The sequence below is a fragment of the Microbacterium arabinogalactanolyticum genome, from assembly GCF_030268005.1.
In the GTDB taxonomy this organism is placed as follows: domain Bacteria; phylum Actinomycetota; class Actinomycetes; order Actinomycetales; family Microbacteriaceae; genus Microbacterium; species Microbacterium arabinogalactanolyticum.
In genome coordinates, this window is the sequence record NZ_BRZC01000002.1 from 1 (window position 1) to 53,721 (window position 53,721).

The 53,721-nt window shown below is 68.8% G+C and carries 61 protein-coding genes, 1 tRNA gene and 1 rRNA gene (1 of these 63 only partly in view); 46 read left to right on the plus strand and 17 right to left on the minus strand.

Going from position 1 to position 53,721, the window contains the following annotated elements; genetic code table 11:
• A 5S ribosomal RNA gene (rrf, locus tag MIAR_RS00525) occupies window positions 1-80 on the plus strand; the annotation flags it as partial.
• 46 nt (window positions 81-126) lie between these two features.
• Here the strand turns inward: rrf and MIAR_RS00530 are convergent.
• Window positions 127-1,215, minus strand: coding sequence for an autotransporter outer membrane beta-barrel domain-containing protein (locus tag MIAR_RS00530; RefSeq protein ID WP_285629919.1), 1,089 nt, complete (start codon window positions 1,213-1,215; stop codon window positions 127-129).
• On the opposite strand from MIAR_RS00530, the gene MIAR_RS00535 reads away from it, so the two are divergent.
• The 25 genes from MIAR_RS00535 (at window position 1,156) to MIAR_RS00655 (ending at window position 25,736) form a co-directional block, all read left to right on the plus strand.
• Window positions 1,156-2,049 (plus strand): hypothetical protein, encoded by an 894-nt coding sequence (locus tag MIAR_RS00535; RefSeq protein WP_285629921.1) that lies wholly within the window; start codon window positions 1,156-1,158, stop codon window positions 2,047-2,049. The genes MIAR_RS00530 and MIAR_RS00535 overlap by 60 nt on opposite strands.
• A complete protein-coding gene (locus MIAR_RS00540) occupies window positions 2,049-3,086 on the plus strand; it encodes an HAD-IIA family hydrolase (protein ID WP_285629923.1) in 1,038 nt (345 codons plus the stop codon). Before MIAR_RS00535 ends, MIAR_RS00540 begins: the two co-directional genes overlap by 1 nt.
• Before the next feature lie 80 nt (window positions 3,087-3,166).
• Complete coding sequence (locus tag MIAR_RS00545) at window positions 3,167-3,334, plus strand: hypothetical protein (RefSeq protein ID WP_285629925.1); 168 nt, start codon at window positions 3,167-3,169, stop codon at window positions 3,332-3,334.
• The gene (locus tag MIAR_RS00550) at window positions 3,331-4,128 is read left to right on the plus strand and encodes a TlyA family RNA methyltransferase (protein WP_285629927.1); all 798 of its coding nucleotides are present in this window, start codon (window positions 3,331-3,333) and stop codon (window positions 4,126-4,128) included. Before MIAR_RS00545 ends, MIAR_RS00550 begins: the two co-directional genes overlap by 4 nt.
• Complete coding sequence (locus tag MIAR_RS00555) at window positions 4,125-5,030, plus strand: NAD kinase (protein ID WP_285629928.1); 906 nt, start codon at window positions 4,125-4,127, stop codon at window positions 5,028-5,030. Before MIAR_RS00550 ends, MIAR_RS00555 begins: the two co-directional genes overlap by 4 nt.
• A complete protein-coding gene (gene recN, locus MIAR_RS00560) occupies window positions 5,027-6,715 on the plus strand; it encodes a DNA repair protein RecN (protein WP_285629930.1) in 1,689 nt (562 codons plus the stop codon). The genes MIAR_RS00555 and recN overlap by 4 nt, the downstream gene beginning before the upstream one ends.
• 17 nt (window positions 6,716-6,732) lie before the next feature.
• Complete coding sequence (gene pyrG, locus MIAR_RS00565; protein ID WP_285629932.1) at window positions 6,733-8,424, plus strand: CTP synthase; 1,692 nt, start codon at window positions 6,733-6,735, stop codon at window positions 8,422-8,424.
• Window positions 8,411-8,998, plus strand: a complete 588-nt coding sequence (locus tag MIAR_RS00570; RefSeq protein ID WP_285629934.1) for an NUDIX domain-containing protein — start codon at window positions 8,411-8,413, stop codon at window positions 8,996-8,998. Before pyrG ends, MIAR_RS00570 begins: the two co-directional genes overlap by 14 nt.
• Before the next feature lie 4 nt (window positions 8,999-9,002).
• Window positions 9,003-9,905: a site-specific tyrosine recombinase XerD gene (gene xerD / locus MIAR_RS00575; protein ID WP_285629936.1), complete on the plus strand. Its 903-nt coding sequence runs from the start codon at window positions 9,003-9,005 to the stop codon at window positions 9,903-9,905.
• Window positions 9,906-10,005: 100 nt separating this feature from the next.
• Window positions 10,006-11,553: an amino acid permease gene (locus MIAR_RS00580; RefSeq protein ID WP_285629938.1), complete on the plus strand. Its 1,548-nt coding sequence runs from the start codon at window positions 10,006-10,008 to the stop codon at window positions 11,551-11,553.
• A 16-nt stretch (window positions 11,554-11,569) separates the two neighbouring features.
• Window positions 11,570-12,283, plus strand: a complete 714-nt coding sequence (locus MIAR_RS00585; protein WP_285629940.1) for a FadR/GntR family transcriptional regulator — start codon at window positions 11,570-11,572, stop codon at window positions 12,281-12,283.
• A 5-nt stretch (window positions 12,284-12,288) separates the two neighbouring features.
• A complete protein-coding gene (locus MIAR_RS00590) occupies window positions 12,289-13,674 on the plus strand; it encodes a glutamine synthetase family protein (protein ID WP_425561582.1) in 1,386 nt (461 codons plus the stop codon).
• Between the two features lie 2 nt (window positions 13,675-13,676).
• Window positions 13,677-15,071 (plus strand): aldehyde dehydrogenase family protein, encoded by a 1,395-nt coding sequence (locus MIAR_RS00595; protein ID WP_285629944.1) that lies wholly within the window; start codon window positions 13,677-13,679, stop codon window positions 15,069-15,071.
• 32 nt (window positions 15,072-15,103) lie between these two features.
• Window positions 15,104-15,883, plus strand: coding sequence for a 3-oxoacyl-ACP reductase (locus MIAR_RS00600; protein ID WP_285629947.1), 780 nt, complete (start codon window positions 15,104-15,106; stop codon window positions 15,881-15,883).
• A gap of 22 nt (window positions 15,884-15,905) precedes the next feature.
• Window positions 15,906-16,622, plus strand: a complete 717-nt coding sequence (locus MIAR_RS00605; RefSeq protein WP_285629949.1) for a gamma-glutamyl-gamma-aminobutyrate hydrolase family protein — start codon at window positions 15,906-15,908, stop codon at window positions 16,620-16,622.
• Window positions 16,623-16,674: 52 nt separating this feature from the next.
• Window positions 16,675-17,565 (plus strand): ParA family protein, encoded by an 891-nt coding sequence (locus MIAR_RS00610; protein ID WP_285629951.1) that lies wholly within the window; start codon window positions 16,675-16,677, stop codon window positions 17,563-17,565.
• Window positions 17,549-18,385 carry a segregation and condensation protein A gene (locus MIAR_RS00615; RefSeq protein WP_285629953.1) on the plus strand — a complete coding sequence of 279 codons (837 nt, stop codon included), beginning with the start codon at window positions 17,549-17,551 and terminating at the stop codon, window positions 18,383-18,385. Before MIAR_RS00610 ends, MIAR_RS00615 begins: the two co-directional genes overlap by 17 nt.
• 28 nt (window positions 18,386-18,413) lie before the next feature.
• Window positions 18,414-19,004 (plus strand): SMC-Scp complex subunit ScpB, encoded by a 591-nt coding sequence (gene scpB / locus MIAR_RS00620; RefSeq protein ID WP_285629955.1) that lies wholly within the window; start codon window positions 18,414-18,416, stop codon window positions 19,002-19,004.
• Window positions 19,001-19,795 (plus strand): pseudouridine synthase, encoded by a 795-nt coding sequence (locus tag MIAR_RS00625; RefSeq protein WP_285629957.1) that lies wholly within the window; start codon window positions 19,001-19,003, stop codon window positions 19,793-19,795. The genes scpB and MIAR_RS00625 overlap by 4 nt, the downstream gene beginning before the upstream one ends.
• The gene (locus MIAR_RS00630) at window positions 19,792-20,904 is read left to right on the plus strand and encodes a prephenate dehydrogenase (RefSeq protein ID WP_285629959.1); all 1,113 of its coding nucleotides are present in this window, start codon (window positions 19,792-19,794) and stop codon (window positions 20,902-20,904) included. Before MIAR_RS00625 ends, MIAR_RS00630 begins: the two co-directional genes overlap by 4 nt.
• Complete coding sequence (cmk, locus tag MIAR_RS00635; RefSeq protein ID WP_285629961.1) at window positions 20,897-21,592, plus strand: (d)CMP kinase; 696 nt, start codon at window positions 20,897-20,899, stop codon at window positions 21,590-21,592. The genes MIAR_RS00630 and cmk overlap by 8 nt, the downstream gene beginning before the upstream one ends.
• Complete coding sequence (gene der / locus MIAR_RS00640; RefSeq protein ID WP_285629963.1) at window positions 21,585-23,105, plus strand: ribosome biogenesis GTPase Der; 1,521 nt, start codon at window positions 21,585-21,587, stop codon at window positions 23,103-23,105. Before cmk ends, der begins: the two co-directional genes overlap by 8 nt.
• Window positions 23,106-23,225: 120 nt before the next feature.
• Window positions 23,226-24,296: a Glu/Leu/Phe/Val dehydrogenase family protein gene (locus MIAR_RS00645; RefSeq protein ID WP_285629967.1), complete on the plus strand. Its 1,071-nt coding sequence runs from the start codon at window positions 23,226-23,228 to the stop codon at window positions 24,294-24,296.
• 29 nt (window positions 24,297-24,325) lie between these two features.
• Entirely contained in the window at window positions 24,326-24,778 is a 453-nt protein-coding gene (locus MIAR_RS00650; RefSeq protein WP_285629969.1) for a GNAT family N-acetyltransferase, read from the plus strand.
• A 52-nt stretch (window positions 24,779-24,830) separates the two neighbouring features.
• A complete protein-coding gene (locus tag MIAR_RS00655) occupies window positions 24,831-25,736 on the plus strand; it encodes an NUDIX domain-containing protein (RefSeq protein ID WP_285629971.1) in 906 nt (301 codons plus the stop codon).
• A 58-nt stretch (window positions 25,737-25,794) separates the two neighbouring features.
• Here MIAR_RS00655 and MIAR_RS00660 read toward each other — a convergent pair whose 3' ends face one another.
• The 4 genes from MIAR_RS00660 to MIAR_RS00675 are packed head-to-tail and all read right to left on the minus strand — an operon-like array spanning window position 25,795 to window position 27,929.
• Complete coding sequence (locus MIAR_RS00660) at window positions 25,795-26,169, minus strand: RNA-binding S4 domain-containing protein (RefSeq protein ID WP_285629973.1); 375 nt, start codon at window positions 26,167-26,169, stop codon at window positions 25,795-25,797.
• The gene (locus MIAR_RS00665) at window positions 26,166-26,831 is read right to left on the minus strand and encodes a lysoplasmalogenase (RefSeq protein ID WP_285629975.1); all 666 of its coding nucleotides are present in this window, start codon (window positions 26,829-26,831) and stop codon (window positions 26,166-26,168) included. The genes MIAR_RS00660 and MIAR_RS00665 overlap by 4 nt, the downstream gene beginning before the upstream one ends.
• 38 nt (window positions 26,832-26,869) lie before the next feature.
• A complete protein-coding gene (locus MIAR_RS00670) occupies window positions 26,870-27,325 on the minus strand; it encodes a hypothetical protein (RefSeq protein WP_285629977.1) in 456 nt (151 codons plus the stop codon).
• A gap of 22 nt (window positions 27,326-27,347) precedes the next feature.
• The gene (locus MIAR_RS00675; RefSeq protein ID WP_285629979.1) at window positions 27,348-27,929 is read right to left on the minus strand and encodes a GNAT family N-acetyltransferase; all 582 of its coding nucleotides are present in this window, start codon (window positions 27,927-27,929) and stop codon (window positions 27,348-27,350) included.
• Between the two features lie 130 nt (window positions 27,930-28,059).
• Here MIAR_RS00675 and MIAR_RS00680 point away from each other — a divergent pair.
• Window positions 28,060-28,133, plus strand: a tRNA-Pro gene (locus MIAR_RS00680).
• Window positions 28,134-28,921: 788 nt separating this feature from the next.
• Window positions 28,922-31,552, plus strand: coding sequence for an N-6 DNA methylase (locus MIAR_RS00685; RefSeq protein WP_285629981.1), 2,631 nt, complete (start codon window positions 28,922-28,924; stop codon window positions 31,550-31,552).
• 442 nt (window positions 31,553-31,994) lie between these two features.
• Here MIAR_RS00685 and MIAR_RS00690 read toward each other — a convergent pair whose 3' ends face one another.
• Together MIAR_RS00690 and MIAR_RS00695 are read right to left on the minus strand one after the other, a co-directional pair.
• The gene (locus MIAR_RS00690; RefSeq protein ID WP_285629983.1) at window positions 31,995-32,531 is read right to left on the minus strand and encodes a DUF1643 domain-containing protein; all 537 of its coding nucleotides are present in this window, start codon (window positions 32,529-32,531) and stop codon (window positions 31,995-31,997) included.
• The gene (locus tag MIAR_RS00695) at window positions 32,528-33,610 is read right to left on the minus strand and encodes a DUF3644 domain-containing protein (protein WP_344287811.1); all 1,083 of its coding nucleotides are present in this window, start codon (window positions 33,608-33,610) and stop codon (window positions 32,528-32,530) included. The genes MIAR_RS00690 and MIAR_RS00695 overlap by 4 nt, the downstream gene beginning before the upstream one ends.
• A gap of 1,184 nt (window positions 33,611-34,794) precedes the next feature.
• Here MIAR_RS00695 and MIAR_RS00700 point away from each other — a divergent pair.
• From MIAR_RS00700 to MIAR_RS00750, 11 genes are all read left to right on the plus strand, one after another.
• On the plus strand, window positions 34,795-35,292 hold the full coding sequence (locus MIAR_RS00700; protein WP_285629985.1) for an Asp23/Gls24 family envelope stress response protein: 498 nt from the start codon (window positions 34,795-34,797) through the stop codon (window positions 35,290-35,292).
• A complete protein-coding gene (locus tag MIAR_RS00705) occupies window positions 35,289-35,480 on the plus strand; it encodes a DUF2273 domain-containing protein (RefSeq protein WP_285629988.1) in 192 nt (63 codons plus the stop codon). The genes MIAR_RS00700 and MIAR_RS00705 overlap by 4 nt, the downstream gene beginning before the upstream one ends.
• Before the next feature lie 8 nt (window positions 35,481-35,488).
• Window positions 35,489-35,866, plus strand: a complete 378-nt coding sequence (locus tag MIAR_RS00710) for an NTP pyrophosphohydrolase (RefSeq protein WP_285629990.1) — start codon at window positions 35,489-35,491, stop codon at window positions 35,864-35,866.
• Window positions 35,867-36,451 carry a DNA/RNA endonuclease G gene (locus MIAR_RS00715; protein ID WP_285629991.1) on the plus strand — a complete coding sequence of 195 codons (585 nt, stop codon included), beginning with the start codon at window positions 35,867-35,869 and terminating at the stop codon, window positions 36,449-36,451.
• A complete protein-coding gene (locus MIAR_RS00720; RefSeq protein WP_285629993.1) occupies window positions 36,448-37,065 on the plus strand; it encodes a hypothetical protein in 618 nt (205 codons plus the stop codon). Before MIAR_RS00715 ends, MIAR_RS00720 begins: the two co-directional genes overlap by 4 nt.
• Window positions 37,066-37,108: 43 nt before the next feature.
• A complete protein-coding gene (locus MIAR_RS00725) occupies window positions 37,109-37,375 on the plus strand; it encodes a GlsB/YeaQ/YmgE family stress response membrane protein (RefSeq protein ID WP_285630671.1) in 267 nt (88 codons plus the stop codon).
• Between the two features lie 106 nt (window positions 37,376-37,481).
• Window positions 37,482-38,048, plus strand: coding sequence for an RNA polymerase sigma factor (locus tag MIAR_RS00730; protein ID WP_285629995.1), 567 nt, complete (start codon window positions 37,482-37,484; stop codon window positions 38,046-38,048).
• Complete coding sequence (locus tag MIAR_RS00735) at window positions 38,045-38,665, plus strand: Asp23/Gls24 family envelope stress response protein (protein WP_285629997.1); 621 nt, start codon at window positions 38,045-38,047, stop codon at window positions 38,663-38,665. Before MIAR_RS00730 ends, MIAR_RS00735 begins: the two co-directional genes overlap by 4 nt.
• Complete coding sequence (locus MIAR_RS00740; RefSeq protein WP_285629999.1) at window positions 38,662-39,012, plus strand: hypothetical protein; 351 nt, start codon at window positions 38,662-38,664, stop codon at window positions 39,010-39,012. The genes MIAR_RS00735 and MIAR_RS00740 overlap by 4 nt, the downstream gene beginning before the upstream one ends.
• A 94-nt stretch (window positions 39,013-39,106) precedes the next feature.
• Entirely contained in the window at window positions 39,107-39,769 is a 663-nt protein-coding gene (locus MIAR_RS00745) for a hypothetical protein (protein WP_285630001.1), read from the plus strand.
• Between the two features lie 49 nt (window positions 39,770-39,818).
• On the plus strand, window positions 39,819-40,952 hold the full coding sequence (locus MIAR_RS00750) for a hypothetical protein (protein WP_285630003.1): 1,134 nt from the start codon (window positions 39,819-39,821) through the stop codon (window positions 40,950-40,952).
• A gap of 17 nt (window positions 40,953-40,969) precedes the next feature.
• On the opposite strand, the gene MIAR_RS00755 is transcribed toward MIAR_RS00750, so the two are convergent.
• From MIAR_RS00755 to MIAR_RS00765, 3 genes are read right to left on the minus strand one after another with little or no spacing between them, the layout of a single operon-like run.
• The gene (locus MIAR_RS00755; protein ID WP_285630005.1) at window positions 40,970-41,389 is read right to left on the minus strand and encodes a hypothetical protein; all 420 of its coding nucleotides are present in this window, start codon (window positions 41,387-41,389) and stop codon (window positions 40,970-40,972) included.
• A gap of 53 nt (window positions 41,390-41,442) precedes the next feature.
• Window positions 41,443-41,727 carry a hypothetical protein gene (locus MIAR_RS00760; RefSeq protein ID WP_285630007.1) on the minus strand — a complete coding sequence of 95 codons (285 nt, stop codon included), beginning with the start codon at window positions 41,725-41,727 and terminating at the stop codon, window positions 41,443-41,445.
• 56 nt (window positions 41,728-41,783) lie between these two features.
• Complete coding sequence (locus tag MIAR_RS00765; RefSeq protein ID WP_285630009.1) at window positions 41,784-42,203, minus strand: hypothetical protein; 420 nt, start codon at window positions 42,201-42,203, stop codon at window positions 41,784-41,786.
• A 115-nt stretch (window positions 42,204-42,318) separates the two neighbouring features.
• Here MIAR_RS00765 and MIAR_RS00770 point away from each other — a divergent pair, with 115 nt between their 5' ends.
• The 3 genes from MIAR_RS00770 (at window position 42,319) to MIAR_RS00780 (ending at window position 45,773) form a co-directional block, all read left to right on the plus strand.
• Complete coding sequence (locus MIAR_RS00770) at window positions 42,319-43,026, plus strand: GntR family transcriptional regulator (protein WP_285630011.1); 708 nt, start codon at window positions 42,319-42,321, stop codon at window positions 43,024-43,026.
• A gap of 165 nt (window positions 43,027-43,191) precedes the next feature.
• A complete protein-coding gene (locus tag MIAR_RS00775; RefSeq protein ID WP_285630012.1) occupies window positions 43,192-44,577 on the plus strand; it encodes an MFS transporter in 1,386 nt (461 codons plus the stop codon).
• Window positions 44,578-44,582: 5 nt separating this feature from the next.
• A complete protein-coding gene (locus MIAR_RS00780) occupies window positions 44,583-45,773 on the plus strand; it encodes an amidohydrolase family protein (RefSeq protein WP_285630014.1) in 1,191 nt (396 codons plus the stop codon).
• A 9-nt stretch (window positions 45,774-45,782) separates the two neighbouring features.
• Here the strand turns inward: MIAR_RS00780 and MIAR_RS00785 are convergent, their stop codons facing one another.
• Window positions 45,783-46,472, minus strand: coding sequence for an NADPH-dependent F420 reductase (locus MIAR_RS00785; RefSeq protein WP_285630016.1), 690 nt, complete (start codon window positions 46,470-46,472; stop codon window positions 45,783-45,785).
• 136 nt (window positions 46,473-46,608) lie between these two features.
• On the opposite strand from MIAR_RS00785, the gene MIAR_RS00790 reads away from it, so the two are divergent.
• On the plus strand, window positions 46,609-47,322 hold the full coding sequence (locus MIAR_RS00790) for a CDP-alcohol phosphatidyltransferase family protein (protein ID WP_285630018.1): 714 nt from the start codon (window positions 46,609-46,611) through the stop codon (window positions 47,320-47,322).
• Here MIAR_RS00790 and MIAR_RS00795 read toward each other — a convergent pair.
• The gene (locus MIAR_RS00795) at window positions 47,214-48,212 is read right to left on the minus strand and encodes a hypothetical protein (RefSeq protein ID WP_285630020.1); all 999 of its coding nucleotides are present in this window, start codon (window positions 48,210-48,212) and stop codon (window positions 47,214-47,216) included. The genes MIAR_RS00790 and MIAR_RS00795 overlap by 109 nt on opposite strands.
• Before the next feature lie 141 nt (window positions 48,213-48,353).
• On the opposite strand from MIAR_RS00795, the gene MIAR_RS00800 reads away from it, so the two are divergent.
• Window positions 48,354-48,992, plus strand: coding sequence for a UdgX family uracil-DNA binding protein (locus MIAR_RS00800; RefSeq protein ID WP_285630022.1), 639 nt, complete (start codon window positions 48,354-48,356; stop codon window positions 48,990-48,992).
• A 48-nt stretch (window positions 48,993-49,040) separates the two neighbouring features.
• On the opposite strand, the gene MIAR_RS00805 is transcribed toward MIAR_RS00800, so the two are convergent.
• Complete coding sequence (locus tag MIAR_RS00805) at window positions 49,041-49,250, minus strand: DUF2795 domain-containing protein (RefSeq protein WP_285630024.1); 210 nt, start codon at window positions 49,248-49,250, stop codon at window positions 49,041-49,043.
• Between the two features lie 56 nt (window positions 49,251-49,306).
• Window positions 49,307-49,729: an Hsp20/alpha crystallin family protein gene (locus MIAR_RS00810; protein WP_285630026.1), complete on the minus strand. Its 423-nt coding sequence runs from the start codon at window positions 49,727-49,729 to the stop codon at window positions 49,307-49,309.
• A gap of 129 nt (window positions 49,730-49,858) precedes the next feature.
• Between MIAR_RS00810 and MIAR_RS00815 the strand changes: the two genes are divergently transcribed.
• On the plus strand, window positions 49,859-50,164 hold the full coding sequence (locus tag MIAR_RS00815) for a MerR family transcriptional regulator (protein WP_285630028.1): 306 nt from the start codon (window positions 49,859-49,861) through the stop codon (window positions 50,162-50,164).
• A gap of 19 nt (window positions 50,165-50,183) precedes the next feature.
• Here MIAR_RS00815 and MIAR_RS00820 read toward each other — a convergent pair whose 3' ends face one another.
• The 3 genes from MIAR_RS00820 to MIAR_RS00830 are packed head-to-tail and all read right to left on the minus strand — an operon-like array spanning window position 50,184 to window position 53,259.
• Entirely contained in the window at window positions 50,184-50,609 is a 426-nt protein-coding gene (locus MIAR_RS00820) for a pyridoxamine 5'-phosphate oxidase family protein (RefSeq protein ID WP_285630030.1), read from the minus strand.
• Window positions 50,606-51,055: a pyrimidine dimer DNA glycosylase/endonuclease V gene (locus tag MIAR_RS00825; protein WP_285630032.1), complete on the minus strand. Its 450-nt coding sequence runs from the start codon at window positions 51,053-51,055 to the stop codon at window positions 50,606-50,608. The genes MIAR_RS00820 and MIAR_RS00825 overlap by 4 nt, the downstream gene beginning before the upstream one ends.
• On the minus strand, window positions 51,052-53,259 hold the full coding sequence (locus MIAR_RS00830) for an MMPL family transporter (RefSeq protein ID WP_285630034.1): 2,208 nt from the start codon (window positions 53,257-53,259) through the stop codon (window positions 51,052-51,054). Before MIAR_RS00830 ends, MIAR_RS00825 begins: the two co-directional genes overlap by 4 nt.
• A gap of 87 nt (window positions 53,260-53,346) precedes the next feature.
• Between MIAR_RS00830 and MIAR_RS00835 the strand changes: the two genes are divergently transcribed.
• On the plus strand, window positions 53,347-53,721 hold the 5' portion of the coding sequence (locus MIAR_RS00835; protein ID WP_425561542.1) for a MarR family winged helix-turn-helix transcriptional regulator. The gene runs 255 nt beyond the window's last position; 375 of the gene's 630 nt are visible here — the first part of the coding sequence; the start codon lies at window positions 53,347-53,349; the stop codon falls past the right edge of the window.

The window sequence follows — 53,721 nt, forward strand, 5'->3', positions numbered from 1 at the left end:
TTCCGAACCCGGAAGCTAAGCCTCACAGCGCCGATGGTACTGCAGGGGGGACCCTGTGGGAGAGTAGGACACCGCCGGACTTCTCTTAAGTAAGATGGCCACCCAGGGTTGGGTGGCCATCTTGCGTTAACAAGCAAAAAGGGAGTCAGAATGTCGGATGAGCAGCGGGACCGCCGAGACGGTGAGGGCGCGCGCGATCGACGTTCGGGCTCCGAGCGCAAGCCGCGCTACTCGGACTCCTCCTCGAGGACGCCGCGGCGCAACGACGCCGGCGGCTCCCGTGACGGTGAGCGTCGTCCGTACGGCGATCGCAACCAGGGTGAGCGCCGCTCTTACGGCGATCGCGACCGCAGTCAGGGTGACCGCCCGTACCGTGGAGACCGCCCTCAGGGCGAGCGTCGTCCATACGGTGACCGCCCACAGGGTGAGCGCCGTCCGTACGGTGACCGCCCACAGGGTGAGCGCCGTCCGTACGGTGACCGTCCTCAGGGCGAGCGCCGCTCCTTCGAGGACCGCGACCGCAACCAGGGAGACCGCCCGCACCGCGGCGACCGCCCTCAGGGCGAGCGCCGCTCCTTCGGGGACCGCGATCGCAGTCAGGGAGACCGCCCGTACCGCGGCGATCGCGCTCAGGGTGAGCGTCGCCCCTATGGTGATCGTCCGCAGGGTGAGCGTCGTCCCTATGGTGACCGCGACCGCAGCCAGGGAGACCGCCCGTACCGTGGTGACCGCCCTCAGGCTGAGCGTCGCCCGTACGGCGACCGTTCCAAGGGTGAGCGTCGCCCGTACGGTGATCGTCCGCAGGGTGAGCGTCGTCCCTATGGTGACCGCGACCGCACCCAGGGAGACCGCCCGTATCGCGGCGACCGTCCCCAGGGTGAGCGTCGCCCGTATGGTGACCGTGACCGCACCCAGGGAGACCGCCCGTACCGTGGTGATCGCACCCAGGGAGACCGCCCGTACCGTGGTGATCGCCCCCAGGGTGAGCGTCGTCCCTATGGTGACCGCCCCCAGGGTGAGCGTCGACCCTACGGTGACCGTCCCCAGGGCGAGCGCCGTTCCTTCGGAGATCGCGACCGTGATCGCGGCGAGCGTCCGTCCTACCGGGACCGTCCGCGCGGGGGCGCCGATCGTCCCGTCAACGAGTTCGCGCCGGTGCGCGAGCGCATCGAGGAGCCGCCGATCCCCGAGGAGATCACCGCGCGCGACCTGCACCCCTCGGCGCGCAATGAACTGAAGACCCTCAGCAAGGAGAACGCCGACCAGACGGCCCGCCACCTGGCGATGGCCGCGCAGCTGATCGATGAGGAGCCGGAGCGCGCCCACGCGCACGCCCTGGCGGCATCCCGTCGCGCCGGCCGCATCCCCGTGGTGCGTTCCACTCTCGCGATCACCGCATACGGCATCGGCGACTTCGCCCTCGCCCTTCGGGAGCTTCGCACCTACCGGCGACTCTCCGGCAAGGACGACATGATCGCTCTGATCGTCGACAGCGAGCGCGGTGTCGGTCGTCCGGACCGCGCCCTCGAGGAGGGTCGTGCCGTGGATCGCTCGGCTCTCGAGCCCGAGGTCCGCGTCGCGCTGGCGATCGCCATGTCCGGCGCCCGCCTCGACCGAGGAGAGACCGAGCTCGCGCTCGGCGAACTCGAGATCCCCGAGCTCGACCCCGATCGCGCCTTCGAGTGGAGCCCCGCGCTCTTCTCGGCGCGCGCTGCGGTGCTCGAGGACCTCGGCCGCACCGACGAGGCGGCGTTCTGGACTGAGCGCGCCGATGTCGCGGCATCCGCTCTCGGCCTCGACGGCCAGTTCGACGAGATGATCGTCGAGGACGGCCTGATCGAGGACTTCGACGAGGACTTCGACGAGGACTACGACGACGACTCCGAGCCCGGTGACGCCGAGGACGTCGAGGGTGTCGAGTCCGTCGAGGGTGTCGAGTCCGTCGAGCTCGCCGACGCCCCGGAGACCGAGACCGCGACGATCTCGGACGACGCATCCGCGGACGTGCCTGAGGACGGCACCGATCGCGAGTCGGAGTCCGAGGCCTGATGGCGCTGTTCCGCCGCGCGAAGTCGGCGCCCACCCCGCTGACCGACCGTGACGCACTGCTCGCCGACCTCGACGGGGTGGTCTACGCCGGACCCGGTGCCCTCCCGTATGCGATCGACAGCCTGAACCGCGCCGCCGAGCAGCTGCGCCTCGGATACATCACGAACAACGCGTCCCGCACGGATGCCGCTGTCGCCGCGCACCTCAGCGAGCTCGGCCTCACCGTGGCTCCTGCCGACGTCGTGACGAGCCCGCAAGCCGCCATGCGGCTGCTCGCGACCATGGTGCCCGCGCCCGCGAAGATCCTCATCGTCGGGGGAGACGGCCTGGTCGACGAGGCCCACAAGGCCGGATACACGGTCACCCGCAGCGCCGAGGACGCGCCGGCCGCGGTCGTGCAGGGCTTCGCCCCCGAGGTCGGCTGGACCGACCTCGCCGAAGCCGCGTTCGCGCTGCAGGTGCCCGAGGAGGAGGGCGGGATCCCGTGGATCTCGACCAACACCGACTGGACCATACCGCGAGATCGCGGCGTGGCACCGGGCAACGGCACGCTCGTGTCCGCCGTGCACACGGCGATCGGCCGGCTCTCGATCGTCGCGGGCAAGCCCGAGAAGCCGATCTTCGAAGTGGCCGTCGAGCGCTTCAGCGCGCAGCGCCCCCTCTTCATCGGCGACCGGCTCGACACCGACATCGCGGGCGCCGCCCGCGCCGGCATCGACTCCGCCCTGGTCCTGACGGGCATCGACCGTCCCAAGCACGTGCTCGCCGCCCCGCAGGGCTCGCGTCCTGACTACATCCTCAGCGACCTGCGCGAGCTGCACGAGCCGTATCCGGAGACGCTCGAGAAGAACGGCGTCTTCATGGTGAACGACGCCGCCGTGCGCGTGGTCGACGCGGACGTGCAGATCGTGGCCGAGGGCTCCTCGCAGATCGACCTGCTGCGCGCAGGTGCGGCGGCGATCTGGGCGACGGGCCTGATGATCTACGCGTTCCGAGTGCCGGAGCGGCTCTACGCGGATCCTTTCCACAAGCCCTGAGTCGCTCAGGCGCTCTGGTCCTTTCCACAGGCCCTGAGCGTCTCCCTCGGCTCGTCGGTGGCGCGCGTTACAGTGGTCGGATGGAGCACACGCGCGACGAGCCGGCCGACGCCCTGTGGAGTCGGCTGCGGTTGATCGAGGGGCAGCCCCTCGACGCCCGCGCCGATGCCTACGGATCCCTGCACGACGAGCTCATGAAGCGACTCGAGAGCGCGCCCCGCAGCGACGCGGCCCCGGGAACGCGATGACCAGACTCGATGCGGCCCTCGCGGCGCGAGGCCTGGCCCGCTCGCGCTCGCACGCCGCGACCCTGATCGCCGACGGGCTCGTCCGGGTGGCCGGGCACCCCGTCGTGAAGGCTTCGACGCCGGTCACCGACGACACCGAGATCCGCGTCGACGGCGCCGACCACTACGTCAGCCGCGGTGCCCACAAGCTCATCGCCGCCCTCGACGGCTTCGCGCTCAACCCCCAGGGCAGGCTCGCCCTCGACATGGGAGCCTCCACCGGTGGATTCACGCAGGTGCTGCGCGAGCGCGGCGCGCGCCGCGTGCTCGCGGTCGACGTCGGTCACGGTCAGCTCGCGCCGTCCATCGCCGCGGATGCCGGTGTCACCTCGGTCGAGGGATTCAACGTGCGGCACATGACCGCGGAGAGCCTCTTGGACGCCACGGGGGAGCCCGCCCGACCCGAGCTCGTGGTCGGCGACCTCTCCTTCATCTCCCTGGAGCACGTGCTGCCGGCGGTCGCCGGAGTGATCGCACCCGGCGGCGACGCCGTGCTGCTGGTGAAGCCCCAGTTCGAGGTGGGCCGCACGGCCATCAAGGGCGGGCTCGTCAACAACCCGGCGCTGCGGGTGGACGCGGTCGAGCGCACCCTGTGGACCGCGCACGACAGCGGGCTGGGCGTGCTCGGCATCCTGGCCTCGCCCATTCTCGGCACGCACGGCAACGCCGAATACCTGGTGCACCTCGCACCCGACCGTGGCACGGATCCGTCAGAATGGTCGGAGCAGATCGCACACGTGGCAGGAGGACGATGAACGAGCGCCGGATCCTGGTCGTCGCCCACGCGAAGCGGCCCGACACGGTCGATGCGGCCCTGCGCGTGATCGACGCGCTGCACCAGGCGGGGGCGGTTCCCGTGCTCGCGGCCCCCGATCGTGAGGACCTCTCCGACGTCGATGCCCGGTTCGCCGAGATCGCGCAGCTGGGCGAGGACGTGGCGGCCGAGGACCTCGAGCTGGCCATCGTCCTCGGCGGCGACGGCACGATCCTGCGCGCGGCCGAGCTGGTCCGTGACTCCGGAGCGCCCGTGCTCGGCATCAACATGGGACACGTCGGCTTCCTGGCCGAGATCGACCGCGACGACATGGATGCCGCCGTGCACCGGGTCATCGCGCGCGACTACGAGGTCGAGGAGCGCATGGCGCTCTCGGTGCGGGTGAAGGACGTCGAGGGCACCGTCGTCTACGAGACGTGGGCCCTGAACGAGGCCACCGTCGAGAAGGCCAGCCGCGAGCGCATGATCGAGGTCGTCATCGAGATCGACGGCCTGCCCCTGTCGAGCTTCGGATGCGACGGGATGGTCGTCTCCACGCCGACCGGCTCAACCGCCTACAACTTCTCCGCCGGCGGGCCCGTGATCTGGCCGACCGTGGAGGCCATCGCCGTCGTGCCGCTGTCCGCGCACGCGCTGTTCGCGAAGCCTCTGGTCGTCGGGCCCGAGGCATCCGTCGCGATCGAGATGCTCGAGCGCACGAGCGGCACCGGCATCCTGTGGTGCGACGGCAGACGCTCGCACGACCTGCCGCCCGGAGCGCGTGTCATCGTGCGCCGGTCGTCACGGCCGGTGCGCCTCGCGCGACTGCATCCGACGGCCTTCACGAACCGACTGGTCCGCAAGTTCCAGCTGCCCGTCGCGGGATGGCGAGGTGCCTCGTGATCGATGAGATGCGCATCCGCGGCCTGGGCGTGATCGACGACGCCGTGCTGCCGCTCGGCCCCGGGTTCACCGCCGTCACCGGCGAGACCGGCGCGGGCAAGACCATGGTCGTCACCGGACTCGGCCTGCTGCTCGGCGCGAGGGCGGATTCCTCCGCCGTGCGGGCCGGAGCCTCGCAGGCATCCGTCGCGGGTGTCTGGCTGGTGCCGCCGCACGGACCGGTCGCCGACATCGTCACGGATGCCGGCGGCGAGCTCGAACCCGCAGGCGACGCCTCCGAGCTGTACGTCTCGCGCACGCTCAGCGCCGAGGGGCGCAGCCGCGCGAGTGTGGGCGGCCGTGCCGCCCCCGCCTCCGTGCTCTCCGCCCTCGCCGATGAGCTGGTGGTCGTGCACGGTCAGTCCGATCAGCTGCGCCTGCGTTCGGCATCCGCTCAGCGCGACGCCCTCGACCGCTTCGGCGGCGAGCGGATCGCGACCGCGCTGTCCGAGTACACCGAGCGGTTCCAGGCCTGGCGGGCACTGGATGCCGAGATCGCCGAGCTCACCGAGAACCGTGACCGTCGCGCCGCCGAGGCCGCGCAGCTGCGCGAGCAGCTCGCCGAGATCGAGCAGCTCGAACCCGAAGCGGGGGAGGACGTCTCCCTGAACGAGCGCGCCGAGCGCCTCGCGAACGCCGAGGAGCTGCGGCTGTCGGCGTCCCAGGCACGCACCGCGCTCTCCAGCGAGGACGACGAGCCCGACGTGGCAGGACTCATCGCCGAGGCACGGCGCGCCCTGGAGCGGTCCGCCGACCCGCAGCTCAGCGAGATCGCGGAGACCCTCGCCGACCTCGGCTACCGCGCCGCGGACCTCGCGGGGCAGCTGTCCACCTATCTCGCCGACCTCGACGAGTCGGGCCCGCACGAGCTGGCCGCCGTCGAGGAGCGCCGTGCGGCGATCGGCGGGCTGATCAGGCAGCACGGCTCGCTGGAGCAGGCGCTCGAGGTGTGGCGGACGGGCTCCCTGCGCCTCGCCGAGCTCGACGACGACGGCGACCGGATCGAGCGGCTCACCGCACAGGCATCAGAGGCGCGCAGCGCGCTCGACGCCGCCGCCGACGCGCTCACCGCAGCCCGCACCGAAGCCGCCGCGAGACTGTCCGACGCCGTCACCGAGGAGCTGCACGCCCTGGCGATGCCGGATGCCCGACTCGAGGCGCGGGTCTCACCGGGCACCGAGTCCGCACACGGCCGCGACGACGTCGCGATCCTGCTCGCCCCGCATCCCGGCGCCGAGCCGCGCTCCGTGTCGCGCGGCGCCTCGGGCGGTGAGCTGTCCCGCGTCATGCTGGCCATCGAGGTCGTCATCGCCGGCACCGACCCGGTCCCGACCTTCGTGTTCGACGAGGTCGACGCCGGCATCGGCGGCGCGGCCGCCATCGAGGTCGGCCGCAGGCTCGCGCAGCTCGCCCGCACCTCGCAGGTGATCGCGGTCACCCACCTCGCCCAGGTCGCCGCGTTCGCCACCAACCACCTGTCCGTGGTCAAGTCGAACGACGGCTCCGTCACGGCCTCCAGCGTCACCCGCCTCTCGGGCGAGCAGCGCGAGGCGGAGATGGCGCGACTGCTCTCCGGTCTCGCCGATTCGGATGCCGCTCTCAGCCACGCCCGTGAACTCCTGAGCCTCGGCTCGGGAACGAACTGATAGGATAAAAGCCCGTGATGAACTCTTCTGTTGCGGGGCCCAAGAACGACACCACTCGACACATCTTCGTGACAGGCGGTGTCGTTTCGTCGTTGGGGAAGGGTCTCACGGCGGCCAGCCTGGGCAACCTCCTCACCGCCCGCGGACTGCGCGTGGTCATGCAGAAGCTCGACCCGTACCTGAACGTGGACCCGGGCACCATGAACCCGTTCGAGCACGGCGAGGTGTTCGTCACCGACGACGGCGCGGAGACCGACCTCGACATCGGCCACTACGAGCGCTTCCTCGGCATCGAGCTGTCGAAGGCCGCCAACGTCACGACCGGCCAGATCTACTCGCAGGTGATCGCCAAGGAGCGCCGGGGCGACTACCTCGGCGCCACCGTGCAGGTGATCCCGCACATCACGGACGAGATCAAGCGCCGCATGCGGCTGCAGGCCACCGAGGAGCCGCGCCCCGACGTGATCATCACCGAGGTCGGCGGCACTGTCGGCGACATCGAGTCGCAGCCGTTCCTCGAGTCCGCGCGTCAGCTGCGCCACGAGCTCGGTCGCGGCAACGTGTTCTTCGTGCACGTCTCGCTGGTCCCCTTCATGGGCGCCTCCGGCGAGCAGAAGACCAAGCCGACCCAGCACTCCGTCGCTGCCCTGCGCCAGGTCGGCATCCAGCCCGACGCCCTCGTGCTGCGCAGCGACCGCCCCGTGAGCGAGAGCAACCGCAACAAGATCGCCCTGATGTGCGACGTCGACACCGAGGGCGTCGTCAACACGGTCGATCTGCCGAGCATCTACGACATCCCGTCCACCCTGAACGACCAGGGTCTGGACGCGTACATCATCTCCAAGCTGGGCCTGGACGAGCGGGCCGGCGAGGTGGACTGGACCCGCTGGAACCAGGTCCTGCACGCCGTGCACAACCCCAAGCACGAGGTCACCATCGGCCTGGTCGGCAAGTACATCGACCTGCCCGACGCGTACCTGTCGGTGACCGAGGCGCTCAAGGCCGGCGGCTTCGCGCACGAGACCAAGGTCAACGTCCGCTGGATCGCGTCGGACACCTGCGAGACGCCCGAAGGCGCCGCGAAGAACCTCGGCGACCTGGACGGGATCCTCGTGCCGGGCGGCTTCGGCATCCGGGGCATCGAGGGCAAGCTGGGCGCGCTGCGCTTCGCGCGTGAGCAGGGCATCCCCACGCTCGGCATCTGCCTGGGCCTGCAGTGCATGGTCATCGAGTACGGCCGCCACGTGGCAGGGATCGCGGGGGCGTCGTCGACCGAGTTCGACCCCGAGACCGCCGAGCCCATCATCGCGACCATGGCCGAGCAGGTCGAGATCCTCGACGGCGGCGACCTGGGCGGCACCATGCGCCTGGGGCTGTACGAGGCCGCCCTCGCCGAGGGCTCCCTGGCGCGCGAGCTGTACGGTGCGGACACGGCCTCCGAGCGCCACCGCCACCGCTACGAGGTGAACAACTCCTACCGCGACCGCCTCACCGACGCCGGACTGGTGTTCTCGGGTCTGAACCCCGACCTCGACCTGGTCGAGTACGTCGAGCTCCCGCGCGATGTGCACCCGTACTACATCGCCACGCAGGCGCATCCCGAACTGCGCTCGCGCCCGACCGCGCCGCACCCGCTGTTCCGCGGCCTGATCGGCGCCGCCATCGAGCGGCACCGCTCGAGCGAGCTGTTCGGCGATGACGAGTCCTGATCCTTCGCGAGAGGGCCTGCGGGACGAGCCCTTCGAGCCCGAGGTCCTCTCCAGCGAGATCGGGTTCCGAGGAGCCGTGTGGAACGTGCTCGATGAGCGCGTGGCGTACGGCGACGGTGAGATCCGCCGCCAGTACGTCGCCCACACGGGTGCCGTCGCCGTCGTCGCGATCGACGATCAGGACCGTGTGCTGCTGATCCAGCAGTACCGGCATCCGATCCGGCACCGCGACTGGGAACTGCCCGCGGGCCTGCTCGACATCCCGGGGGAGGACCCCATGGTCGCCGCGCAGCGCGAGCTGGCGGAGGAGGCCGACATCACCGCCGAGCACTGGGAGCACCTGGTCTCGAGCTGGACGACTCCGGGCGGCAACGACGAGATGATCCACGTCTACCTCGCCACCGGCATCGGCGCGGCCGCCGCCGCGCATGCGCGGGAGGACGAGGAGGCCGACATCCGCGTGGAGTGGGTGCCGCTGGCGGATGCCGTGGAGGCCGTGCTCGAGGGAAGGATGCACAACGGCATCCTCTCCATCGGCGTGCTCGCGGCCGCGACGAAGCGCGACCGCCGCTGACGACATGCAGCTCGACCGTGCGCTGAACGCCTACCTGCGACACATCACGATCGAGCGCGGCCTCTCCGAGCACTCGATCGCCGCCTACCGCCGCGACCTGAGCGCCTACGTCGACTGGCTCCATGAGCGCGGGATCGACGCGACCGAGGGCATCACCCAGGCCGTGGTGGCGGAGTTCATCGGCGAGCGCTCGGCGGCCGATCCGCCGCCGGCGGCGACCAGTCTCGCCCGGCTGCAGTCCTCCGTGCGGGGCTGGCACCGCTTCCTCGCCAGGGAGGGCATCGAGGAGGACGACCCCACCGGCCGGATGCGCCCTCCGAAGACCCCGCAGCGGCTGCCGAAGGCGCTGACGATCGATCAGGTCGAACGGCTGCTGGCGGCGCCCTCGCCGGAGGATCCGATCGGCATCCGCGATCGCGCTCTGCTCGAGCTGCTCTACGCGACCGGCGCGCGCGTGTCGGAAGCCGTGTCGCTGGACGTGGACGACCTCTCCTACGGCGATGTGCTGCGCCTGCGCGGCAAGGGCGACAAGGAGCGCATCGTGCCGGTGGGCTCCTACGCCCGTGCTGCCGTCGACGCGTACCTGACCAGGGTGCGCCCAGGACTCGCGGCCAAAGGGCGGGCGAGTGCCCGGCTGTTCCTGGGCGCGCGCGGCGCCCCGCTGTCGCGGCAGAGCGCCTGGCTGATCATCCGCGCCGCGGCCGAGAAGGCGCAGATCACCGCGGAGGTGTCGCCGCACACCCTGCGGCACTCCTTCGCCACGCACCTGTTGCAGGGCGGCGCCGACGTGCGTGTCGTGCAGGAGCTGCTGGGGCATGCATCCGTCGCGACGACGCAGATCTACACGCACGTCTCGGTCGACACCCTGCGCGACGTCTACGCGACCTCGCATCCGCGCGCGACCTAGGCGACCGTAAATGGATTGAAGTCAGACCATTGACAGCTTTCGGTGGATGAGGCCAGAATCGCTCCAAACGCTCCCTCCACTGAAAGCAGGTAGCACTTCCATGAGCGAATCCACAAAGGCTGTGGGGACCGGCCCCGTCGATGATGACGCCGCCGCCCTCGCCGAACTCGGCTACAAGCAGGAACTCCATCGCGGGATGTCGGGCTTCTCGAACTTCGCGGTGTCCTTCTCGATCATCTCGATCCTGGCCGGCTGCATCACGTCCTTCAACATCGCGCTGAAGTCGGGGGGACCGAGCGCGATCACCATCGGATGGCCGCTGGTCGGCGTCTTCGTGCTGTGCGTCGCGCTGGCCATGGCGGAGGTCTGCTCCCGCTATCCCACCGCCGGCGGCCTGTACTTCTGGGCCGGACGCCTGGCCAAGAGGAGCAAGCGCCAGTGGGCGTGGTTCGTCGGGTGGTACAACTTCCTCGGCGAGGTCGCGGTGACCGCCGCCATCGACTACGGCGCGGCCGCGACCATGATGGCCTTCGCCAACCTGATGTGGGGGACCGAGGTCACCGCGCTGAACACGTTCCTGCTGTTCGTGGCGCTGATCGTCATCCACGGACTGCTGAACACCTTCGGCGTGAACCTGGTGAGCCTGCTCTCCTCGGTGTCGGCGTGGTGGCACATCGTCGGCGTCGTGATCATCGTCGCCGTGCTGTGGATCATGCCCTCGCAGCATCAGGACGTCGCCTGGACCTTCACCACCTGGCACAACGAGACCGGCTGGGGCTTCGGCCCCTACGTGTTCCTGATGGGCCTGCTGATGGCCCAGTACACCTACACCGGCTACGACGCCTCGGCGCACGTCGCCGAGGAGACCAAGAACGCCTCGGTCGCGGCGCCGAAGGGCATCGTGATGAGCGTGCTGATCTCGATCATCGGCGGCTGGATCCTGCTGTACACGATCGTCGCGGCGATCCAGGACGGCAGCGAGGCGGGACTGTCGAAGATCGTCGGCACCGATCTCGGCTCGGGCCCGGCGCAGATCTTCATGGACGCGCTGAACAACCCGGACGTCGCGAAGTTCCTGCTGTTCATCGTGTGCGGCGCCCAGTTCTTCTGCGGCATGGCATCCGTCACCGCCAACTCGCGGATGAGCTACGCGTTCTCGCGGGACAACGCCATCCCCGGATCGAGGCTGTGGGCGCAGGTGAACAAGCGCACCGGCACCCCGACCAACTCGATCTGGCTGTGCGTGGTGCTGTCGATCGTGGTCACCGTCCCCGCCCTGTTCAACACGACCGCGTATGCCGCCGTCACCTCCATCGCGGTGATCGGCCTGTACATCGCGTACGTGACCCCGGTGTTCCTGCGCCGGCTGAACCCGGCGTTCCAGCCCGGCCCGTGGAACCTCGGCCGCTGGAGCGGTCTGATCGGCTGGGTCGCCGTGGTCTGGGTGGTGTTCATCGTCATCCTGTTCGTGCTGCCTCCGGTCACCCCGATCACGGTCGACACGTTCAACTACGCACCGATCGCCGTCGCGGTCGTCGCCATCCTGTCGATCGTGCTGTGGTACGCCTACGGCAAGCGCGACTTCATGAACAGCAGCGCAGAGGCCGAGCACCTCACCAAGTCCGCAGACACGCTGCTGGACGAGTGAGCGCGATCGGACGACGATGATGGACTCCCTCCTGGTTGATGCCGCGCTGCACCCGGTGCGCGGGCAGATGGCCTTCGAATCCTGCGTGGAGCAGCTCGGATCGGCCATCCAGCTCGGCATCTTCCGGGTGGGCGAGAAGCTGCCCGGCGAGCGCGAGCTCGCTGAGCGGCTGAACGTCTCGCGCGCCACCCTCCGGGAGGCCATCAGCGCTCTCCGCGCCGCCGGGCTCGTTTCGACGACCCGGGGGCGCGGAGGGGGCACCGTCGTCGAGCCGCCGAAGCAGGCGTGGCCCGCCGGCCAGCATCCGCCCCGTCGGGCCGAGATCGACGACCTGATCATCTTCCGCTCGGTGATCGAGCCGGGAGCGGCGCACCGCGCCGCCCTCACCGACCTCACCGACGAGCAGCGGCAGCTGCTGGAGAACGGCCTCGTCGAGGTCGACGCCGCCGAGACGCCCGCCGACTACCGGCAGGCGGATGCCAGGCTCCACCTCGCCATCAGCACCGTCTGCGGCTCGGACGAGCTCGCGCACGCGTGCAGCGGCGTGCAGGCGAAGATCCACCAGCTGCTCGCCGAGATCCCATTCCTCAAGAAGAACATCGAACACGCCGACGCCGAGCATCGGGAGATCGTCGCAGCGATCCTCGACGGCGACGCCGAGCGCGCGCGCCGTGTCATGGCAGCGCACTGCGACGCCACGGCCGCACTCCTGAAGGGCCTTCTGAAATGAGCACGATGAACGTCACCCCCACACCTCCGCGCAACGATCGGATGCTGACCGTCGACCGCCTGCGCGGAATGATCCTGGAGGGGGAGATCGACACGGTCGTCCTCGCCTTCACCGACATGCAGGGCCGCCTGCAGGGCAAGCTGCTGCACGCCCGCTTCTTCCTCGACTCCGTGCTGGGCCACGGCACGGAGGGCTGCAACTATCTGCTCGCCGTCGACGTCGACATGAACACCGTCGACGGCTACGACCACGCGTCATGGGCGAGCGGATACGGCGACATGGAGTTCATCCCCGACCTGTCGACGATCCGGCTGATGCCGCACCGCCCGGGCAGCGTGCTGATCCAGTGCGACCTGACCAGCACGACCGGCGAGGCGGTGCGGGTGTCGCCGCGGAGCATGCTGCGCGCGCAGGTCGATCGCGCGGCCGGGCACGGCTGGAAGGCCGTCGCCGGAACCGAGCTGGAGTTCGTGATCTACAACACGCCCTACGAGAAGGCGTGGGACGACGGCTACCGCAACCTGATCCCGGCCAACCGGTACAACATCGACTACTCCATCCTGGGCTCCTCCATCGTCGAGCCGCTGCTGCGCGACATCCGCAACACCATGTACTCCTCGGGACTGACCGTGGAGTCGGCCAAGGGGGAGTGCAACTTCGGTCAGCACGAGATCGCGTTCCTGTTCGACGAGGTGATCGCGACCGCCGACAACCACTCGTACTACAAGACCGCCGCCAAGGACATCGCCCGTCAGCACGGCCAGTCGATCACGTTCATGGCCAAGCCGAACCAGCGCGAGGGCAACTCCTGTCACGTGCACATGTCGCTGCGCGGCAAGGACGATGACGGCCTCGTCTTCTGGGACGAGCAGAACGGGCGTCGCTCCGCGGTGTACGACCACTTCATTGCGGGCGTCCTGGCGACCATGCGCGAGTTCACGCTGTTCTACGCGCCGAACATCAACTCCTACAAGCGCTTCGTGAAGGGCTCGTTCGCGCCGACCTCCGTCGCTTGGGGCATCGACAACCGCACCACCGCGGTCCGGCTGGTCGGCAGCGGGAAGAGCGCGCGGATGGAGAACCGTCTCCCCGGCGGCGACATGAACCCGTATCTGGGCCTGGCCGCGATGCTCGCCGGCGGGCTTTACGGCATCGAGAACGAGCTCTCGCTCGAGGAGGAGACCCGCGGCAACGCCTACGAGTCCGGTGCGCCGGTCGTGCCGACCACCATGCACGCGGCCCGTGACGCACTGGCGAACTCCGAGATCGCCGCGCAGGTGTTCGGCGAGGACGTCGTCCGGCACTACGTGCACTACGCGGACGTCGAGATCGAGGCGTTCGACGCCGCCGTCACCGATTGGGAGCTGACCCGCGGATTCGAGAGGCTGTGAGCATGAGAATCCCCACCACCCCGTTCGGCGCCGGCGGCGCCTTCACGGTGCTGAACCCCGCGACCGGCGCCGCCGTCGCCACCGTCCCGCAGGCCGATCTCGCCGAGACGGATGCGGCGATCGAGCGCGCGCACCGCGCCTACCCCGCCTGGCGCGCCATCGCGCCGGCGGAGCGGGCCCGGCTGCTGCGTTCATTCGCCTCGGTCGTCGACGCGCACATCGACGAGCTCGCCGCCCTCGAGGTCGCGGGGGCGGGGCACACCATCGGCAATGCCCGCTGGGAGGCCGGCAACGTCCGCGACGTGCTGAACTACTACAGCGCTGCACCCGAACGTCACTTCGGCAGGCAGATCCCGGTACCGGGCGGTGTGGACATCACGTTCCACGAACCGCTCGGTGTGGTCGGCATCATCGTGCCGTGGAACTTCCCCATGCCGATCGCCGGCTGGGGCTTCGGCCCGGCTCTCGCGGCGGGCAACACCGTCGTGCTCAAGCCCGCCGAGCTCACCCCGCTCACCGCCATGCGGCTCGGTGAGCTGGCACTCGAAGCCGGCATCCCGGAGGGCGTGTTCACCGTCATCCCGGGCAAGGGGCGGATCGTCGGCGACCGTTTCGTGACGCATCCGCTGGTGCGCAAGGTGTGCTTCACCGGGTCCACCGACGTCGGCAAGGGCATCATGCGCGGCTGCGCCGACCAGGTCAAGCGCCTGACGCTGGAGCTCGGCGGCAAGAACGCGAACATCGTCTTCGAGGACGCCGACCTCGAAAGGGCTGCGGCATCCGCGCCCGGGGCAGGCCTCGACAACGCGGGGCAGGACTGCTGCGCTCGCTCCCGCATCCTCGTGCAGCAGAGCGTGTACGACCGGTTCCTGGAGCTGCTGCAGCCCGCCGTGGAGTCGTTCCGCGTGAAGGACCCCGCTGCCGAGGACGCGGAGATGGGGCCGCTCATCTCGGCGAAGCAGCGCGATTCGGTGGCATCCGCTCTGACGGGCGCCGACGTGGCGTTCCGCGGTCAGGCCCCGGACGCCTCCAGCGGGTACTGGCTCGCCCCGACCGTGGTCATGCCGCGGGGAGCGTCCGACCCGGTGTGGTCGCAGGAGCTGTTCGGGCCGGTGCTGGCCGTCATGCCGTTCACGGACGAGGCGGATGCCATCGCCAAGGCCAATGACACTGAGTACGGCCTGTCCGGCTCGATCTTCACCCGCGACGTCGGCCGTGCGCTGCGCGTCGCGCGCGGCGTGGAGAGCGGCAACCTGTCGGTGAACTCGCACTCCTCGGTGCGGTACTGGACCCCGTTCGGCGGGTTCAAGCAGTCGGGTCTGGGGCGCGAGCTCGGACCGGACGCACCGGACTCCTTCTCCGAGGTGAAGAACGTCTTCATCTCGACCGACAATTGATCAGATCTCAGGAAAGGCAACAGGGAGAACAGATGGGAAAGCTGGACGGCAAGGTCGGCGTCATCACCGGCGGATGCAGCGGGATCGGCCTCGCGACGGCGAGGAAGTTCGTCGCGGAGGGTGCCAAGGTCGTGATCGGCGACCTCGATGAGGTGAACGGTCCGCGCATCGCCGAGGAGCTCGACGGCGTGTTCGTGAAGGTGAACGTCACGGACCAGGAGCAGGTCGAGAACCTGTTCAAGGTCGCGAACGACACCTACGGTCACATCGACATCGCCTTCAACAACGCCGGCATCTCCCCGGCATCCGACGACTCGATCCTGAAGACCGGTATCGACGCCTGGAACCTGGTGCAGGACGTCAATCTCACCAGCGTCTACTACTGCTGCAAGGCCGTGCTCCCGTACATGCTTGCGCAGGGCAAGGGATCCATCATCAACACCGCATCCTTCGTCGCGATCATGGGAGCCGCCACCTCGCAGATCTCGTACACGGCGTCCAAGGGCGGCGTGCTGGCGATGACCCGCGAGCTGGGCGTGCAGTTCGCGCGGAAGGGCATCCGCGTGAACGCCCTCTGCCCCGGGCCGGTGAACACGCCGCTGCTGCAGGAGCTGTTCGCGAAGGACCCCGAGCGGGCCGCGCGCCGACTGATCCACGTGCCCATGGGACGCTTCGCCGAGCCGGAGGAGATCGCGAACGCGGTAGCCTTCCTGGGCAGCGACGAATCCAGCTTCATCACCGCGATGGACTTCCTTGTGGACGGAGGTCTGTCCAACGCCTACGTCACACCCCTGGAGAGCGACTTTGAGTGATCCTTCGCCGGAGCAGGCGGCCGTGCGGCCCGTCATCGGCATCAGCACCTATCGGCAGCTGGCCAACTGGGGCGACTGGCGCCACATCCCGGCTGACCTGCTGCCCGCCGACTACGCGCTCTCGGTGGAGCGCGCCGGTGGCGTGCCGGTGCTGCTCCCGCCGCTCGGCTCAGCGGAGTCCGCGCGGATCGCGCTGAGCCGGATCGACGGTCTGCTGATCGCGGGCGGGGCGGACATCAACCCCGCCCGCTACGGGCAGGAGCCACACGAGCACGTCACCACCTGGTACGACGACCGGGATGCCTGGGAGCTGTGGCTCCTCGCCGAGGCGGACCGGGAGCGGCTGCCGACGCTGGGCATCTGCCGCGGGATGCAGATGATGGCGGTGGCCGCCGGCGGGTCGCTGGTGCAGCACCTGCCGGATGTCGTCGGGCACGGCGATCACGGGGGCACCCCGGCCGGATACAGCTCGACCGATGTCACGGTCGAGGGGGAAGGGCGCATAGCCGCGCTGATCGCCGATCGTCTGACGGTGCCGAGCCATCATCATCAGGCCGTCGACGCGCACCCCGGCTTCCGTGTGGTCGCCCGCGACGGCGACGGGGTCGTGCAGGCCATGGAGGCCGATGGCGACCGCTTCGCGGTGGGGGTGCAGTGGCATCCGGAGACCGCCGACGATTCGGGCGTGTTCGACGGGCTGGTGGCAGCGGCCCGGGAGCGCGCCGCGCGCCGAGGCTGAGCCGGAGGGCCCTGCCGCTAGACTCGAGCAAGCACGACGAGCAGGAGAACCGGTGGCGGACAAGGTGACGAAGACCAAGTCGAAGGCGACGAAGGAGGGCGACCTCCCGATCGGCCCGACGGGTCGCCCGTACCACGGCTTCGACGTCCCTGCGCCGCTGGACTCGCACGGCCCCGCGCGCATCATCGCCCTCTGCAACCAGAAGGGCGGCGTCGGCAAGACGACCACGTCGATCAACCTGGCCGCTTCACTCGCCGAATACGGTCGCCGGGTGCTGGCCGTCGACTTCGACCCCCAGGGCGCGCTGTCGGCAGGCCTCGGCATCACCGTGCACGATGTGCCGACCGTCTACGACCTGCTGCTGGACACCAAGCGCGACCCGCGCGAGGCGATCGTGCAGTCCTCGACCCCGAACCTCGACGTGCTGCCGGCGAACATCGACCTGTCCGCCGCTGAGGTGCACCTGGTCAACGAGGTCGCCCGAGAGACGATCCTCGCCCGCGTGCTGCGGCACGTCGCGGGGGAGTACGACGTCATCCTGATCGACTGCCAGCCCTCGCTCGGACTGCTCACCGTCAATGCCCTGACGGCCGCGCACGGCGTTCTCATCCCGCTGGAGTGCGAGTTCTTCGCCCTGCGCGGTGTGGCGCTGCTGATCGAGACCATCGACAAGGTGCGCGACCGGCTGAACCCGTCGATCAAGCTCGACGGACTGCTCGCCACCATGTACGACCCGCGCACGCTGCACTCCCGCGAGGTGCTGGAGCGCGTCGTCGAGGCCTTCGGCGACGACGTGCTGGAGACCGTGATCGGCCGCACCGTGAAGTTCCCCGACGCCTCGGTGTCGGGCGTGCCCATCACCGAGTTCGCGCCGGAGCACGCAGCCGCCCAGGCCTACCTGCGACTGGCGCGGGAGCTGGTCGCCCGTGGCGCCGTCGCCTGAGGACACTTCGACGGGCCTGGCGGCCCAGGATGCGGATGCGCCCGGGTTCCGGGTCTCGCTGTCGAACTTCGACGGCCCGTTCGACCTGCTGCTGAACCTGATCTCCAAGCACGAGCTGGACATCACCGAGGTGTCGCTGAGCAAGGTGACCAACGAGTTCATCTCGTATCTGCGCGATCTCGACGGGCCCGACGAACTGGATCAGGCATCCGAGTTCCTCGTCGTCGCGGCGACCCTGCTGGACATGAAGGTCGCGGGGCTGCTGCCGCAGGGCGAACTGGTGGATGCAGAGTCCGTCGCGCTTCTCGAGGCCCGGGACCTGCTGTTCGCCCGGCTCCTGCAGTACCGCGCGTTCAAGGAGGTCTCCGCCTGGTTCGCGCGCTGCCTGCAGCGGGAGGACCGCCGGCACGTGCGGGCCGCGCCGCTGGACGAGAAGCACCGGAAGAAGACGCCGGAGCTGGTGTGGTCGCTGAGCGTCGACGACTTCGCGGCGCTCGCCCTGTTGGCGTTCGCGCCGAAGGAGATCCCTTCGGTCGGACTCGATCACCTGCACGCGCCGCTGGTCAGCATCCGGGAGCAGGCCGCGGTCGTCGTCACGCTGCTGCGCAGCACCGACTCGCTGACGTTCCGTGAACTGGTGAGCGGGGTGAGCGAGCCCGGTATCGTCGTGGCGCGCTTCATCTCGGTGCTCGAGCTGTACCGGCACGCCGCGCTCTCGTTCGAGCAGCTGGAGCCCCTGGGTGAGCTGACCCTGCGCTGGTCGGCGGAGAACTGGTCGGATGAGCAGCTGGCGACGCTCGGCGCGGACTACGACAGGTGAGCGGATCATGACAGATGAGGAATTCCGGATGAGTGAGGATGCGGCCCTCGAGACGACCCTCGAGACCCCGTTGAGCGAGCGCGTCGAGGCGATCCTGCTGGTCGTCGACGAGCCGATCGCGCTGGTCGCGCTCGCGGCGGCCGTGCACGCGCCCGTCCCCGCCGTGCGGCAGACGCTCGAGACGCTGGTCGACGACTACGACGGGCGCGGCACCGGACCGCGGCGCGGATTCGAGCTGCGCGAGGTGGGCGGCGGCTGGCGGCTCTACGTCCGCGAGGACCATGATGACCTGGTCGCGGACTTCATCGGCGGACAGGCGCCCGCACGCCTGTCGCAGGCCGCGCTGGAGACCCTCGCGGTCATCGCGTACAAGCAGCCGGTCACGCGAGGGCAGGTGGCATCCATCCGCGCCGTGAACGTGGACTCGGTCGTGCGCACGCTGCTGGCGCGCGGACTGATCACCGAGCTGTTCGCCGACTCCGAGACCGGCGCGATCAACTACGGCACCACCGACCAGCTGCTGCAGCATCTGGGGATCAACTCGATCGACGAGCTGCCCCCGATCTCGCCGCTGCTCGATGACGGTGCAGACGGCTTCGACGAGGGAGTGACCCGATGACCACCGCAGGAAACCAGGACGCCGAGGGCGTGCGGCTGCAGAAGGCGCTGGCGAACGCGGGCGTCGCATCGCGACGCGTGATCGAGCAGTACATCGTCGAGGGGCGCATCCGGGTCAACGGCCGCACCGTGAGCGAGCTCGGCACGCGCATCGACCCGGAGAACGATCTGATCGACGTGGACGGCACGGCCGTGCAGCTGGACGTCTCCAAGCGGTACGTCATGCTCAACAAGCCCACCGGCATCTACAGCACCATGCGCGACGAGAAGGGCCGCCCCGACCTGCGCCGCTTCACGAAGGAGTGGGAGGAGCGCCTGTACAACGTCGGCCGACTGGATGCCGAGACCAGCGGGCTGCTGATCCTGACCAACGACGGCGAGCTCGCGCACGTGCTCGCGCACCCCTCGTTCGGGGTGACGAAGGTGTACATCGCGAAGGTGTCGGGCACCGTGACCGCACAGACCATCGCCAAGCTGACGCGCGGCTTCGACCTGGAGGACGGCCCCATCAAGGCCGACAAGGCGAGGCTGCTCGACGCGTCGCGGGGGAGCAGCCTGGTCGAGCTGACCCTGCACTCCGGGCGGAACCGGATCGTGCGGCGCATGATGGCCGCCGTCGGCCATCCGGTCGAGGAGCTCGTGCGTCGCCAGTTCGGTCCGCTGCACCTGGGAACTCTCCCGGTCGGGAAGGCCAGGGAGCTGACTAAAATCGAACGAGGCGCATTGCTGACTCTGTCGCGCCAGGACACACCTGCGGCCGCGGGAGATGACGACAAGCAGGAGACCGAGTGAGCGACACCACGAACGCCCGCGCATCGCGCGTGTCGGGCACCGTGCGCATCGTCGGCGCGGGCCTGCTCGGTGCGAGCATCGGACACGCGCTGCGCTCGCACGACGTGGACGTGGTGCTATCCGACGCCTCGCCCTCGCAGCTGCGGCTCGCGATCGACTACGGGGCGGGGCGCGCGGCGCGCGATGACGACGCTCCGAACCTGATCGTGGTGGCCGTGCCGCCGGACGTGACCGCCGACGTCATCCAGGCAGAGCTCGAGGCGCATCCGGATGCCGTGGTGACCGACGTCGCCAGCGTGAAGCTGGAGCCGTACCAGGAGCTGCGCCGTCGTGGCGTGGATCTCACCCGGTACATCGGCTCGCACCCGCTCGCGGGACGTGAGCGCGGCGGGGCGATCTCGGCGCGCGCCGACCTGTTCATCGGCCGTCCGTGGGTGGTGTGCCGCGACGAGGAGACCCGCGCCGCGGACCTCGCGCTGGTCGAGGCGCTCGCACTGGACCTCGGCGCCACGCCGCTGGAGATGACGCCGGAGGAGCACGACCGCTCGGTCGCGCTGACCTCGCACGTGCCCCAGGTGGTGGCGAGCCTGCTGGCCGCCCGCCTGGCGGATGCCGATGCAGACGCGCTGCAGCTGGCGGGCCAAGGTGTGCGCGACACGACTCGCATCGCGGCATCCGCCCCTGAGCTGTGGGTGCAGATCCTGAGCGCGAACGCCGCGCCCGTCGTCGAGGTGCTCGACGCCCTCGCATCCGATCTGCGTGCCGTCTCCGACGCGCTGCGCGAGCCGGACGCGCCAGGCGCGCGCCGCGCCGTGGCGGATGCGATCCGGCAGGGCAACGAGGGCGTGGAGCGGCTTCCGGGCAAGCACGGCCAGAACCGCCGCTTCGAGCAGCTCATCGTCATGGTCGACGACACCCCCGGCCAGCTGGGCCGCCTGTTCGGCGAGCTGGGGGAGCTGGGTGTGAACGTGGAGGATCTGCGCCTGGAGCACTCGCCCGGAGCGCAGTTCGGCCTGGCCGACATCAGCGTGGCGCCGGCCGCACTGCGCGGCGCCATCGAGGGCCTGGAAGCACGCGGCTGGCGGATTGCGGGGAACACCAATGACTGACGCGCACAAGTTCATCGCGATCGATGGGCCCGCCGGGTCCGGCAAGTCCAGCGTCTCCAAGGCCGTCGCACGCCGGCTCGACTACGGCTACCTCGACACGGGCGCCGCCTACCGGGCGCTCGCCTGGCACGTGCTGGAGGGCGGCGCGGACACCGCGGATGCCGAGGCCGTTCGCTCCGCAGCATCCGACTTCCCCCTCTCGCAGCAGCTCGACCCCGACGACCGTCGCGTGCTGGTCGGCGGCGTCGACGTGACCGACGCGATCCGCGACCCCCGCGTGTCGGCCGCGGTGAGCGGCGTGGCGCGCGTGCCCGAGGTGCGCCTGCAGGTGAATGAGATCTTCCGGCGGATGGTGGCGGAGTCCGCCTATCCCGCCGTGGTCGTCGAGGGCCGTGACATCACGACCGTCGTCGCCCCGGATGCGCCGGTGCGCATCCTGCTGACCGCCGCACCCGAGGTGCGCGCCGCCCGCCGTGCGGGCGAGCTCGCCGGCTCGGACGCGGCCGCCGTCGGCGAGGCAATGCGCAAGCGCGACGCCTCCGACAGCAGCGTCGTCGACTTCCTCAACGCCGCACCCGGCGTGACGGTGGTCGACTCCACGCATCTGGATTTCACACAGACCATCGATGCCGTGCTCGCTGTGATCGAGCGCGCCTTCGATGCCGACAAGGAGCCCCACCATGGCTGATGAAGAGTACGAGGGCGGCCCCGACCACCTCGCCGAGAAGATGGCCGAGCTCGACGAGCAGCTGGCCGACCAGCGCGCCGACCTCATGCGCGCTACCCTCGCCGACTACGACCTGGACGAGGAGGACGCGCACCTGCTCGAGGGCGTGACCCTCGGCGAGGACGGCATCACGGTCATGCCGGCGCTGCCGGTCGTGGCGATCGTGGGTCGCCCGAACGTGGGCAAGTCGGCGCTGGTGAACCGCATCCTGGGCCGCCGCGAGGCCGTCGTGGAGGACACCCCCGGCGTCACGCGCGACCGCGTCACCTACAAGGCCGAGTGGATGGAGCGGCGCTTCTCGCTCGTGGACACCGGCGGGTGGGAGCCCGATGCCAAGGGCATCGACCGCTCCGTGGCCGCGCAGGCCGAGGTCGCGATCGACCTGGCCGACATGGTGCTGTTCGTCGTCGACGCGAAGGTCGGCGCCACCTCCACGGACGAGCACGTCGTCAAGCTGCTGCGCAAGAGCGGCAAGCCGGTGTTCCTCATCGCGAACAAGATCGACGATGCCCGTCAGGAGCCCGAAGCCGCAGCTCTCTGGAACCTGGGTCTGGGGGAACCGTACCCCGTCTCCGCGATCCACGGACGCGGCGTCGCCGACCTGCTGGACATGATCGTCGAGAAGCTGCCGGAGGTCTCGGCGGTGGCCAAGGCCGAGATCGGCGGCCCGCGCCGCGTGGCGATCCTGGGTCGGCCGAACGTGGGCAAGTCCTCGCTGCTGAACAAGGCGGCCAAGGAGGAGCGCGTGGTCGTCAACGACCTCGCCGGCACCACACGCGACCCGGTGGACGAGATCGTCGAGCTGGGCGGCAAGATGTGGCGGCTGGTCGACACCGCCGGCATCCGCCGCCGTGTGCACCTGCAGCAGGGCGCCGACTTCTACGCGTCGCTGCGCACCTCCGCGGCGCTGGAGAAGGCGGAGGTCGCGATCGTCGTCCTCGACGTGAGTCAGCCCATCAGCGTTCAGGACCTCAACATCATCGACATGGTGCTGGAGTCGGGCCGTGCGCTGGTGCTCGCGTTCAACAAGTGGGATCGCCTGTCGGACGACGACATGGAGAACTCCGACCGCCGCCGCTACCTGGAGCGGGAGATCGAGCAGGACCTGGCGCACGTCGCGTGGGCTCCGCGCGTGAACATCTCGGCGAAGACCGGATGGCACTTCGACAAGCTCGTGCCCGCACTGGAGCGCGCGCTGGAGAACTGGGACCGTCGTATCCCGACCGGCAAGTTCAACGCGTTCATCACCGAGCTCGTGGCCGCGCACCCGCACCCGCTGCGCGGTGGCAAGCAGCCGCGCATCCTGTTCGGCACGCAGGCGTCGACCCGTCCGCCGACATTCGTGCTGTTCACGACGGGCTTCCTCGACCCGGGCTACCGCCGGTTCGTGCAGCGCCGCCTGCGCGAGCTGTACTCGTTCGAGGGCACGCCGATCGTGATCAACATGCGCGTGCGGGAGCGGCGCCAGCGCTAGCGCTGCCGCCGGGTCTCCCGACTGGGTCCCTGAGCCCGTCGAAGGGATAATGGGGAACGGATGCCATGATCCCGGCATCCGTTCCCGCCTGGCCCACGAGGCCTGCCGAAGGAGACTGCGATGACGCACACCCTGCCCCTGCCCGACTTCGCCCACGAGCGCGTGGAGGTGACGACGGGACGGCGCAGCGGCCTCTTCATCGCCGTCGCGCTGCACTCCTCTGTGCTCGGCTCCGCTCTGGGCGGGGCGCGGCTGTGGACCTATCCGCACTGGAGCGACGCCCTCGGCGACGCCCTGCGCCTTTCGGCCGCGATGACGCTGAAGAACGCCGCGGCCGGTCTGGATGCGGGTGGCGGCAAGTCCGTCATCCGCCTGGAGCCGGGGCAGACCCTGGATGCTGATCGGCGTCGCGCCGCGTTCCTCGATCTCGGGGATGCCGTGGAGCTTCTCGACGGTCGCTATCGCACGGCGGAGGACGTGGGCTCCACGACCGAGGACATGCTCACGGTGAGCGAGCGCACGCAGCATGTGGTGGGCCTGCCGTCGACTGTCGGCGGTTCCGGGGAACCGGCGGGTCCCACCAGCCTGGGCGTGTACGCCTCGCTGCAGGCGGTCCTGGAGCGCATCACCGGCTCGGCTTCCGCCGACGGGCGCCGGGTGACGATCTCGGGCCTCGGGCAGGTCGGCGGACGTCTCGCCGCGCGCCTGGCGGAGCAGGGCGCACAGCTGACCGTGACCGACATCAACCCCGCACGGCGCTCGTTCGCCGAGGAACTCGGGGCGACATGGGTCGAGCCGGGCACCGAGCACCTGGTTGCCGGTGACGTGTTCGTTCCCGCCGGCATCGGCGGTGTGCTGACCGACGAGGTCATCGACGTACTGGACGTGAAGGCCGTGTGCGGCCCCGCGAACAACCCGCTGGCCGACCGCTCCGGAGCGGATCGCCTCGCCGGACGCGGCATCCTGTACGCGCCCGACTTCGTCGTCAACGCGGGCGGCGTGATCTACCTCGACCTGGAAGCGAAGCAGCTCGGCACGAGCGACGAGATCATGGCCCGCGTCGCCGCGATCGGCGACACCGTGCGCACCATCCTGGACGACGCCGAGGAGCGGGGCGTCACGCCGCTGCAGGCGGCCGAGGAGCTCGCCGCAGCGCGGCTGCGTGCCGGTGCCGCGGTGGGCGCGCGGTAACGCGAGAACCGATCGACGAGAGGACGACGATGGGCGACGGCACGCAGCACGAGGTGGAGGTTCTCACCTCGGTCAGCGATGAGGATGCCGCCGACCTGCGGCATCTGCTCGGACTGCTCTCCACGACCGCCGTGTTCGATCGGGCTCGCATCGAGTCGATGATCACGCACGACGCGACGGAGGTGCTGGTCGTCCGTGAGCAGGGCCGGATCGTCGGCATGACCACGGTCGTCACGTTCCCGCTCCCGACGGGCATCCGCGGGATCGTCGAGGATGTCGCCGTCCACGAGTCGATGCGCGGGAAGGGGATCGCCCGTCTGCTGCTGGAGCGGGCGACCCTTCTCGCGCGGGAACGCGGGCTGAGGACGCTGGATCTGACCTCACGCCCGTCGCGCGAGGCGGCGCTGCGGCTGTACGAGTCGGTCGGGTTCGTCCGCCGCGACACGAACGTGCTGCGATACGCTCCGGATGCCGTGAGCTGACTCACTTCGTCTTCGTGGCCGCTGCACCGTGCAGCTGTGAAAGGCTGAACGGGTGACGATCATTCCTGTGCAACCCGGTGAGCCGCGCCGTCCGGACGGACCGCGGGACCCGGGGGACGCATGGGTCGTCGCGGAGTCGGGTGAGCGGTACTGGGGCCGATTCGGCGCCGCCGGCGTGCTCGCGTTCGACCCCGAGCGCGGCGTGCTGCTGCAGCATCGGGTGGGCTGGAGTCACTTCGGCGGCACCTGGGGCATCCCCGGTGGCGCGCTGCATGAGGGCGAGTCCGCGCGCGACGGCGCGCTGCGCGAGGCCCAGGAGGAGGCCGGGATCCCCGACGGCGCCCTGCGGGCACGGTTCGCGAGTGTGCTGGATCTGCGGATCTGGTCGTACACGACCGTGGTCGCCGACGTGGTGTCGTCGTTCGAGCCGGTGATCAGCGACCCCGAGAGCCTCGCACTCGAGTGGGTGCCGGTGGACCAGGTGGACCAGCGTCCGCTGCATCCGGGTTTCGGCGCGGCGTGGCCTGCTCTGCACGCCCTGCTGTCCGTGCGGCCTGCGGTCGTCGTCGATGCGGCCAACGTCGTGGGTTCGGTGCCCGACGGCTGGTGGAAGGATCGCGTCGGTGCGGCGGAGCGGCTGCGTGAGCGGCTGTCGACGTGGACGGCCAGGGGAGTGGTCGCGCCCGGTCTCGGTGTGGGGGCGGATCTCTGGTATCCGCCGGTGTCGATGGTCGTGGAGGGCGCGGCGCGGGAGATCGCGGATGCCGTTGATGAGCGCGTCGAGATCGTGCGCGCGTCCGGCGCAGGCGACGACGCGATCGTCTCGGAGACGCGACGGCTGCGTGATGGCGGGTTCTCGGTGACGGCCGTCACGAGTGACCGAGGTCTGCGCGCACGCCTGGAGGAACTCGGGGCTCAGGTGCAGTCGTCCGGCTGGCTGCTGGAGCGGTTGGGCTGAGGGAACCAGGGGCGCTCCTGACGAGATCGCGGCGGGGCGTCGAGTCGACGGCGCGTTCTCAGAGATCGTCGCGCCCGCGCAGGCGATCGATCTCGCGGCGCTCCCGTTTCGTCGGTCGCCCCGCTCCACGGTCGCGGACCGCGAGCATGGCCACCGGGTCACGCGGCGGGGTGCGATCGTCGTAGGCGGTGGCCGCCACAGGTGCGCCGACGCGCTTGGTCAGGGTCTGCCGCACGATGAGGATCCGGTCGAAGCCGGAGATCCGCACCCGCACCTCGTCGCCCGGCTTCACCGTCTGCGCGGCCTTGATGCGCTCACCGTTCACGCGCACGTGCCCCGCGCGGACGGCTGTCGTGGCGGCCGATCGGGTCTTGTACACGCGGACGGCCCATAGCCAGCTGTCGATGCGCGCCGGCTTCACAGCATCCGTCATCGTGTCTCTCGTCTCGCCAGGGTGTGAAGCACGCCCCACACGATGAGTCCCTGGCCGATCGTGTACGTGATCATCACGGCCGGGCTCATCCATCCGGGCAGGCCCTCGGGCAGGAAGAGCCGGAACGCGAGGATCGAGTCGCTGGCGAGGAAGAACGCGCCGCCGATCGTGACGATCGGATGGCAGCGCGCCGCGGTCGCGGCCGTGCCGGCGAGGACGAGCCCGTACGCCGCCACGGCGGGGAACAGGCCGCCGGTGTGAGGTCCGAGGATCGACAGCATCCCCACCCACCAGGCGACGTAGACGAGCGTCCACCAGGGCAGGCGACGGACGCGCGCGAAGCGGAGGAACAGCACGATGTAGCCGATGTGCGCGATGCCGAAGAAGCCCAGCATGAGGGGCAGCTCGGGCAGCGTCGGGAAGAAGGCGCCCGCGGAATCGCCCAGCCAGGAGAAGAGCAGGGCGGCGAGCAGGAGGCCGACGACTGCCCGCGGTCGCAGTCGGGGCGCGGCGGCGACGGGGAGCGCCAGCAGCGGCATCAGCCAGAGCTTGGTCGGCGGTGCCAGCGGGCTGTCCAGGGCGATCGCTGAGACGTGGATGATCGACAGGACGACGTACGGGACCCAGGCGAGAATGTCGAGAAGCCGGATGCTGCGGGGCATCCGCTCTTCTCCGACTGGGTGCGAGAGGGCCGGCGAACTCACGACTCGACCGTCACGGCGGCGACGGTGCCGTTGGCGGCCAGGTGCGCGGCGGGCCAGTAGCCCTCGGGGAAGTGCTGGCCGCAGGTGTCCACGAAATGCAGCACGATCTCGTCGTCGGAGGATGCCTCGATCGCCTCGAGTCTCAGGTCGGCTGCGCCCTCGTCCAGCTCGTGAGCCTCGGGCTCGACGTCGCTGAAGTGGGTGATCACGGCATCCGACGCGCGCCGGCGGATGCCGTCGATGTCGGCCACCACCGAGCGGAGCCGGGGGAGCCGCGAGCGCACGTCGTCGATCTCGGGACCGTCAATCATCAGCTCGATGTCGGCGTCGCCGTCGGCGACGCTGCCCGCGTACCAGTCGTGGACGGCGACCGTGCCGCCGTCGAAGGTGCTCTCGGCGCGGGTGAGGACGCCGAGTTCGGGGTCGTCGATCGACGGATGCTGTGCGCTCATGGCTTCACGGTAGCGCGGACGGTCATTCCAGCTGGCGCACCACGAGGACGCGTCCGCGGGTGAGCGGCTCGGTCTGGCGGAATCCGTGGGCGAGGAACGTGGACAGCGTGCCGTGGAAGAGGTCGTTGGAGTGATGCGTGCCCTCGGAGGTGTCCACGGGATACGCCTCGATGAGACGCGCTCCGGATTCGCGCGCGTAATCGATCGCGGCCTTCAGGAGCTGGGCGCTCAGGCCCTTGCCGCGATGGTCGCGGCGGATGACGAAGCAGGTCACCGCCCACACGCTCGCGTCGTCCAGCGGCTCGGCGGTGGCGGCGACGATCGCCCTGGTGCGGACGATGCGCGTCTGCGCGCTGCGAGGTCCGATGCGGATCCAGCCGGCGGCCTCACCGTCGACATAGGCGATGAGCCCCGGCGGGGGACCGGCCGCGATCTCGTCCTTGAGCATGTCGCGCCGCTGCTCGACGGTGGTGGACTGCCACTCCTTGTTGCTCACGACGGGCCAGATGCACTGGCAGCTGCGGCCGTCTCCGCCTCCCGTGAGGGAATGCTGCACGTCGTCCCACCGACTGATCGTCGCGCGTTCCGTGGTGATCGAAGTCATGCAGGGCACGCTACGCGCGGTATCGGACATCGGCAACGGGCCGCGCGCCACGCCCGGACGGCGCGGTTCGCGCAGGCCCCATTCGTCGGCTAGGATTGTGGAGTTGCCCGCGCTCCGGTGCGGATCACAACGGGCTGTGGCGCAGCTTGGTAGCGCACTTGACTGGGGGTCAAGGGGTCGCAGGTTCAAATCCTGTCAGCCCGACAAAAACCCCGATCAGAAGCTAATTCTGATCGGGGTTTCGTTGTCTCATGCGTGCGATGTCACCGCAGATGTCACCAGTAAGAAGCCAATGTCACCGTGACACGCCCGTCATGTTTTGAAGGCCTGTCTCCCAAGATAGCGCTCGTGGTCGCTTTGTGTCTGGATGAGTTGCTCGTTCGGAACCTGTCTCCAAAGAGCCAAGATCGCAGGTTCAATTTGCCTCTGCTCAGGAGGAACTACACGCAGTTGCCACCCGTTGATCGCTTTGTGTTTCCGTTGACGCGGCCGTCTACTTGTGGGTCTGCTACTCGACCCTGAAGAAGTGGCGCTCCGAGGGCAGGGCCCCAAGTACGCCAAGATCGGCGGTTCTGTGCTCTATCGCCCGGCCGACCTCGACGCGTTCGTTGAGTCGAGCTGGTGGCGTGATCATGGGCATCGACCTCGGCGCGATCACGGACCCGCAGTTCAACGCCGACATGGACTGCGCCGCTAAAGCAGTATGCGGCCCGCGCGGTTGGCGAGATGCTCGCAGAGGACCCTGGCCTCACCTCTTCCGAGCTGCACCGGGCACTCGTCAAGAAGGCGGAGCTGGCCGGTTAGGCCAGCAGCTTCGGCCAGTAGCGGACGCTTCGACAAACATCGTGCGAGACCCCTGCAGAAATGTTCAGCAGGGGCCTTGTTGCCCGAAGGTGGAGAGTTGTCTGTGTTGCCCGTTGAGCGCTCGATAGTCTGGCATGGATGTGCACGCCACTCCCCGGTGGTGCAATTCCAACCACTAGGAGGCCAGGATGGCGACCGCGCCCAACCGTCGAAGCGCTGATGTTCGTCCGACCTTGAACGAGGACGGGAAGTACATCTGCCTGACGGACGGGACGCTGCTACCGGCCACGCCCGAAGAAGCCGTCCGGCAGGGTTTCATAGCCGTGCTGCGCAACGAGTACGGCTACCCGGCAAATCGCATCAAGCGCGAGGTGCCGATCTATCACGGCAGCAGTGAGCTCAAGGGCCACGACGGTGCTCCTGTGCGTGCGGACCTCATCGTCTATGCCAACGCCGCTGCCGCCACCAGTCGAGATCAGGGTCGAATCACCTTCGTCGTCGAGTGCAAGAAGCCCGACGTGAAGTCCGGGTACGCACAGTTGGTCAGCTATATCTTCTCGACGAACGCCCCCGGCGGCGTCTGGACGAACGGCATCGACGGTGAGAACGCCGACACCAAGTTCTATCGGGTCGACCGCAAGCTTGAGCAGCTACTCCCGGTGACCGAGCTTCCCCGTGCGGACGAGACCTGGGGCTCGGTCAACCGTCGGAAGAAGTCCGAACTCGAGAAGCCGCACGACATCCGCCGCCTCTTCCGCTTGTGCAACAGCAAGCTGTACGGCCGCGGCATGGAGAACTATGATTTTGACATCACCATGGACATGGTGCGGATCCTGCTCGCCAAGATCCAGGACGAGTCCTCTCCCGGTGAATACCCGGCGTTCTACATCTCGCAGGAGGAGTACGAGACCACTGAGGGCCGCGAAGCCGCCTCTACCCGTGTCCGTGATCTCTTCGAGGCTTTCGCCGAACGGCATCGCGAGGTCTTTCCCGAAGGCGAAAAGATCGAGGTCCCAGACGCGGCGATCGCCGAGGTCATCACTGTGCTTCAACCCTGGACTCTCGTGGTTGGCTACCAAGATGCCGACGACTGGGACGTCATGGGCGCGGCGTACGAGCAGTACACGCACCAGAACCTCAAGCGGCAACGAGGGCAGTTCTTCACTAACCGCCTGATCGTCTCGGCCATGGTCAAGATCGCTGATCCAAAGGTCGGCGAGAAGGTCCTCGACCCGGCTGGCGGATCCGGTGGGTTCGTTACTGCTGCGTTCCGATACATCCGGCAGGCTGTGCTTGATTCGACGCTGCCTGGCAGCCCCCAGCGTGAGCGCCAATTGGACAACGCCAAGAACGACATCTTCCTCTCCGAGATCACTCCTCGTCTGGTCAAACTCGCCAAGACCGCGATGCTGCTCAATGGCGATGGTCACGCCGGCATGACGAGGGGGAACTCGCTGGGTCCGTACGAGCAGCTCGATCCCTGGATCCAGTCGCGATGCTCGCGCGGCGTACCCAAGGTAATCCTGTCCAACCCACCGTTCGCAGGTCAGGGCGAGTCCCGCATCTCCGATCCCCAGATCCTCACGCAGTACGAAACGGCCAAGCGTGAGGTGGTCTCGAAGGTCACCGGTGTGCCCAGTACCGAGCTCATGGCTCAGCAGAGTCCCGAGTTGCTTTTCTTCGAGCGCGCACTCGATTGGCTCGCCGATGGTGGCCGCATGGGTATCGTCCTGCCCAAGGCCTTCTTGGACACCACTCTCGCGCTACGGGCGCGCGAGCTGCTCTTTGAATACGCCTACCTCGACGGCGTGATAACGCTCCACAAGGACTCGTTCCAGCCTGACACCGGTGTGCGCACCTGCATCGTCTTCCTGACAAAGAAGACCTCCGAGCAACGACAGCAGCCCGACGACGACTACGACATCTTCATGGCCGTCTCGCAGAAGGTCGGTCAGACCTCCGAGGGCGTCCCGATCTTCGTGATCGGCGACGACGGCACCCCAACAACCGAGATTGACCATGACCTCGACGACATCGTCGACGACTTCAAAGCCCTGAAGTCCGGCGATCTCGTACCGTCGCAGTTCCGCTACGCCGTCAAACGATCGGACATCGACAGCCGACTGAACATCAACCCGCAGTTCTACTCGCCGCACTTGAATGAGTCGATCGCGACCGTGCGACGGTTCGACGAGCTCGACGGCTGGTCGGTAACCACGCTGGGGCAGCTCGAACGCGGTATCTCGATCTTCAAGGGGCCTCGACTCAAGACCGAAAACGTGATCGTTCCCAATGAGACTGCGGGAGACAACGTCGTCGGATACTTCACGCCGTCCGCCATGCTTCAGGACAAGCGTGACTCGGCCAAGTACGTCGACCTCGCCAAAGCGAGCCCGAAACAGATTCGCGACTTCGACACCGTCACTGTGCACGAGGGTGACCTGCTCCTTACCCGTTCAGGGTCGATCGGTCGGTTGGCCTACGTGTCGAGCGTCATGGACGGGCAGATCGTCTCGGACGACATGATCCGTGTGCGGGTACCGTCCCAAGCCGTGCGCGCCTACGTAGCCGCCTTCCTGCTGTCAGACAACGCAGCTGCGCAGATGCTCATGAACGAGTATGGCTCGATTCAGCAGCACCTCGAGCCCTCCCACGTACGTAATCTCCTCGTCCCTGTGCCTAATGATTGGGCTGATGCTGTCGACCTCATCGCCAACGGTGAAGCTTTCATGCGTGCGAAAGAAGTCTCCGACAGGGCGATGAAGGCTCTACGGACCAACGGTTTCGACAGCGGAATGAACGGCCTCCTCGGAGACTGAAAGAAGCTATACCTAGTCCCCTCGAACGGGTCGACTAGAGCCTGAATCTCATGCTCCGCGCACACGAACGCGATCCTCGCGCCGTGCTCGTCGGAACCGACCGAGGGGTCGGGCTGGCAGTCGCCGCCGCCGACCGAGCACGTCCGGTAGTCGTCACTGATGGGCACGCCGCCTACGCTGTCTCTCTCCTCGTAGGCCATGCCTGTAGACCCTGCTGGTTGCCCGCGGAGAGCCCATGGATGCTCAGAGCGGGACTCGTCTCCCAGCAACGGTACGAGCTAGCGCTTGAGAAATTCCCGAACCTGAAAGCGCTGTCGCGGGCCCTCCCATTGTCTGCGTTCAAGGGATATGCCCAGTACCCGGCGTCCGTCCGGGCCGCGCTCGACCCCATCAATGCGCGCCGCGAGTCATGGCCGACAACAGAACAGCGCCCTCGTCGGCCTCAGCTCACGTAGACCTTCGGCCCGAGCATCGGCAGTGGCCTGCCGGGCGGGCTCGGATGCCGAGGGTTCCCCTCTTGCGTCAACGGGTCCCACGTGAACACCTTCACTCCCATCCGGTCGAGCAGCGCCTGCACGTCGAGCTTCGCGCGCTTTAGAGTCCTGTGCGGCATGTTGCCCCATGCGCCGAGCACCTCGGTCGTGCCGTGTCTCAGTAGCACCTGCTCGATCGCCGCGCAGTTCAGCGCCGACAGCGCCGGGTCGTAAGTCGATAGCTGGCTCGGCCTGGGCGAGCGCTCGGGATACAGGTTTAGCATCACCCAGCCCGAGTACCCGCGGCGCACGCTCGCCTCGATGAGCCTGTTCACGGTCCTGTCGGCCTGCGTCTCCGCCGCGTGCGAGGGGTTCATGCCGATCGCGATGAGAGGCGGCGCGCCCGTGCTCGCTCTCGACGCGTTGCCCAGCGCGAAGCGATGCGAGTCCACGCCGGGGTCCGGGTCCCAGAAGTCGGGCTCGTGGCCCGCGAGGTACTCGATCATGATGAGGACGCTTTGGCGGGCTTCGGCCATGGCTCCCGCCCGGTCATCTCTAGAAAGCCCTCTGGCGTCGAGCACTTCTTGATCAGGCGCTGAACCCAGGCCTTCGTGTACCTGTAGGTCTTCGTGGGTTCGTCGTACTCGCAGAAGTCCGTGTTCGTCCGGGATGGATTGGCGTCGCCGTTGGGTGGGCGGATCTTCGCCTTCTTCCAGGAGTCCGTGAAGTGCGCCATGTTGAACACGTACGGTATCGCTGCCTGGATCTCCTTCACGGCGTTCGCCGGCATCACGCGGCCCAGACCCGAGACGTTCTGCTTCCTGTCGCGGACGATCACCTGGCCTCGACGTCCGAGCTCCTCGGCGAACGCGCGTTCTTCTTCCGTCATGTCGTCATACTTCGTGAACTGCATCGCGATCGCGTCGGGGTCCTTCGGCGCGAGCTCAACGATCGCCCTGATCCTGAACTCGTAGCGCGAGTCGCTCGTGATCGAATCGTCCAGGCCGGCTTCGTAGCTCGTCATGAAGCTCTTGATGTCCTGCGGCAGCGTGCTTTTGAACTTCCTCAGCGCTTGCTCGCCTTCGGACGTGAAGGTGCCGACGAAGATCGGGACCCTAAGGCGCATGGCCAGCGACTGGTGGTCGCCGAACTGCTCCGTCAGCTCGGTCTCGAAGTTGACAAGCAGCGCATGGGCGTGGCCGGCGAGGTTCAGCATCAGCGCCTCGTCTGCGTGCGCGTGCCGGTGCTCCAGACGGTTTCGCAACTTGATGAACAGGGAGAGGTTCGCGCGCACCGGATTGGCGTCGGAGGGCCAGCGCTCCTTCATCGAGCGCTCGAGCTCCCAGCGCTTCGCCTCCCCGTCGATCTTGAGCAGCCTCTTCTTGAACTGGGGGTCCCAGTAGCGGAAGTCCACGTCGTCGCGAATGAACTGGGCATGCAGCAGGTACAGCCACGCCAGGTGCATGTGGATCACGAAGCCCTCGAACGAGCGCGACTCCGCCGGGTCGTTGTACAGCCGCACCGCCAGGCACGCCTCTTCCATGCTCGCCTCGAGAGTCGTCTGCCATCGGGGTGGTCGCGCCATGCCACGAGGCTATCGGCAGCCTCTGACAAACGAGCGTTTTGTGAGAGGACCTGCCTCCTGCGCGCAGGACTCCCTATGCCGACGCGAACCGCTGAAGGTAGGTAGTGTCGCCCGTGACGCGGTCGCGGGCGGGCTGGATCAGCGCGCGACGCCCGCGCGAGCCATAGAGGCTCCCTCTTGAAGAAGCTGTCCGGCCGCACAGTGCATGCGTCTGCCAGCGCCATGCGCCACTCCGAGAGCGTCGCATCCTTCGGGCGAGGAGCGAGGCCGAGGTGTATGCACCGGTAGCGGTATCGCTCGGATACCGACGGGCCCGCCGGCCGCGCGGTGATCCGCCTCATTACGGTAGGAGATTTCTCAAGCTCGCGACCGCGTCCTGAGATCGAGAAATCCGCGGCGTACTCCAGTGGGTCACCCCAGATATCGCGGTCTCTCAGATTTCTTTGATGCCCCTAGCGTCCCCGAAAATGTCACCGCTAGTGTCACCGCTAGACGCCGGACGTCACCGGAATCGAGGGGAACTACCGGGAACCGCGATCGTCCGCGTGCCCTACTCCGGTATGACATCTAAGGCTATGGAGCGTCCGTGACATAGATCACATCGCTGGCTCAAGGGGTCGCAGGTTCAAATCCTGTCAGCCCGACGTAAACGCACGAGGAGGGTCTCGATCCGCAAGGATCGGGGCCCTCCTCGTGCGTTTACTCGCACCTGTGAAGAGGGGCCACGCGGCGCCGAGAGGCTCCGCGCGCCGCCTCTGCGCGCAACGCGAACCGATCTCGACGCCGGGCGGCGCGTGGAGGGCGCCGTGGGGATGCAGCCCGACCGAAACAGAATGAGGAGGGTCTCGATCCGCAAGGGTCGGGCCCTCCTCATTCTTTTGCTCGCCCTCTGGCGAAGAGGGCGCCGTGGCGATGGGGCCCAGCCGGTGCATCGCGCAGCGCTGCGGTGGTGATCACGTTGAGCAGTGAGGCAGCTCAGCCCAAGGAGTACTCCGCAGCCGAGAAGAGGCCAGGACCATCGGCAAGAACGTGGGCGGACCACCGCGCGACGGGCCTCATCCGAGAATCGCCGAAGAAGTTTGTGACATCTGCCGCGCTGGCACCGTCTCATCTGTAGAGCGTGGTTCTCGCTCTTTCGATGGAGCGGCCCTGGGCCGGTCCGCTGACACATGGAGGTTGAACTGATGGCTGCGGATGAGAAGAACGTGGGCTTCCCCGAGGCTGACGCATCGGCCACGGGTGCCGTCAAGAGCACGTCGCGCGTCGACCGCCCGGACGCGGCGGGACGCACGGCTCCGGCCGGTGCCTCGGCAGGGCGCACCACCATCGCCGACGGCGTGGTCGCCAAGGTCGCCGGCATCGCCGCGCGCGAGGTGTCCGGAGTGTATGCACTGGGCGGGGGCGGCGCCCGTGCGCTCGGCGCGATCCGTGACGCCGTGAACGCGACCGACCTGACCCAGGGCGTGAAGGTCGAGGTCGGTGAGACCCAGGCGGCCGCCGACATCACGATCGTCGTCGAGTACCCGTCCCCGATCCAGGACGTGGCCGAGAACGTCCGCGCCGCCGTGGCGGACGCGATCACCCGTCTTGTCGGTCTTCAGGTCGTCGAGGTGAACGTCGACGTGAACGACGTGCATCTGCCCGACGACGGCGACGCCGACGCCGAGTCCCGCGTCTCATGAACACGACGCTGACCGGTGCCCTGATCGGGGCGGTGCTGGCGTTCGCCGCGCTGCTCTTCGGATTCTGGGGGTTCCTCCTCGTGGCGATCCTCATGGGGATCGGTGCGCTGGCGGGACGCGTGCTGTCCGGTCAGTTGGACCTCCGCGCCCTCGCGGGGGCGTTCAGCGGGAGGCGCACGTCAGCATGAGCAGCACGATGAGCGCTGATGGAGCGCTGCGTACACCTGCCGACGTCGTGCCGGGACTGCGTGGTACGGTCCGCGTGCGCGAGCGGGCGATCGACAAGGTCGTCCGCGAGGCGTCGGCCGGAGCCATCGGCGTTCCGCGCGACGAGGTCGCAGTCGACGTCTCGGACTGGGGACGCGGAGTGGCCGTGGGCATCGCAGCGAAGCTGCCGGTGCCCAGCCTGTCCGACCAGGACGAGATCCACTCTGCGCTCCCGGTCCTCGACCGCGTCCGCGGCCTTCAGTCCGCGATCGCCGAGGAGCTGGCTCGACTGACCGGGCGCGAGATCACCCGCGTCTCGTTCACCGTGACCGGTGCCGTGATCGCCGAACGAAGGCGGGTGAGGTAGATGACGACTCCCGTCCTGAAACGGGCCACCCGGCGCGAGCTGCACTCGCCGCGCACGGCCGCCGCCGCGACGGTGCTGGTGGTCGTCGCGATCGCCGCCGTCTACGCCGGTGTCGAGATGGTGCTGCACCTGCTTCGGCTCGATCCGCTGCTGGTGACGCCCGGAACTGCACTTGAGGGGGCGGCGGCGCTGCCCGACATCGAGGCGAAACCCGCCGTCATCGCCGGCGCCGTGGTGGTGGCGATCGCGGGGCTCGTGCTGATCTGGCTCGCGCTGACCCCGGGGCGCCGTCCGCGGCATCGGCTCGACATGCCACCCCACTCCGTGGTCGTCGACAACGCGGTGATCGCTTCGTCGAGCGCCGAACACATTCGGCACGAGCTCGACCTGCCGCGGGGAGCGGTCGTCGTCGGCGTGGGGCACCGGAGCGCTGATGTCACCGTCCGGCCGGTACCGGGACAGTCGGTGGACAAGGAACGGCTGCGTGCGGTGCTGAAGGGCGAGCTCACCCGCTACGGGCTGCCGGCGGGCATGTCGGTGCGGGCACGGGTCATGCGTCCCGACGAGGAGAACAGGGAACGATGAACGCGACGAACCGGGGTCTGAACCGCACGGTGCTCTTCCTCGTCGGTGTGGCGCTCGTCGCCGTCGGTGCGACGACTGTCGCGGCCCAGCTGTGGCCGGCGGCCGCGGATGCCTGGCGGGCGACGGCCTCGAACACGATGGCCTGGATGCGGCAGGCTGACGAGGCGACGCGCATCGTGGAGGGGACCACACTGAGCTGGATGGCGGTCGCGCTGCTCGCGCTGCTGCTCGTCGTCGTGGCGGTCGTCGTCGTGCTGATCGCACGGCTCGGTGGCGGACGCACGAGCGTCCTCCTCCGTGAGGAGGCGACCGACGGTGCACAGGGGGCCGTGACGATCCGTGACGACTTCGCCTCCGACGCGATCCGGCATTCCCTGGCGGGCCACGACGAGATCCTCGCGTCGAGGGTGACCGCGCACCGGATACGTGGCACCGACATGCTGCACGTGAGCGTGACGGCGCGGCAGAACACGTCTCCTGCCGACGCCGCGAGAACGGTGACGGGGCTCGTCGACAACCTGTCGGTGCTCACCGGCCGCGAAATGCCGACGCTGGTGTCCATTCACGCAGGCATCCGCGCCCGGTTAGCATCTGAGACGCCACGGGTGAACTGACCCTGGTGCCGCACCAGACGAAATCATGGAAAGGACCGACCACATGGGATTCTTCAGTTTTCTGCTTCTTGGTCTGATCGCGGGGGCGATCGCGAAGCTCATCCTTCCGGGCAAGCAGGGCGGCGGATGGTTCGTCACCCTGCTGCTGGGCGTCGTGGGCGCATTCCTCGGCGGCTGGCTCGGTGGGCTGATCTTCAACGTCAACCTGCAGGGCTTCTTCAACCTGTCCACGTGGCTGCTCGCGATCGGAGGATCGATCGTGGTGCTGCTGATCTACGGCCTGATCGTCGGGCGCCGCTCGGCCAAGTGACGGTACGCAGCTGAGCTGACCGCGCGAGGGGGTAGGGCCGGCGGGTGGAGATGCCGTCCGCCGGCTCTCTCCCTGGATTGCGGCCTTCGTGTGAGGGGACCGAAGGATGAGCAGGGAACAGAACCGCAGCCCGCTGGAGGCGGCCGACGACCACATCGTCGCAGGCCGAGCCGCCGACGGCGATCCCACGGCGTTCGCCGTGCTGGTGCGCAGGCACACGCCCGTGATGCGCGCCTACGCCCGTCGCATCCTGCACGGCTCCGCCGACGTCGACGATGTGGTGCAGGACGCTTTCATCACCGCGTGGGAGCAGCTGCCCATGCTCGCCGACCCGGCCCGGGTGAGGAGCTGGCTGATGCGCATCACCGCACGCAAAGCGATCGACCGGCTGCGCGCGACACGGGTGCACGCCGACGTGACCGACCTGGAGATCCCCGCCCCCGAGGGCGCGTCCCCACAGGCACGAGCTGAGGCGAGAGCGGGTGTCGCCGCGCTGAGCGACGCGCTTCAACATCTGCCGGATGCGCAGCGGCAGGTCTGGGTGCTGCGGGAGCTCGGCGGCGGCACGTACTCCGAGATCGCCGAACAGCTCGACACGTCGGAATCGACGGTGCGGGGCTTGCTTGCCAGGGCGCGGAAGGACATCATCGTGCGGATGGAGCAGTGGCGATGAACGAACACGACACCCCCGATGCCCGCATCCTCGGGCTGGAGCCCGAGGACCTGGACGGTCACACGATCGAGGAGCTCTCGGACTACCTCGAAGCCGGATGCCGCCCGCCCGACCCCGCCATCGACGAGTCACCGGGATGCCGCATCGCTCTGGAGGCGCTGGAGCGCCTCCGACGGCTGAGCCCCGAGCTCCTCGCCGCCGATGCCGAGGCCGAGCCAGAACCGGATGACAGCTGGGTGCAGCGCATTCTCTCCGGCATCGCGCTCGACGCGCACGCCGGCCGGCGCATTCCGATCACTGTCCCCGTCGCGAACGCCGACCTCGGGATCACCGAGGGAGCAGTACGCGGACTCATCCGCGCCACCGAGAACGCCTTGCCCGGTGTCCTCATCGGCAAGAGCCGGTTCGACGGCGACGTCACGGTGCCGGGCGAGCCGGTGCGGATCCAGCTCGACGTCAGCGTGCCGTACGGCGAGCCGATCCCGGGTCTGGTGGACCGCCTGCGTCACGAGATCGACGTGCGGCTGCGCGACCACACGACGCTTCACATCACCGCCGTCGACATCACCGTGCATGACGTCCGACGACTTCCCGACCCTGCCGAGGAGGATCGATGACGGATATCGAGGGCCAGGCGCTGGCCGCTGACCTCGAGACTGCGGTCCGGGAGGTCGCAGGAGTCACCGGGCTCTTCCGTGTCGGCGGAGTCCTGTCGAACGTCGCAGACGCCGGGGCGGAGATCCTCGGTCTTGAGGGAGCCAGGCCGCCGCTGGTGCGCGTCGACGCTGCAGAGGAAGGCTGGAGCGTCGAGATCGCCATCGGCGTCGACGGCATCGCGGGCTCGGTGGAGACCAGCCGCCGTGTGCACGAGACGATCCACGCACTCTGCGCGGCGCGCGGCATCCCCTTCACGAAGATTCAGGTGACCGTCGCACACGTCGACGAGTCCACGACGAAGGACTAGCACGATGAGCAGCGCGCACGTCATGATCCGAGACCAGCTGGCCGCCGGCGTGACGCGGCGGTCTGCGCGGTCGACGAGCCCGTAGGCTCGGACGATGAGGTTTCGAGGGCACTCTCGGCCCACCACTGTTGTGGCCTGGGGTTTCGTTGCGATGACTATGACAGTGGGGCTGACCGGATGCTTCGGGTGGAGCGTCTCGAAGGCTGGACCGACGGGACCCACCGAAGGCGCCGCAGGGAACTCCTCACTGAGCGATGCCGGTGCTGAGCACATCCAGAGAACCGGCAGTGCGAACTTCGACTGGAGCAGTGGCCGACTCCTCCTGCAGGACATCGGCTTGACGGGCTCGTCAGATTTCGCGAACGCCGTGAGTGCGAAAGACCACGCCCACCCGATCGCGGTCACGATCCACGCGCCGAAGGCGACGATCCGGGTGCCCAGCGACCGCATCTTCCCTTACGTCGCCGCCGGTTCTGACGAGATCGGTGAGTTGTGGCTTACTGTCAGGGCCGAGGACGATGAGCAGTTCGTGAGGTTCGTGCGCGACTACGCATCGGTTGCGGGCATCGAGGGAGACGGCCTGAACGCGTGGGTCACGGGTTACGCGGCCGATCCTCGCTCGACCTGCGGTGCCCTGGGCTACAACACTCCGGTGGGCACCGCTACCGGTCTCGATGTCTGGCTCGAGATGTCCTGCACGTGGGACCTGGAACCGCGTCGCTTCGTGTCCGTGCATGTCGCACCTCCGGAGCTCTGACCCCGGGCAGCCGTGCTGTGCGCCGCCGTGAGTGCGAGAGAATTGGGATATGCCAGATTCCCAGAAGTATTCCGGTCTCGGCTATTGGATAGGGCAATTCGCGTTCTCGGCTCTTCTGGCGATCCTCGGGCTCGCGGGCGGGGTCTACATGCTGATCGACAGCGGCAGCGAAAACCCCAGCAGCTCCACCGGCGTCGGCGAGGGCGCGATCGTCCTCCTGGTCGGGATCGTGTTCCTGCTGCTGCTCATCTGGCTGATCGTGAGCTTCGTGGCACAGTCTCGCCAACAGCGAGCCGTGTATGCGTGGGCGATCATGCAGGACTATGTGTCCCGCAATCCCGGTGCCAGGGCCACTCGTCCTGGCCGAGCGGTGAGGGGCGACATCGCCTCGATGGCGACCGCCGCACGGGCCCGCGACGGCGTTCTGGGTTACGAGGAAGTGCTCCGCCTTCAGGCGCTGCGTCCCGAGGTTCCCTACCCGGGTGATCTCGAAGCGCTGCGCCTGGCGGCCGCCGCACCGTCGCGGATCCCGGATACTCCACAAGAGCGAGAACGACGACGCGCGGAGTGGGCCGCAGACGACGGTGATGCCCGTGCGCGACTGGACGCGGCGGGGCTCGGCGGCCCCGGTCTCGTGCACAGGACGCGGCTCGTGACGCGTGTCGTCGGCTGGGCGGCCGTGGCCGCGTTCCTCACCTCCGCCTGGCTGAAGAGCCCGGCTCCTGCCACAACGACCTTCCTGGCGCTCACCGGTCTCTGGTGCGTCCTGCGCCTGGTCACCGGGCTGCTGCAGGATGCACGTACCCGCAGAGGGCGCGCTCTCGCCCACGCCTGGCTCAGCGAAGCCGAGAAGTCAGATCGCGGCCTGCCGACCCCGTTCGACGAGTTCTTCAAGACCTCGCTCGGTGCATGGTGGATCCGCCTGCTGACGCCCATGGCGCTGCTGGGCGTCTTCTTCCTCCTGGGAGGATTGGCGAACATCGGACGCGCATCCGATCCTGTGGAGCGTGTCGTGTTCGTCGGGATGGCGTGCGCTGCTGCGGGCTTCTTCTTCGCCAGCATCGCGCTGCGGATCGTTGCAGCCAGACGCGCAGCAGTCGATCGCGATCGACTGCGCGCGTACCGTCGGGGGCGAGAAGCGCTTTCCTCGGAGGATGCCGAGACGGCACGCCGAGGGGCGTAGTCCTCCGCACCTCGTGGTCAGAGGACCTCCATATTGAGCGTGACTCCCTCGGCAGTGCAGGGGCCCGAAGCGCTGAGGAAGAACCTGCTCGCCTGGTCCTTGTCCTCCTGGGACGGCCCGGCGGGGTCCGTGTACTGCAAGACGACGATGCTCATCGAGATCAGCAGTCCCTTGACCTGGTCGTCGGTGGCATCCTGCCCCGCGGCGTCGAACTCGGAGTAGAGGTCGACGAGCGCATCGTTGTCCTTCGGGTCGGTCTGCGCCAGCCGGTGGTCGAGCTCGTTGAACCTTTCGCACGACTCCTTGACGCTCACCGTTCCGACCGACGCTGTGGGTTTGGGCGGTTTTGGTGACGTCGTCGGTGCCGGCTGCGCCGCTGAGCATCCGGTGAGCAGGGCGACCGCGGCGACGGCCAGTGCGACGGTGTACTTGGGCATGTTTCTTCCTCCGGTATTGCGGGACAGGTCTACTGAGCGTCGCCTGGGTGACGTCATTTCTTCAGGTGCTTGTTCCTCGGGGTGCGGACGTACCGGATCAGCAGGCCGACCAGGATCAGGATCATGGCAGTGCCGAAGATGCGGCATCCGATCAACGCCCACGTGATGCTGCTGTCTCCGGTGATGGCCATGGCGAGCACGTCGAAGGCGATCATGCCCCCGCTGCTGCCGGCTGCGGGGCGAATGCTGGAGCCGTTCAGCGCGATGATCGAGCATCCGATCCATGCCGCCCACACGACGAGAAGCGTCCAGAGAACGCCCTTCAGGCCCCGCCGCATGCGCGGAGCGCCCTCCGGTGAAGTGTCTTGCCCGGTCTCGGGCTTCCGACGTTCGGTCACGGGATCGGGTGAGTCGCGAGGAATTCCCGGTAACTGGTGAGCGTCCCCGTCCCGCTGTATCCGATGCTCTCCGGCCCCAGTGCGTCTTGCCCGTCGTCGGCGATCACCTGGATGTACAGGCTCACCTCCGGGTCGCCCTCCGCCGCCTCCACGATCGCGGGAAATGCGGATGTCATCAGCTCCCTCAACAGGGCTTCGTCGTTCGTGTCCGCATGGATGAGCACGTCTGCGGTCCGGCCCATACCGGTGATCGTCTTGTAACTGCTCTCGACACTGGACACATGGGGCAGAGAATCGACGGCGCTCCCGTACGCGTCGGCGCGTTCCTCATCAGACGTGCCGCCGCCGAACGGCGCGCAGGCAACCAAGGTCAGCGGGAGCATCGCAGACAGCACGGCTCCGACGGTGGTGCGCATTCGGCTGGCGCTCTTCGTGGGCATGCTCTTCGTGCGTGGAGACGGAAGGCGACGCATGAAGCTCAGCTTACTGATCGACCCGAGCGCCCCTTCCTCCTCCGTTATGGTGGGGAGCATGGAGCCGAATGGCACAGCAGCCCCGGTCGGCGCGCCCGCACAGAACGTCGTGAATCGCCGTCCGCGGGTGGGAGAGATCGCCGACACGCTGCGTGAGCGGATCATCTCGGGGGACCTGCAGCCGGGGGAGCGGCTGGTGGAGCAGACGCTTGCGAACGATCTGCGGGTGTCGCGGATGCCGATCCGCGAGGCGCTCAACATCCTCCGCGGCCAGGGATTCGTCTCGGCCATACCGAACCGCGGAATGGTCGTGCGGCCGCTCTCCGACCAGGACATCGAGAACCTGTTCGAGGTCCGCGAGGTGCTCGACCAGTTGACGGCGCGGCGAGCGGCCGAGCGTGCGACGGACTGGGAGATCGAGCAGATGCGCCTAGCGCTCGAGGGCGGCACCACGTCCCTCGGCGCGGATGCGACGGATGCCCATGGCCGGATCAACCAGGGCTTTCACGACGTGCTCACGGCGGCGGCGCACAACGACCTGCTCGTGACGATCAATGAGCCCATCGAGGGCCGCTTGCAGTGGCTGGTGAGCAGGTTCGACCACCCCGCGACGTACCACCAGGAGCACCTCGCGATCTTCGACGCGATCCGGCGTCGAGACCCCGATGCGGCGGCTGCTGCCGCCCTCGCGCATCTGCGGACGAGCCATGAGCTGTGGCGGTCCTCGCAGGCGCGCGATCGGGCGCAGGTCGCCCGCACCCGCTGACGCGACCGCCCCGCTGACGCGACCGCAACCGGCCGGCACGAGGTGTCGCGCCGCATGCGATCAATTCATCTCCAGAAAGTGTATGCAATCACGCAAAGTCGTATACACTTTCGCGAGAGTGATCCGTCAGCCGCAGATCGTCCCCGTGTCGGCAAGGAGGCCAGCGTGGTCCAACAGAACTCTTCCTCACTCATCGAGCGCATGGACAGGCTGCCCGTCAACCGGGCGCACTGGAAGATCGCCATGATCGGCGGCCTCGGCCTGCTCTTCGACGGCATGGACGGCTCGCTGGTCTCGTACATCCTCCCGATCCTGCGCGACAAGTGGGCGCTCGACGGACTGCAGTCGGGCCTGATCGGCAGCTCACTGCTCATCGGAATGCTGATCGGCGCGCTCACCGCCGGCCCGATCAGCGACCGGATCGGCCGACGGCGGGTGATGATGTGGGCGCTGCTGCTGTTCACCCTCGCCACGTTCGTCGCGGCGTTCTCGATGAACTGGCAGATGTTCTTCCTGCTGCGCGTCCTCGCGGGCATCGGCATCGGCGCGGAATCGGCGGTCATCCCCACCTATGTCGCCGAACTCATCCCCGCCAAGCGCAGGGGCCTCTTCGCCGGCGCCGTCGCAGGCTTCCTCGCCTTCGGCTACGTTCTCGCATCGCTGATCGGCTACTTCGTGGTCGCGCGGTTCGACGACGGCTGGCGCTATGGGCAGATCATCACCGCCATTCCGGTGCTGCTGGTGCTGTGGTGGCGCCGCGCCATGCCCGAATCGCCGCGCTGGCTGCTCTCCCGAGGCGAGAACGACAAGGCGGAGGAGATCGTCGGCGGCATCGAGCGGGGCGTGCTCGTCCCGGTCACCTCGCCGCTCTCCTGGAAGGCGCAGGGCGACGGGACGAACAGCCCCGCGAAGCTGATCCAGCATCACGAGCTGCTCGGGCGCGATCTGCTCGGGCGCACGCTGCTGCTGTGGCTGATCTGGATGGCCCTCACGTTCTCCTTCTTCGGATTCTTCAGCTGGATCCCGTCTCTCCTGGTCGACCGCGGTCTGACGGTGACGACGAGCTTCAGCTACGTGCTGCTCATGACCATCGCCCAGATCCCGGGCTACTACGGCGCCGCCTGGCTCAACGAGAAGATCGGGCGCAAGACGAACATCGCCCTGTTCCTCGCGATCGGCACGGCTGGAGCGTGGCTGCTGTCGCAGTCGGTCGATCCCTGGCAGGTCATCGCCTCAGGCGCGCTGCTCTCGGCCGGCATGAACGGAACCTACGCCGCCCTGTACGCCTACACCCCCGAGGTCTACCCGACCCGCCTGCGGGCCACCGGCATGGGCATGGCCTCGGCCGTCGGTCGCATCGGCGGCATCGCCGCTCCGATCATCATCGGCGTGTCCCAGCAGGCTCTCGGCTTCGCGGGCGTCTTCATCATGATCATGAGCGTGCTCGCCGTCACCGCGGTGCTCGTCGTGGTCTTCGGCGTCTCGACGAAGGGACGCTCCCTCGAATCCCTCACCGAAGCCGTGCCCATCGTGACCCAGAAGGAGAACTGACCAGGATGCCCATCAGTTCCGACAGCCCACGTCCCGCCGCTCCGATCGCGCTGGTCGGCGCCCGGGTGCTCGACACAGACGCGAACGTGCTCGGCGGCCCCGCCGTCGTCGTGCTGCGGGACGGGCTCATCGACGAGGTGCGTGAGGGCGCGGCCTCGGCGCCCGCGGGCACGGATGCGGTCGACGTGACGGGCAGGGTGCTCATGCCCGGCCTGATCGACGCTCACGTGCACGTCACCCAGGCCGGCACGCATGCCGAGATCCACGACTGGGACTCCAGCTACCACGTGGCGCGAAGCGCCCGGGAGATGGAGCACATGCTGCGGCGCGGATTCACGACCGTGCGCGACATGGGCGGCGCGGAGACCGGGCTGGCTCGAGCGGTGGAGGAGTGCCTGTTCACCGGGCCGCGGCTGCTCGCGGGTGGTCCGATCTTCTCACCGACCGGGGGGCACGGGCTCACGCACATCGTCGACGGGGAGGTCGAGCTGCGGAAGGCGCTCCGCGCGCAGTTCCGCGACGGGGCCGACCACATCAAGCTCACCGTCTCGGGCGGCGTCATCGCCAAGATGCGGATCGAGGCGCTCGGCTTCTCGGAGCAGGAGCTGCGAGCGGCCGTCGACGAGGCCCGGCTGGCGAAGCGCTACATCGGGGCGCACGCCTACACGGCCGAAGCCGTGAACCGGGCGCTCAGCCTCGGCGTGCGCACCATCGAGCACGGCACCTACCTCGATGACGAGTCCATCCGGCTGCTCACCGAACTCGAGGACGTGCATCTCGTGCCGACCCTGGTGGCCCTGTGGGGCATGCTGCAGGGCGAGTCGCGGGGCACGATCGGGGAGGATGCCCGGCAGTCTGTGCAGGATCTGTTCGAGGTCGGCCTGCAGACGCTGAGGACCGCCGACAGCGCCGGTGTGTCGATCGGGTTCGGCACGGATCTGCATGGCAGCGGTCAGCGCCTGCAGCTCGAGGAGATCAGGATCAGAGCGCGCGTGCAGACGCCGGAGGCGATCCTGCGATCGCTCACGATCTCCGGCGCCGACATCGTGCGACGTGCGGACCGGATCGGCCGGGTCGTGCCGGGATACGACGCCGACCTGCTGCTCGTCGACACCGATCCCCGGGTGGACCTGGACGCCATCGCGGATGCCACCAGGTCGCGCCTGGTGGTCACCGCGGGAGAGATCGTCGACTGAGGCGGGGGCTCAGCCCCACAGCTCCCCGCCACGCGCCCGTGCCACGACGATCCCGCGCTGCGATGCCGTGAACCGGTCCAGCATGGCGCGCAGCTCCGCCGCATCGACGTCGGCGCCGAACGCCTCCGCGCCCGGCTCCAGCATGATCCCGGATGCCAGCGGACCGGCGATCACGGGATCGAACCCCACGGCATCGACGAGCTGGGAGACGAGCGCGAGATCGTCCGGCGAGTCGCCGCAGATCGCGATCGCCTTGCGGTCCGCAGAACCCGCCGGCCTCGCGTCGTCCTCGAGGTCCTGATAGCCCATGTGCCCGAGCGCCTTCACCACGCGGGCGCCCGGCAGGTGCGCCTGCACCAGCTCACTGGTCGAGGTGCGCGGGTCCGTCAGATCGGGGCGGATGCCGTCGGCGCCCCACCAGTAGTTCATGGCGTCGATCACGAGCATCCCGCGCAGCAGGTCTGCAGGCAGCGTGCGGTATGCGCCGAGCGGGAGCGCCAGCACCACGGCATCCGCTTCGGTCGCCATCTGCTCGACCGTCACCGCCTGCGCACCCAGAGCGGTCATCGCCCGCGTGATCGGTGCCGGATCGCCGGAACGCGCGACCAATACGCGATACCCCGCGGAAACCGCGAGCGCCGCCAGCACCGAACCCAGCCGCCCCGCGCCGATGATGCCGAGCGTACGGATGCGATCCATCCCGCCATCGTAAGTCCGGGCATGCCGGTGGAGGTCACGGAGCCCGCCGCGCGCCCGGCTACCGTGGAACCGGCGCTCCCGATGCGCCGGCCGATCGACGCCGATCGACCGCATCCGACATTCGTGAAATCAGGTCATGTCCTCTCGACGCACCCGCGTGCTCTCCGCCTGGGCGGTGCACGCCTTCACCCTCACAGGGGTCCTCTGGGCGACCCTCGCCCTGCTGGCCCTGTTCGACGACGATCCCAAGCTCATGTGGCTGTACCTGGGCATCGCCCTGGTCGTCGACGGCGTGGACGGCACGCTGGCACGCAAGGCCGAGGTGCGCACCTACGCGCCGCACTTCGACGGGGTGATCCTCGACTCGATCATCGACTACCTGACCTGGACGCTGATCCCCGCGCTGTTCCTGTTCCGCACCGGACTGCTCGGCGAGGGCGCGCTCGCCGTCGTGCTGCTGCTCCTCATCACCGTGTCGTCGATGTTCTGCTACGCGAACACGAAGATGAAGACCGGGGACTACTACTTCCTCGGCTTCCCCGCGGCGTGGAACGTGGTCGCGCTGGCGATCTGGCTGCTGGACGCCGGAATCGTGGTCAACGCGATCATCGTGGTCGTGCTGGCGCTGCTGACCTGGGCGCCCATCGCGTTCGTGCATCCGCTGCGGGTCGCGCGGTTCCGGACGCTGAACATCATCGCGACCGCGGTCTGGATCCTGGCGTCCGCCGCCCTGGTGATCGCCTACCCGACCGCCGAACCCTGGATCGCCGTCGTCTGGCTGGTCTCGGGCGCCTGGGTGATCCTGACGGGGATCATCCGCACCGTCACGGCGACGCGCGCGCTGCGGTAGCGCCGGCGCAGCGCCCGCTCCTGCAGGTACTTGACCACCTCGATCGAGATGCTCGCGATCGTGAGCGCGGCGATGACCGCCACCACGAACGGCGGGTAGTCGCGTCCGTGCATCCAGAAGTAGACGTACGGCGCTGCGAAGGTCGTGATGGTGGTGAGCGTCGCCAGCATCCGGATCCATCGGCGCGGGGCGAACAGCATCGCCAGCACGCCCCAGGTGTACGGCACGGCCGTGAGGATGTCGATCATCCAGAGCACGAGCAGGCTGCCATGGAACTGCGGGATGAACGCCACCGGCAGCGCCCGCAACGCGGAGTAGATCCCGACGGCCAGATAGACCGGCACGCTCGGATCGCCCATGAGACGGCGGAGCGGATGCATGCGCCGGATGGGCGCGTCCGGCGGCAGCAGGCGCATGGCCGCGCGCGGCACGTGCCTGGTCGGCATCCCCGCGAGGGCCTCGGCCGTCTCGACGGGAGCAGATGCCAGGCAGAACCGCAGCAGCTGCACCACGTTCACGGCATGCAACGCGTCTTCCTCCTGCGGAGCGTCATCGACGGGATGGACGAGCCCCGGAAGATCATCCGCGAGCAGGACCCCATCGAGGGGCGACGCGACCTCGACGAACAGCAATCGGATGCCGTGCTCGAGCGCCTCGCGCAACACGACGACGCGCTGGACGGGGTCGCGCAGTTGGGTGGGCTCGACGAAGCGGGTGTTCCGCGGACCGAGCTCGGCGAGGCGCGGCACGCCGGCGACTGCGCAGATCGCGTCGGGTCGCAGCGCCCGCGATGAGATGCGGGGGTCGGCGGCCAATGCTTCGGGGGAGACGAGCAGCTTCTGCTGCATCCGACGCAGCCAGGGGCTGTGCGCGGGCGGTCTTCTCCCCATATCCGAAGCCTAGCGGGGCGCGCTGACCGTCCGCCGTGGACGGGGCGAGCCACGGCCGCGTTCGGCCGGTGACGCAACCCCCGTGGCGCGCGCCGTCCCGTCGGTGTAGGCCGGAGCACGAGGACGATCGAGGAGGGTGAGATGGCGGATGTGGAGCGGCCCGGCGCGCAGGAGTGGGTGCCGGAAGGGGCGGGGATACCGAAGCTGCGCACAGCGGCCGAGGCGTGCCGCGGCTGCGAACTGTGGCGGGACGCCACCCAGGTGGTGTTCTCGGACGGGAGTGCGTCGGCGCGGATGGTGCTGGTGGGGGAGCAGCCGGGAGATCGCGAGGACATCGAGGGCGAGCCGTTCGTGGGCCCCGCAGGCCGGATATTGTCCGAGGCGCTGGAAGCAGCCGGTATCGATCGTGAGGGCGTCTACCTGACCAACGCCGTGAAACACTTCCGCTTCGAGAGACGCGGGAAGCGGCGCATCCACGAGAAGCCCGGAGTCGCGCATGTCGAGGCATGCGCACCGTGGCTCGAGGCCGAGCTCCGCGTGGTGCGCCCCGCGGTGGCCGTGGCGCTCGGCGCGACGGCGGCCCGTGCGCTGCTGCAGCGCCCTGTGCGGATCGGGGAGACCCGCGGCCAGGTCATCGAGGGGGCGGATCCGCAGGGCACGCCCGTGCTCGTGACCGTGCACCCCGCGAGCCTGCTGCGGCTGCGTGATCAGCAGGATCGCGCCGCGGCGTTCCAGGCGTTCGTCGGCGACCTGGAGCGCGCCCGCGAGCTCATCGGCTGACCGCCGCCGGGAGACGCGCAGCGTGGCGAGTCTCCCGGCGGCGCCCCGCTAGGCGGCGATGAGCTCGCGCCGGGCCGACATCGCCCGCCGCACATCGAAGCTGGAGTCGAAGCGTTCGGCGGGCAACGCGACGAGCGCGGCGAGGACGTCCTCGGAGAGGCCGTCACGAGCGGCCTCGCGGACGAGATCGTCGGTCGTGGCGGGATACTCCATCTCGGCAAGGAAGCGGTCGAGACCGGAGACGGATGCGGACATCATGTCATTCCTTTCCACGGTGAAGGAGGGCCGGGCGCGAGTGCGCCCGGCCCTCGCCATCAGGCTGCGATCTCCTCGCGGTGATCCGACGACTCCACGGCGATCTTCCGCGGCTTCGCGCGCTCGCTGACCGGGATGATCACTGTGAGCACGCCGTTCTCGTACGACGCGCTGATGCGGTCCACGTCGACGCCGTCTCCGAGCGTGAACTGGCGCAGGAACGTGCCGGCGCTGCGCTCACGCGTGAGCCAGCGGGAACCCTCGCCGGTGTCCGCCGTGCGCTGCGCTCGGATGGAGAGCTGGCTTCCGTCGACATCCACGTCGATCGAGCCGGGGTCGACGCCGGGGAGATCCGCATGCAGGACGTAGCTGTCGCCGTCGCGGAAGAGATCCACCGGCATCAGCCGAGGGGATCGAACGGAATCCAGCACGCTCGCAGCAAAACGATCGAGCTGGCTGATCGGATCGAATGTCATTCCCATGATGTACTCCTTTCGATCTGCCCGGGGACCGGGCTCTGGCGGGGGATGCAGAGGATCTGCATCCGAAGGTGTAGATTTGTTATAGATCAAGACGCCGAGAATCGCAACCCAAATGGAGAAGTCTCAGACATGACAGAACCTGACCGGGCCACACCCCTTTACGGGATCGCCGTCGCAGCCCAGCTCGTCGACATGCCCGAGGCGACGCTGCGCCTCTTCGAACGGCATGGTCTGCTCGATCCGCATCGCAGCGACGGAGGCACCCGGCGCTACAGCGGCAACGACATCGACCGCCTGCGCAGGGTCGCACGACTGCGCGACGAGGGGATGAACCTCGCCGGGATCGGGCGCCTCCTGGAGCTCGAGGACGAGAATGCAGGGCTGCGCGCGGAGCTCGCGGAGCTCGCGGCCGAGCGGGCCGAATCGGACGGGTGACCCGCCGGGCGCCGGTCGATCAGGCCCAGTCCGACTCGGTCACGCACGCGGGGTTCGTGCCAACGTCATACACGCGAACCCAGCGCACCTCGATCGCGATCACCACGAAGCCGTCGTCCAGTGCACGCGACCCGGGGAAGCGCTCATCGTAGGCGGCGCCCACACGCCGGCGCTCCTCGTCGACGCTCACGCGTGCTCGTCCCTCGAGCTGCACGGTCACGTCGCCCTCCGTCACGACGACGGCCACCCCCGGCCTGGCGGCGACGTTCGCCGCCTTGCGGGAGCTCTCGAGGGCGTCGAGCACCAGCAGACCGTCATCCGTCGCGGTCAGGCCCACGAAGGCGGCCTGCGGCTCGGCATCCGGCCCGATCGAAGCGATCACGCCCGCTCCGCAGTTCCGGACGAACTGCGCGACGGCGGATCGGTCAGCGGCATCGAAGGTCATGAGTCCGACGATACGGGCAGCGCGCGCTCCCACGATGCGACGTCACCGGGGACGACGCGGAACAACGGATGCGGTCGAGGCTCCTCGTGGGCCCACCGCTCGGCATCCGCCGGGCTGCGCACCCGGAGCTTCGCGCCGAGGTGCTCCCACTCCAGCGCGAGCTGTCCCTCGGTCACGTCGAGGATCGCGCCCGGGTTCGACGGGGAGATGATCCGGGATCGATCGAAGCGATATCCGCGGGCATCCGCCTCGTCGGCCACCCCGCCGAGGTAGGCACCGACCGCCGCGACCGGGTCGGGCAAGGCGCGGAACCGCTCGAGCTGCGGATGCCGCTGATAGCCGCGAGTGCGGCCGGCGAGCACCGCCTGGGCCAGCAGCGCCTCCCGCCAGCAGGCCACCAGCGCGGCCCTGTCGAGCTGGGATGGGGCCACCGACCAGAGCCTCATGCCGAGACCTCGTCCCGGGACGTGGCATCCTGCGATGCCTCGGGCTGCGCGGCATCGCGCCGGGCCAGACGGGAGGGCCACCAGATGACGCGGCCGAGGTCGTAGGAGAGCGCGGGAACCAGCAGCGAGCGCACCACGAACGTGTCCAGCAGCACCCCGAACGCGACGATGAACGCGATCTGCACCAGGAACAGGATCGGGATCACAGACAGCGCCGCGAAGGTCGCCGCCAGCACCAGGCCTGCCGAGGTGATCACGCCGCCGGTCACCGAGAGGCCGCGCAGGATGCCCTCGCGCGTGCCGTGACGGCGGGACTCCTCGCGCACCCGTGTCATCAGGAAGATGTTGTAGTCGATGCCCAGTGCGACCAGGAAGACGAAGCCGAACAGCGGGACTGCCGGGTCGGCCCCGGGAAAGCGGAACACGCCGTTGAACACCAGCGCCGCGACGCCCATCGCCGACCCGAACGACAGCACCGTGGTGAGGATGAGCAGGACGGGGGCGACGACCGCCCGCAGCAGCAGCATGAGGATGAGCAGGATCACGCCGAGGATCACCGGGATGATCAGATTGCGATCGTGGATCGACGCGGCGTTCGTGTCGACGGCGGTGGCGGTGACCCCACCCACCAGGGCATCCGTGCCCTTCAGATCCGCCCGAAGCCGCTCCACGGTGCGCTCCGCGGCGGAGGAATCCGCGGCATCCGTCAGCGTCCCCTGCACCAGCACCCGGCCGTCGACGACCGTGGGGTCGGGGGCGGGCGTACCGGGAGGGCCGAAGGCGGTGATGCCCTCCTCGGTGATGGGGGCGCTTCCGGACGGCGAGTCCGACGCCGTCACGGAGACGCCGTCGACGCCCTCGTCCGCGAGCAGCACGTCGGCGACCTCCTGCAGTCGCGACTCCTCCGCGAGCACGTAGACCGGGCTGCCCGAACCGCCGGGGAAGTGCTCGCCGAGAACAGCCTGTCCGTCGCGCGCCTCGGATGCGCCGAGCACGAGGTCGGACTGCGGCACGCCGCTCGCGTCGAGCTGCACCGCACCCGCGGCGGCGACCGCGAGCACGAGTGCGGTCGGGATCCAGATCGCGCGCGGGTGACGGCGGATGCCGCGCGCCAGCCGCGGCCACGGGCCCCGGCCCTGCAGCGGGTCGGCCTGCACCGCGAGACCCGGCTCGAAGGCGGGCCGGCGCGGCCAGAACGCCGCCCGACCGGCGAGGCCCAGCAGTGCAGGAAGCAGGGTGAGCGCGGCGAGCATCGCGAACACGATGCCGATCGCCGCCACCGGGCCCAGCGTGCTGTTGGACTTCAGATCGCTCAGCAGCAGGCACAGCAGACCCGCGATCACCGTGCCCCCGGAGGCCAGGATCGGCTCGAAGGCGCCCTTCCACGCCGCGCGCACCGCGGTCCAGCGGTTCTCCGTGCTGTGCAGCTCCTCGCGGAACCTCGCGACCAGCAGCAGCGAGTAGTCCGTCGCGGCGCCGATGACCAGGATGAACAGGATGCCCTGGGTCTGTCCGCTCAGCAGCAGGATCCCGAGCTTGGCCGCCCACCACACCACCAGCAGTGCCACGCACAGGGCGAACATGCTGGTGCACAGCACGATCAGGGGGAGCAGGAGGGAGCGGTACACGATCACCAGGATCACGAGCACCGCCAGCAGCGCGACCAGGAGCAGGATGCCGTCGATGCCGGAGAACCCGGCGAGCAGATCCGCGGTGAAGCCGGCCGGTCCCGTGATGTGCACGGTCACGCCGTCCGGCACGCTCCTGCGCAGATCGGCCGACAGTGCGGCGGTGACCTCGCCGACCTCGGCATCCGCGTCGATCGGCACGAACGCCTGGGCGGCCAGCCCGTCGTCCGAGACGAGGACGGGGGAGGAGCCCTCCTTCACGCCTTCGGCGGCGGTCGCATCCTCGAGTCTGACGGCGAGTTCGTCCTTGAGGGCGTCGTCGATCTTCGCGTCGGAGGAGAAGACCACCACGGCCGGGATCGAGTCGGAGCCGAGGAAGTCGCCCAGCGACTTCTGCACCTCGGTGGCCGCTGCCGAATCCGGCAGGTATGCGGTCGCATCATTGGAGGAGACCTCGTCGATCTTCCCGAAGAGCGGTCCGCCGAGGCCGGCTCCCACCAGCCACAGCAGGACGAGCGCCGACGAGATCAGTACTCGCGGCCAGGTGCGGTGCGTCTTCTCGGTGCTGTGCGACATGATGGGCCCTTCTTCGCCGGATTCATGGAAGAGGATATTGCTAGCCAAGCTAGAAAACAACTCGGCGTGAATAGAGGGGAGGCTAGAATGCAGTGCATGCGAGAGGAAACGGCTGCAGCGGGCATCCCGGTCGGCGGGCGGTCGGCGCAGACGCCTGACGGCCTGGCCGACGCCGACGTCTACGACGTCGACTACAGCGATCCCGAGCAGATGCTGGTCGATCGTGGGGGCATGCCGCAGGCCGATGTGCGGCAGATCACCGAGCTGATGTCGTCGCTGGGGGAGCTCCGTGAGGCGGAGGAGCAGCTCTCCGAGGCCTCGCGTCGCTACATGCGGCTCAACGACACCGACATGCGAGCCCTGCACTACCTGATCGTGTGCGCCCATCGCGGGATCCTCGCAACCCCCGGCGGCATCGCCCATCATCTGCGAATATCATCGGCCTCGACGACCAAGCTCCTC

Coding starts and splice junctions, on each gene's coding strand:
- MIAR_RS00540 (WP_285629923.1), top strand. CDS start 2,049: ATGGCGCTGTTCCGCCGCGCGAAGTCGGCGCCCACCCCGCTGACCGAC.
- MIAR_RS00545 (WP_285629925.1), top strand. CDS start 3,167: ATGGAGCACACGCGCGACGAGCCGGCCGACGCCCTGTGGAGTCGGCTG.
- MIAR_RS00550 (WP_285629927.1), top strand. CDS start 3,331: ATGACCAGACTCGATGCGGCCCTCGCGGCGCGAGGCCTGGCCCGCTCG.
- MIAR_RS00555 (WP_285629928.1), top strand. CDS start 4,125: ATGAACGAGCGCCGGATCCTGGTCGTCGCCCACGCGAAGCGGCCCGAC.
- pyrG (WP_285629932.1), top strand. CDS start 6,733: ATGAACTCTTCTGTTGCGGGGCCCAAGAACGACACCACTCGACACATC.
- MIAR_RS00570 (WP_285629934.1), top strand. CDS start 8,411: ATGACGAGTCCTGATCCTTCGCGAGAGGGCCTGCGGGACGAGCCCTTC.
- xerD (WP_285629936.1), top strand. CDS start 9,003: ATGCAGCTCGACCGTGCGCTGAACGCCTACCTGCGACACATCACGATC.
- MIAR_RS00580 (WP_285629938.1), top strand. CDS start 10,006: ATGAGCGAATCCACAAAGGCTGTGGGGACCGGCCCCGTCGATGATGAC.
- MIAR_RS00585 (WP_285629940.1), top strand. CDS start 11,570: ATGATGGACTCCCTCCTGGTTGATGCCGCGCTGCACCCGGTGCGCGGG.
- MIAR_RS00590 (WP_425561582.1), top strand. CDS start 12,289: ATGAACGTCACCCCCACACCTCCGCGCAACGATCGGATGCTGACCGTC.
- MIAR_RS00595 (WP_285629944.1), top strand. CDS start 13,677: ATGAGAATCCCCACCACCCCGTTCGGCGCCGGCGGCGCCTTCACGGTG.
- MIAR_RS00600 (WP_285629947.1), top strand. CDS start 15,104: ATGGGAAAGCTGGACGGCAAGGTCGGCGTCATCACCGGCGGATGCAGC.
- scpB (WP_285629955.1), top strand. CDS start 18,414: ATGAGTGAGGATGCGGCCCTCGAGACGACCCTCGAGACCCCGTTGAGC.
- MIAR_RS00625 (WP_285629957.1), top strand. CDS start 19,001: ATGACCACCGCAGGAAACCAGGACGCCGAGGGCGTGCGGCTGCAGAAG.
- cmk (WP_285629961.1), top strand. CDS start 20,897: ATGACTGACGCGCACAAGTTCATCGCGATCGATGGGCCCGCCGGGTCC.
- der (WP_285629963.1), top strand. CDS start 21,585: ATGGCTGATGAAGAGTACGAGGGCGGCCCCGACCACCTCGCCGAGAAG.
- MIAR_RS00645 (WP_285629967.1), top strand. CDS start 23,226: ATGACGCACACCCTGCCCCTGCCCGACTTCGCCCACGAGCGCGTGGAG.
- MIAR_RS00650 (WP_285629969.1), top strand. CDS start 24,326: ATGGGCGACGGCACGCAGCACGAGGTGGAGGTTCTCACCTCGGTCAGC.
- MIAR_RS00660 (WP_285629973.1), bottom strand. CDS start 26,169: ATGACGGATGCTGTGAAGCCGGCGCGCATCGACAGCTGGCTATGGGCC.
- MIAR_RS00665 (WP_285629975.1), bottom strand. CDS start 26,831: ATGCCCCGCAGCATCCGGCTTCTCGACATTCTCGCCTGGGTCCCGTAC.
- MIAR_RS00670 (WP_285629977.1), bottom strand. CDS start 27,325: ATGAGCGCACAGCATCCGTCGATCGACGACCCCGAACTCGGCGTCCTC.
- MIAR_RS00675 (WP_285629979.1), bottom strand. CDS start 27,929: ATGACTTCGATCACCACGGAACGCGCGACGATCAGTCGGTGGGACGAC.
- MIAR_RS00685 (WP_285629981.1), top strand. CDS start 28,922: ATGGCGACCGCGCCCAACCGTCGAAGCGCTGATGTTCGTCCGACCTTG.
- MIAR_RS00690 (WP_285629983.1), bottom strand. CDS start 32,531: ATGATCGAGTACCTCGCGGGCCACGAGCCCGACTTCTGGGACCCGGAC.
- MIAR_RS00695 (WP_344287811.1), bottom strand. CDS start 33,610: ATGGCGCGACCACCCCGATGGCAGACGACTCTCGAGGCGAGCATGGAA.
- MIAR_RS00700 (WP_285629985.1), top strand. CDS start 34,795: ATGGCTGCGGATGAGAAGAACGTGGGCTTCCCCGAGGCTGACGCATCG.
- MIAR_RS00705 (WP_285629988.1), top strand. CDS start 35,289: ATGAACACGACGCTGACCGGTGCCCTGATCGGGGCGGTGCTGGCGTTC.
- MIAR_RS00710 (WP_285629990.1), top strand. CDS start 35,489: ATGAGCGCTGATGGAGCGCTGCGTACACCTGCCGACGTCGTGCCGGGA.
- MIAR_RS00715 (WP_285629991.1), top strand. CDS start 35,867: ATGACGACTCCCGTCCTGAAACGGGCCACCCGGCGCGAGCTGCACTCG.
- MIAR_RS00720 (WP_285629993.1), top strand. CDS start 36,448: ATGAACGCGACGAACCGGGGTCTGAACCGCACGGTGCTCTTCCTCGTC.
- MIAR_RS00725 (WP_285630671.1), top strand. CDS start 37,109: ATGGGATTCTTCAGTTTTCTGCTTCTTGGTCTGATCGCGGGGGCGATC.
- MIAR_RS00730 (WP_285629995.1), top strand. CDS start 37,482: ATGAGCAGGGAACAGAACCGCAGCCCGCTGGAGGCGGCCGACGACCAC.
- MIAR_RS00735 (WP_285629997.1), top strand. CDS start 38,045: ATGAACGAACACGACACCCCCGATGCCCGCATCCTCGGGCTGGAGCCC.
- MIAR_RS00740 (WP_285629999.1), top strand. CDS start 38,662: ATGACGGATATCGAGGGCCAGGCGCTGGCCGCTGACCTCGAGACTGCG.
- MIAR_RS00745 (WP_285630001.1), top strand. CDS start 39,107: ATGAGGTTTCGAGGGCACTCTCGGCCCACCACTGTTGTGGCCTGGGGT.
- MIAR_RS00750 (WP_285630003.1), top strand. CDS start 39,819: ATGCCAGATTCCCAGAAGTATTCCGGTCTCGGCTATTGGATAGGGCAA.
- MIAR_RS00755 (WP_285630005.1), bottom strand. CDS start 41,389: ATGCCCAAGTACACCGTCGCACTGGCCGTCGCCGCGGTCGCCCTGCTC.
- MIAR_RS00760 (WP_285630007.1), bottom strand. CDS start 41,727: ATGCGGCGGGGCCTGAAGGGCGTTCTCTGGACGCTTCTCGTCGTGTGG.
- MIAR_RS00765 (WP_285630009.1), bottom strand. CDS start 42,203: ATGCGCACCACCGTCGGAGCCGTGCTGTCTGCGATGCTCCCGCTGACC.
- MIAR_RS00770 (WP_285630011.1), top strand. CDS start 42,319: ATGGAGCCGAATGGCACAGCAGCCCCGGTCGGCGCGCCCGCACAGAAC.
- MIAR_RS00780 (WP_285630014.1), top strand. CDS start 44,583: ATGCCCATCAGTTCCGACAGCCCACGTCCCGCCGCTCCGATCGCGCTG.
- MIAR_RS00785 (WP_285630016.1), bottom strand. CDS start 46,472: ATGGATCGCATCCGTACGCTCGGCATCATCGGCGCGGGGCGGCTGGGT.
- MIAR_RS00790 (WP_285630018.1), top strand. CDS start 46,609: ATGTCCTCTCGACGCACCCGCGTGCTCTCCGCCTGGGCGGTGCACGCC.
- MIAR_RS00795 (WP_285630020.1), bottom strand. CDS start 48,212: ATGGGGAGAAGACCGCCCGCGCACAGCCCCTGGCTGCGTCGGATGCAG.
- MIAR_RS00800 (WP_285630022.1), top strand. CDS start 48,354: ATGGCGGATGTGGAGCGGCCCGGCGCGCAGGAGTGGGTGCCGGAAGGG.
- MIAR_RS00805 (WP_285630024.1), bottom strand. CDS start 49,250: ATGATGTCCGCATCCGTCTCCGGTCTCGACCGCTTCCTTGCCGAGATG.
- MIAR_RS00810 (WP_285630026.1), bottom strand. CDS start 49,729: ATGGGAATGACATTCGATCCGATCAGCCAGCTCGATCGTTTTGCTGCG.
- MIAR_RS00815 (WP_285630028.1), top strand. CDS start 49,859: ATGACAGAACCTGACCGGGCCACACCCCTTTACGGGATCGCCGTCGCA.
- MIAR_RS00820 (WP_285630030.1), bottom strand. CDS start 50,609: ATGACCTTCGATGCCGCTGACCGATCCGCCGTCGCGCAGTTCGTCCGG.
- MIAR_RS00825 (WP_285630032.1), bottom strand. CDS start 51,055: ATGAGGCTCTGGTCGGTGGCCCCATCCCAGCTCGACAGGGCCGCGCTG.
- MIAR_RS00830 (WP_285630034.1), bottom strand. CDS start 53,259: ATGTCGCACAGCACCGAGAAGACGCACCGCACCTGGCCGCGAGTACTG.